Raw genomic sequence first — 56,477 nt, 5'->3', positions numbered from 1 at the left:
TCATCACCTTGTGGACCGTGTGCCCCTTGATGTCCATCCCGAGGATGTCCGAAGCGTAGGTGAAGGCCTCATCGGGGGTCTTGGCGACCTTGACGCCGCCGGCCTTGCCGCGACCGCCCACCTTGACCTGGGCCTTGACGACGACCACGCCACCGATCTTCTCGGCTGCTGCTCGTGCTTCTTCTGGGGTCTGCGCCACGATGCCGGCAAGCACGGGAACCCCGTGTGCCTCGAAAAGATCGCGCGCCTGATATTCAAACAGGTCCACTTAGCTAGTGTCCTTCTACGTCGAAGTAGGTTTACAAGAGGGAACTTTAGCCCCTCGGGCCTGAGGCCCTCCCCAGACTATCGGTTTAGTGAGGAAGCCCACACTTCTATCCCGTGTAGAAAGTTGCGCCCGGCCGGCAGGGACTGCTAGCAGGATCCCGCCGCCGGCTCCTGGCCTCGATCGGGGCGGGTCAGGCCACCTTGGTCAGTGGAGCGTAGCGCAGCAGCAGCCGCTTCTCGCCGACGTCGAACCGGACCTTGGCCACCGTCTTGTCGCCGGCCCCCTCGACGGACAGGACCGTGCCGTTGCCGAAACTCGTGTGGTTGACATGGTCGCCGACCGCCACCGAGACGACCTCCTTCTGGGGCTGCACGCGCCCCACGCTCTTGGACGGCGTCGGGGCCCCGCCGTTGAAACCTCCGCCGCTCGCGCCCCAGTAGGACCCGCTGAACCGCGGGCCGCCGGCACTGCCGCCGCCGGCGGTCCAGGCGGGCTTCGCCGCGCCCTCGCGCTTCCAGTGGATGAGCTCCTCGGGGATCTCGCTGACGAACTGGCTCGCCGGGTTGTACTGGCTCTGCCCCCACATGCTCCGCACCTCGGAGCGCGTGATGTACAGCCGCTGCCGGGCGCGGGTCAGGCCCACGTAGGCCAGGCGCCGTTCCTCTGCGAGTTCCTTCGGATCGGTGGCGGAGCGCTGGTGCGGGAAGATGCCCTGTTCCATGCCGGTGAGGAACACCACCGGGAACTCGAGGCCCTTGGCGGTGTGCAGCGTCATGAGGGTGACGACCCCCTGCCGCCGGGCCTCCTCGACGGCGCGCTGCACGTCGGCGGCCGAGCCGTCGGGGGCATCGGGGATCTGGTCGGCGTCGGCCACGAGGGCCACCTGCTCGAGGAAGTCGCCCAGCGTCCCCTCGGGATTGTCCCGCTCGAACTCGCGGACGACGGCGACGAGCTCCGCCAGGTTCTCCACCCGCGACTCGTCCTGCGGGTCGTTGCTGGTGCGCAGCTGTTCCAGGTAGCCGGTCTGCTCCAGGACGGCCTCGAGGGCCGCCGAGGCACCCGAACCGCTCGCCACCTCGGCGAGGTCGTCGATGAGCTTCACGAAACCGGTCACTGCATTGACGGAGCGCGTCGCCATGCCCGGCGCGTGGTCGGCCCGTCGCAGCGCGGCCATGAAGCTGATCCGCTCGCGTTCACCCAGGGACGCGACGGCGTACTCGGCGCGGTCGCCGATGCCGCGCTTGGGTTCGTTGAGGATCCGGCGCAGGTTCACGACGTCGTCCTGGTTCACGAGCACACGCAGGTACGCCAGCGCGTCCTTGATCTCCTTGCGCTCGTAGAAGCGGGTCCCGCCGACCACCTTGTAGGGCAGTCCGACGCGCAGCAGGATCTCCTCGACGGAGCGGGACTGGGCGTTGGTGCGGTAGAAGATCGCGACGTCGCCGGGTCGGATGTCGTCCTCGTCCTGGAGGCGGTCGATCTCCTCGGCGATGAATCGGGCCTCCTCGTGCTCGTTCTCGCCCACGTAGCCGACGATCTTCTCGCCGCTGCCCTCGGCCGTCCACAGGCGCTTCTCCGGCCGGTCGGGGTTCCGGGAGATGACCGCGTTCGCGGCGGTGAGGATGTTCTGGGTGGAACGGTAGTTCTGCTCGAGCAGGATGGTGCGGGCGCTCGGGTAGTCGTTCTCGAACTCGACGATGTTCCGCACGTCGGCGCCGCGGAACGCGTAGATGGACTGGTCGGAATCGCCGACGACGGTCAGCTCGGCCGGGTCGTCGGAGGATTCACCCGGCACGCCGACGATCTCCCGGACCAGGGCGTACTGCGCGTGGTTGGTGTCCTGGTACTCGTCGACGAGGACGTGACGGAAACGCCGTCGGTAGTAGTCGGCCACGCCGGGGAAGGCACGGAACATGTAGACGGTCTGGGCGATCAGGTCGTCGAAGTCCATGGCGTTGGCCTGGCGCATGCGCTGGGCGTAGCCCGTGTAGACCTCCGCGACGGCCTGCTCGAAGGGATCCGACAGGCCGGCGGTCGAGGCGAAGGTCTCCTCGTCGATCAGCTCGTTCTTCAGTGCGCTGATCTTGTGCTGGATCGCCTTGGGCGCGAACTTCTTGGGGTCGAGGTCCAGCCCCTTGGCCACGAGCGTGATGAGGCGGAGCGTGTCGGCGGAGTCGTAGATGGAGAAGTTCGAGTTGAGTCCGACGGAGGCGGCTTCGCGGCGGAGGATCCTCACGCAGGAGGAGTGGAACGTGGAGATCCACATCCGTTTCGCGACGTCGCCGATCAGGCCCTCGATGCGTTCCCGCATCTCGGCGGCGGCCTTGTTCGTGAAGGTGATGGCGAGGACCTGACCCGGGTGCGAGCGGCCGGTGGCCAGCAGGTAGGCGATCCGGTGACTGAGCACGCGGGTCTTGCCCGAACCCGCGCCGGCGACGATCAGCAGGGGCGATCCACCGTGCTTCACGGCTTCCTCCTGCTGGGGGTTCAGTCCCATCAGGAGTTCCCGCGCCCGCTGTTCGTCCACGCCGGCGCGGGCGGGAACGTGCTCGGTGGCCGGATCCCCTGCTCCGGGGGCCGCTGCCATCGCCACGTCGCGGGCACGCTTCTTCTCGGCTGGCGTGGGCTGGGAGACGTAGGGATCGAAGAGCATGTCCATGGTGCCTCAAGTCTAGGCCGTGCCCCGGACAGTCACCGGTGGAACGGACGGGCGGCACCACACCGCCGTCCCTCCCCGGGACGCAGGACTGCCCCCGCCGGAGAACCGGAAGGGGCAGTCGAGGGGGCGGGACAGGGCGTTACTTCTCGGGCTGGAGCTCGTCCTTCTCCACGCCGAGGATGAGGAGCTTGCCGCTCTTGCGGTCGGCCAGGTACTCCTTCATCTCCCGCTTGATGACGGGCAGGAGCAGGTAGACGCCCAGCAGGTTCACGAAGCCGCAGACGAACAGGGCGGCGTCGGCGAAGCTGATGACCTGGCTGAAGGTCAGCACGCAACCGGCGACGGTGAAGAACAGGAAGATGACCTTGAAGATGAGTTCCGAGGTCTTGCCGCGGCCGAACAGGAACTCCCAGGCCTTGAGCCCGTAGTAGGACCAGGTGATGAGGGTGGAGTAGGCGAACAGTGCCACGGCGATCGCGAGCACCACGGGGAACCAGGGGAACACGGTGGCAAAGGCGTCGGAGGTGAGGATGACGCCGTCGGGTGTTCCCTCCCCTGCCTGGACCTGGTCGATTCCGGACTGGAGGCTCGGGGCGCCCGCGATGATGATCGCCAGCGCCGTCATCGTGCAGATGAGCACCGTGTCGACGAGCGGTTCGTAGAGTGCGACGAAGCCCTCGCTGACCGGGCGGCGGGTCTTCACGGCCGAGTGCGCGATCGCGGCGGAGCCGAGCCCTGCCTCGTTGGAGAACGCTGCACGGGTGAAGCCGACGATCATGACGCCGAGGATACCGCCGGCGATTCCCTGGGGATTGAACGCTCCTGCGAAGATCGACGCGATGGCAGCCGGAACCTGTCCGAGGTTCACGAGGATGACGAGGAGGCAGGAGGTCACGTAGACGATGCCCATCGCGGGCACGAGCTTGCTGGTGGTGGCTCCGATGGACTTGATGCCGCCGAGGATCACCACGGCGACGAGGCCTGCGAGCACGAGGCCGAAGATGAGCGCGGCTCCGGCGCTCCCGAGGAGGCCGTCCTCGCCGCCGGTCACATTCTGCACCTGGGCGAAGGTCTGGTTCGCCTGGAACATGTTGCCGCCCGCCACGCCGAAGAAGAGGATCGCGACGGCGAAGATGCCGGTCAGGATCTTCGCCGGGACGGCGCCGAACTTGCTGAAAGCGATGGGGAGGTATTTGAAGGGCCCTCCGCTGACGGACCCGTCAGCGTGGACCTCGCGGTACTTCACGCCGAGCGTGCACTCGGCGAACTTCGTCGCCATGCCCAGGAGCCCGGCAAGGACCATCCAGAAGGTTGCACCGGGGCCACCGAGTGCCATGGCCGCACCGACGCCGGCGATGTTTCCCAGCCCGACCGTGCCCGACAGGGCCGAGGTGAGGGCCTGGAAGTGGGGCACCTCCCCTGGATCGTCCTTCGAGGAGTAGCGTCCACGGACCACTTCGTAACCGACCTTGAGGCCGCGGAACTGCGGGACTCCGAAGTAGATCGTGAAGATCACGCCTGCCGCGATGAGCCACAGCACGACGAACGGGAAGCTCAGGTCGCCGATGGTGATGGGGAAGAACACGATGCTCGAGAAGATCTCGGTGGGTCTGGCGAACGCATTGTTGATCGCCTCGTCGATGGCTGCGAGCCACCCGACGTCTTCGGACGCAGCTGTCATGGGAAGGGATGTTGTGAGGGACATCCCTCTAGAAAACAGCGCTTCGGGCGTGAGTGCAATCACAAGCTGTGTCCGGCGGGAATAAGTCACGGGTTGGCAACGCGGTCCACATGGTGTTCCGAGTATCATCTGCGGACGCAGATCGTCGCCCATACTTCAGTCATGGGTAGAACACGGGCTCAGATCGCACGCAAGCACTCCACCGGCGCCTCCACCGCGCCCGAGGCGCCCCCGGCGGACCGGCAACGCTCCAACGGCAGCCTGGTCCTCATCGCCGCCGCCGTGGCCTCCCTCTTCCTCTTCTGGTACTTCCACCTGCTCACGCTCGGGCAGATGACGCAGCTCTCGGGCGGGCTCGCGATGCCCGACATGATGATCGGCGGGTACGACGCCGGGTACGTGGAACGGCTTCACGAGGCGATGGACGACGACGCCCGCGGCCAGCTGAGCTACCTCCACCGGACGGCCGGCACCCTGTTCCCGCTGATCTTCGCGTTCGCCTGGCTGCTGCTGGTCCAGCTCAACGCCGGACGCCGCTGGCTGCGCTGGCTGCTGTGGTCCCCCGTGATCCTGTTCGTCGTGGTCGATCTGTGGGAGAACATCGCGATCGACGCCGCGCTCGCCCAGGCGACCCCCGACGCCGGGGCCGTGGTGCTGGCCTCGACGCTGACGGTCCTGCGCTGGGTGCTGCTCGGGCTCAGCCTCGTGGCCGGCGTCGCCTCCATGTTCCTGCCACGGGGACTCCGCGCGCCCGGCGCCGGACCCGGAACGAAGAGCAGGTAAGCTGGGACCGCCGGATCGGGTAGACCAGCGGATCCGCGCCTCTGTAGCTCAGTAGGATAGAGCGTCCCTCTCCTAAAGGGAAGGTCGTCGGTTCGATTCCGGCCAGGGGCACCACAGCGGGACACGGGACGATGGAAGGGCCGCCGCGCCCTCCCCCGACCCGTGCGGCGGAGGGTGGATCTGATGGCCGACCGACCGACGATTACCGTCACCGCCCTGTGCCTGCTCGACGACGACGGCCGGCTCCTGCTCGTCCGCAAGCGTGGGACCACCATGTTCATGCAGCCCGGCGGCAAGCCGGAACCGGGCGAGACACCGTCCGAGACCGGAGCACGGGAACTGTTCGAGGAACTCGGCCTGAGCGTCCGGCCCGGCGCCCTCCGTCTGCTCGGCACCTGGGAGGGGCCGGCCGCGAACGAGGCGGACACCCTGCTGGTCGCCACGGTCTTCCTCTGCCCCCTCACCGCCGAACCGTTCCCGGCGGCCGAGATCGAGGAGCTCGCCTGGCTGGACCTCCGGGACGCCGCCGGACGGCCGGACCTCGCTCCCCTGCTGGTCGACTACGTCGTCCCCCGGCTGCTCGCGACCCGCGGGCCGCGGCGGCGTCAGGGCGTGTCCTGACCCGCGTCCCCTCCCGGCACCTGCCGTCGGAGGAGCGTCACGGGAGCGCTGCCCCACACACCCCGAGCTCCTGCAGGACATCCTCGACGAGCTGCTCGGGCGTGCGGCTCGCGTCGAGGACGAGGAAGGTCGGGAAGACGCTCAACTGCCGGTAGGCGGCATCGAGGCCGGTCAGATGCTCGATGGTCTCGACGTCCACCGCACGCCTGGTGATCCGGGCGTACGCGACATCCGCGGTGACGTCGAAATAGACGACCAGGCCCGGGGTGGGCAGGACCCTGAGGAGGAACGGCAACAGCCTGCCCGTCGGCAACCCACGGAGGTGCCGGAGCGCGAGCTGGCAGTAGAGATACCGGTCCATGACGACGACACCGGAACGGGAACCTGCCCGTGCGTGGGACACGAGCACGTTGAGGCAGCGGATCAGCGTCTCCACGGCATCCAGCACGGCCACCGGCGGACTGAGGTTCCGGCGTCCGCACCAGCCGGTGATACTGCGCCGGCCCGATCGGTTCATGGTGAAGATCGCAGGGTGGGCCGCCGCCCTCAGTCGCTCCGCGAGCAGCAGGCCCGCAGTGCTCTTGCCCGCCCCGTCGATGCCCGCGAGAACGATGATCATCGCTCAGTCTAGGCACCCGCTGGGCGGGCGGATCCGTCGATGCTAGGGTGATCACCCCGAATGGCTTAGGTCCGCTCTCGTGAGGAATACCCATGGCGCGTGCAGCCCGCTCAGACCCCGACGGCCCCCCGGTCGACGGCAGCAGTCCGAACCCCGACCGCATGCGTCGCCTGCGCCGCCTGAACATCGTGGCCGGGTCGCTGCACCTCCTGCAGGCCGTCCTGTTCACGGTCATCCTGGCGATGCTGGACGAGCAGGTCACGTTCCCCGTCACCGCGGACTATCTGGCGGGCCCTCCCGGATTCCCGCTGCCCCCCGAGCGGGTGGAACTCTTCACGGTCAATGTGGGCGCCGGGGTCGTCCTGTTCCTGGCGCTCTCCGCACTGTTCCACTTCGCGGTCGCCTCGCCCGCGTTCTTCGCGCGTTACGCGGCCGGGCTCAGCGCCAATCACAACTACTTCCGCTGGGTCGAGTACTCGCTGAGCTCGTCCGTGATGATCTGGCTCATCGCCCAGACCACCGGGATCACCGACATCGCGGCCCTCGTCGCGCTGTTCGCCGTCAATGCGGCGATGATCGGGTTCGGCGCCCTCCAGGAGAAGTACGAGAAGCCCGGAAGCGGCAACTTCCTGCCCTTCGTCCTCGGATCGCTGGCAGGGATCGTGCCCTGGATCGCCATCCTGATCTACTTCCTGTCCCCCGGGTCGACGAGCTCGGCGGAACCGCCCGGCTTCGTCTACGGGATCATCATCTCGCTGTTCCTGTTCTTCAACATCTTCGCCATCAACCAGCTGCTGCAGTACCGGCGGGTGGGCCCATGGCGCGACTACCTCTACGGCGAACGCGTCTACATCATCCTGAGCCTCGTCGCCAAGACCGCCCTCGCCTGGCAGGTGTTCTCGGGCTCCATCATCCCCGCGCTGACCGACTGAGCAGCTCGCACGGGAGCCGTCGACCCTAGACGCCGCTCAGGGCCTCGGGCTCCTCGTCCACGGCCACGTTCTTCTGCACGGCGAACTGCGTACGGTGCAGCTCCTCGTACCGTCCACCGACCGCCAGCAGCTCGTCGTGCGTGCCGCGCTCCACGATCGCACCGTCCTCGACGACGAGGATCAGGTCCGCACTGCGGATCGTCGAGAGCCGGTGCGCGATGACCATGGCGGTCCGCCCCTCGAGCGCCTCGCTCAGGGCGGCCTGCACGGCCGCCTCCGACGTCGAATCCAGCGCGGCCGTCGCCTCGTCGAGGATCACGACGCGGGGCTGCGCGAGCAGGAGTCGCGCGATGGTCATGCGCTGGCGCTCGCCGCCGGACAGCCGATACCCGCGCTCGCCCACCATGGTGTCGAGCTGGTCCGGCAGGGACCGGATCAGCGGCTCCAGCCGGGCCCGGCGCACGGCGTCCCACACCTCGTCCTCCGTGGCCTCCGGGCGCGCGAGGCGGAGGTTCGAGAGGATGGTCTCGTGGAACAGGTGGCCGTCCTGGGTCACCATGCCGAGCGTGTGGCGCATCGAGGCGAACGTGACGTCGCGGACGTCGGCACCCGCGAGGCGCACCGCACCGCTGTCGACGTCGTACAGTCGCGCCAGGAGCTGCGCGATGGTCGATTTGCCTGCTCCCGAGGTGCCGACGAGCGCCACCGTCTGGCCGGGTTCGATGCGGAACGACACACCGTGCAGGACCTCCTCGCCGCCACGGGTGTCCAGCGTCGAGACCTCCTCGAGGGAGGCGAGGGAGACCTTGTCGGCCGAGGGGTAGGCGAAGCGGACGTCGTCGAACTCGACGGACACCGGGCCGGCGGGGACGGCCGCGGCGTCGGGCTTCTCCTGGATCAGCGGTTCGAGGTCCAGCACCTCGAACACGCGTTCGAAGCTGACGATCGCGCTCATGATCTCGACGCGTGCGTTCGCAAGGCTGGTCAGCGGCGCGTACAGGCGGGTGAGGAGGAGCGCGAGCGTGACGACCTCTCCCGTGTCGAGCTGGCCGGCGAGCGCCAGCGTTCCGCCGAGTCCGTACACCAGGGCGAGCGCCAGCGCGGAGACGAGCATGAGGGCCGTGAAGAAGACGAACTGCAGCATCGCCGTGCGCACCCCGATGTCCCGCACGCGTGCGGCGCGGACCCGGAACTCCTCGGCCTCCTCGTCGGGCCGGCCGAAGAGCTTGACCAGCGTGGCGCCGGGCGCCGAGAAGCGCTCCGTCATCTGGGTGCTCATGGCCGAGTTGTGGTCGGCGGCCTCGCGGCGGAGGGAGGCGAGGCGACTGCCCATGCGGCGGGCGGGCACCAGGAAGATGGGCAGCATGACGACGGCGAGCACGGTCACGATCCAGGAGGTGCTCAGCATCACGGCGAGGGTGAGGACCAGGGCCACGACGTTCGTGACCACCCCGGACAGTGTGCCGCTGAACGCCTGCTGCGCCCCGATCACATCATTGTTGAGGCGGCTGACCAGGGCTCCGGTGCGCGTCCGGGTGAAGAAGGCGATGGGCATCTTCTGCACGTGGTTGAACACGGCGGTGCGGAGGTCCAGGATGACCCCCTCGCCGATGCGCGACGAGTACCAGCGGGTGAGCAGGGACACACCGGCGTCCACGATCGCGACCAGCGCGATGATCGACGCGAGCCACACGATCGTCCGGACCTCGCCGCCCGCGACGATGACGTCGACCACCTGCCCGGCCAGGACCGGCGTCGCGACGGCCAGGAACGCCCCGGCCACGGACATCAGGATGAAGAGCACCAGCTTCGACCGGTACGGCACGGCGAAGGTCAGGATCCGGCGCACCGTCTCCCTGGAGAAGCCGTGCTTGTTGTCCTTCGCCGTCGAGATCTTGTACAGCGAGCTCCACGCCGCGCCTTCCATGCTCATGGCCGTTCCTTCCGTGGATGCCGTTCCGGCTCGGGTTCGCGGGTTTCTGGACCCTGCCGCCATGCTCCGGAACAATAAGTGGTTGTACCGGTGTTCACCTCGGTAGTGCTTCGCCTCCGGCCGCGATCGGGCCGAGCGGATGCACCTAGGGTTCAAGCCTTTCGGGAGCCCTTCTATTTCCGGCGCCCGGCGCGCCATCCCCCACCCCAAGGAAGCATCCCATGAATCACCGCCTGTCCATCCTCGGTTCTGCCGCAGCCCTCATGCTGGCGCTCGCCGGCTGCTCGTCGTCGACCCCTGGCGGGGACGGCGGATCCTCCGAATCGGCGCAGGCGAGCTCGCTGCAGGAGATCCAGGACGCGGGCGTCCTGACCGTGGGCACCGAGGGCACGTACAAGCCCTTCAGCTACCACGAGGACGGCAGCGGCGACCTCACCGGGTACGACGTCGAGGTCATCACCGCCGTCGCCGAGAAGATGGGCGTCGAGGCGGAGTTCGAGGAGACCCAGTGGGACGCGATCTTCGCGGGCCTCGAAGCGGGCCGGTTCGACGTCATCGCGAACCAGGTCTCCATCACCGACCAGCGCGAGGAGACGTACGACTTCTCCGTGCCGTACACGGTCAGCTCCGGCGTGATCGTCACGAGCGCCGACAACGAGGAGATCTCCTCCTTCGAGGACCTCGAGGGCAAGACGACGGCGCAGTCCCTGACGAGCAACTGGAACGAACTGGCGACCGAGAGCGGCGCGAACGTCGAGCCCGTCGAGGGCTGGGCACAGTCCGTGACCCTCCTCGAGCAGGGCCGCGTCGACGCGACGATCAACGACGAGCTGACCTACCTCGACTACCAGAACACCACCAGGAACGACGGCATCAAGATCGCGGCCACCACCGACGAGACCTCCCGGAGCGCCGTCGCCGTCCGCAAGGGCAGCACCGAGCTGGTGGACGCCATCGACGCGGCGCTCGACGAGCTGCGCGCCGACGGGACGCTCGCGGAGATCTCCGGGAAGTACTTCGGCTCCGACGTCAGCGAGTGATGCCGGCACGTGATGTCGGTGCCACGGCCGGTGCGGCGGACCGCACCGGCCCGGAGCACTGACCGATGGACTGGGAGCTGCTGCGCACCTCCTTCTGGCCCATGCTCTCCGGCGGCCTGACGGGGACCATCCCGCTCTCGCTGGCGTCCTTCGCGATCGGACTGGCCCTCGCCCTCGTCATCGCGCTCATGCGCATCAGCGGGCAGCCCGTCCTGTCGGGGATCGCCCGCTTCTACGTGTCGATCATCAGGGGCACCCCGCTGCTGGTACAGCTGTTCGTGATCTTCTACGGACTGCCCTCGATCGGGCTCACGCTCGACCCGTGGCCGAGCGCGATCATCGCGTTCTCCCTCAACGTCGCGGGCTACGCCGCCGAGATCCTGCGCGCCGCCATCCTGTCCGTGCCCAAGGGCCAGTGGGAGGCCGGCCACACCATCGGGATGTCCCGCACCCTGACCCTGCGCCGCGTCATCCTGCCGCAGGCGGCGCGGGTCTCCGTGCCACCGCTGTCCAACACGTTCATCAGCCTCGTCAAGGACACCTCGCTGGCGTCGCTGATCCTCGTGACGGAACTGTTCCGTGAAGCGGAGCAGATCGCCGCGTTCTCCCAGCAATTCATGCTGGTCTACCTCGAGGCCGCCGCGATCTACTGGGTGTTCTGCCTCGTCCTGTCCAGTGGCCAGACCGTCCTCGAGAAACGATTGGATCGTTATGTCGCCCGCTGATCCCCTGCGTCCCCCCGCCTTGGACGGCCCCCTGCTGCAGGTCACGGACCTGCAGAAGTCCTTCGGTGCCAACCGGGTGCTCTCCTCGATCGACCTGCAGATCGCCAGCGGGCAGGTCGTGGCCCTCGTGGGCCCCTCCGGGTCCGGCAAGACCACCGTGCTGCGCTGCCTCAACGGGCTGGAGACGCCCGACGCCGGGACGGTCGCCTTCCGCGGCGGTCCGTCGGTGGACTTCGGCACGAAGGTCCCGAAGAGGGAGGCCCTGTCGCTGCGCGACCGCAGCGCCATGGTCTTCCAGAACTACAACCTGTTCCCGCACATGACGGTGCTGGAGAACATCATCGAGGGCCCCGTGCAGGTGCAGAAGCGGCCACTGAAGGAAGCGGTCGCGGACGCGGAGCGGCTGCTCGCGCGCGTGGGTCTCGCGGAGAAACGGGACGACCACCCGTTCAACCTGTCCGGCGGGCAGCAGCAGCGCGTCGGGATCGTCAGGGCCCTGGCACTGCAGCCGGACCTGCTCCTGTTCGACGAGCCGACGTCGGCCCTGGATCCCGAACTGGTCGGCGAGGTTCTCACCGTCATCAAGGAGCTCGCGGAGGAGAAATGGACCATGGTGATCGTGACGCATGAGCTGGCCTTCGCCCGCGAGGTCGCGGACGAGGTCGTCTTCATGGACGGCGGGGTCGTCGTCGAGCACGGCCACCCCGACCAGGTGCTGCGCGCTCCCCGCGAGGAGCGCACACGCCGTTTCGTGCAGCGCCTGCTCAACCCCTTCTAGGCGGATGCCCGGGGCCGGCTGCCGGGTCGAACCGGCGAGCCGCGCCGGCCGGTCAGGCCGCGATGCGGTCCGGGTGCGAGTAGCAGTTCAGCGTCGTGCCGCGGCTGAAGCCGACGAGCGTCAGCCCGGCGTCGTCCGCGAGGTCCGCCGCCAGCGAGGACGGCGCGCTCACGGCCGCGAGGACCGGGATGCCCGCGAGCTGCGCCTTCTGCACGAGTTCGAAGGATGCCCGTCCGGAGACCTGCAGGATCATCCCGCGCAGCGGCAGCATGCCCTCGCGCAGCGCCCAGCCCACCACCTTGTCGACGGCGTTGTGCCGTCCCACGTCCTCCCGGAGGCACAGGAGCTCCCCCTCCGGGGAGAAGAGTCCTGCGGCGTGCACGCCACCGGTGCGGTCGAACAGCTTCTGGCTCTCGCGCAGGCGGTCCGGCAGGGAGGCAAGGATCCCGAGGTCGACCGGCGACGTGTCGGTGTGCAGGTCGAACCGGGAGGACTTCCGCACCGCGTCGATGGACGCCGTGCCGCAGATGCCGCACGAGCTCGAGGTGTAGACGTGGCGTTCCATGGCGGTGTCCGGCAGGACGACGCCCGGCCGGAGCTGGGCCTCCACCACGTTGAAGGTCTGCTGCCCGTTGTCGTCCACGCCCGCGCAGTACCGCAGGCTCGGCAGCTGACCCGGCTCCCAGACCACGCCCTCCGAGACGAGGAACCCCGCCACGAGGTCGAAGTCGTCCCCCGGCGTGCGCATTGTCACGGTGAAGGCCCTCCCGTCGAGGCGGATCTCCAACGGCTCCTCCCCTGCGAGCACGTCCTCGCGACGGCCTGTCTGTGCTCCCACGCGGAACTTGGTGATGCGGCGGCGCTGCGTGACCCGGTTCATTCGGTACTCCTTACCTCGGCCCTACGATCGAGGTTAGTTGACCCCGGGCACTATCTGGTGTGTCGGCTTCGACACAGGACCATGGACGGCGTTCGGCTACGTCCGCGACACCGCGGGCGGGGCCCACGGCAGCGACAGGGCCGGCACCGGATCGCCGGCCTGGCATCCCTCCGCGGGGACGACCATCACGCCGTCGGCCGCAGCGAGTCCGCGAAGCATCCCCGAGCGCTGGTGCGTGCTCGGCACGGCCCGCCCGGACTCGATCCGGTAGGGCACCAGGCGGCTTCTCCCCGGCAGCGGTTCGAAGGCGTCGGCCGACACCACCGGCGCGGGCTCCTCCAGCGATGAACCGCGCAGCCCCGCGAGCAGCGGGCCGGCGACGGTGATCATGGCCATCATCGCGGCCAGCGGGTTGCCGGGGAGCCCCACGAGGAAGCGCCCGTCGGGGAGCCGGGCGAGCAGCGTCGGATGCCCGGGCCGCATGGCGATGCCGTCGATGATCATCTCGGCCCCGACCTCCATGAGTGCCCGGCGGATGTGGTCGGCCAGGGAGCTTCCCGTCCCGCCCGTCGTGATGAGCACGTCACCGGATGCCCGTGCGAGCGAGAACTCGTCGGTCGGTTCTGCGCTGATGGCCGCCACGACGTCGTCGAGGTCGTCCTTCGCGCGGCCGGACACGTCGACGTGGCCGCCCAGCATCGCGACGAAGCCGGGCAGCTGGGGGCCGAAGGTGTCACGCACCTGGCCGGCATGCGGGAGCCCGTGCTCGATGACCTCGTCGCCGGTCATCAGCAGCGACACCCGGGGCGCCCGGAGGACGGCGAGGGTGTCGTGGCCGCACACCGCGGCGAGGGCTATCTGGGCCGGGTTGAGGACGACGCCGGCGGGGATCGCCAGGGAGCCCGCCTCCGCCTCCTCGCCGGCGGGCCTGACATGCTCGTCCGGCGACGGCTCGTCGGGGCGCGCGGACCCGTTGCGGTCCAGCGTGCCTCCACGCACCGCGCCGTGCTCGGTGCGGAGGACTCCGACGGTGTTCTGGGGCACCACGCCGCCGGTCAGGATGAAGGTCGCCTCACCGGGCGCGAGCGACACCTCGCCGGAATCGCTGTGCGGGGACGGCCTGCCGCGCGGGTGGTCCTCCGGCTCCGGGCGGGTCACGAGCGTCCAGGGCGGTTCGCCGTTCACCGCCCAGCCGTCCATCGCGGACGACGCATAGTGCGGGATGGACTGCAGGGCGTGAACCGGCTCCGCAAGGGTCTGCCCCAACGCATCGGCGAGGGGCACGGTCTGGAACGGCAGGGGGCGCCCGGCCCCGTAGGCCAGGGCGCGGGCGGTCGCCCAGTGGGCGTTGGTCGCGGCGAAGCCCTCGCTCACGCGGTGCCGCCTTCCGCCGCGGCCTCGGCGCAGAGGGCGTCGGCAACTCCCAGCGCCGAGCGCATGGCCACGTCCTCGTCGGCCTGCCCACTGCCCACGGCCAGACCGGCGGCGTAGCCCGCGACGAACGTCGTCAGGGGCGCGGCCGGGCGCACCACGCCGTGGGCCGCCTTGCCCGCCAGGTCGAGGACGGCATCGATGTCCACGTCCGTCCCGTCGATCTCGAAGGCGGCGAGCAGCCGTCCGGTCCATTCATGCAGCAGCTTCTGGCGATCGTCCATGAGCCCTCCGGGAGGTGCTAGGGGACGTCGACTCCCAGGACCCTCGCATCAGCCCAGGTGTCGACGTCGTGCGTTGTGCCCGGCGCAACCGGGACAGGTCTGGTCCTCACACTAGCAAGGAGGCTGCGCATCGACAGGTTGTCGGCTGTCCCGGCGGCGAGGACGGCGTCGACGGCGGCCGCCAGATCGTCACTCCGGTAGAGCGCCGCGAGCGGCTGGGCGCGGCCACCGTCCACCGCCACGAGCGATGCGTCGCCGTCGGCGGCGGCCTCGGCGAGCAGCGCGTCGACGAGCTCGGCGACGCGGGGCATGTCACAGGCGACGACGGCGCACCAGGGAGACCGGCGGTCCGTCCAGGCCCGGAATCCTGCCACGAGCCCGGCCGCCGGTCCGGCGAAGGCGGGCTCCTCACGAACGAACGACGGCGTTCCCGGCACCGCGCGCAACCCGTACTCCTCGGGCCCAGGACCCACGACCACCATCTGCTCCGCGCCGGTGAGAGCCGCGCAGGTCAGCTCCAGCAGGGTCACGCCCTCCAGGACGAGTCCGGCTTTCGGGACCCCGCCGAGCCGGGAGGACCGTCCTCCGGCGAGGATCACGGCGTCGAACCGCGGCCGGTCCGCGCTCACGCGGCCGTCTCCGTGAGGAATTCGCTCCACTGCGGCGCGGGCCTCTCCAGTTCGCGGATCTGCCACTGGGGGCCGCGGGGCGGTCGCGGGACAACCCGCAGGGACCAGCCGAGGCTGGCGAGCGTCTTGTTGCCCTTGGCGTTGTTGCATCTCAGGCAGCAGGCCACGAGGTTCTCCCAGGTGTCGCCTCCGCCCCGCGACCTCGGCATCACATGATCGATGGTGGACGCCGCCTTCCCGCAGTAGGCGCACAGGTGGTTGTCCCTGCGCAGCACGCCGCGTCTCGTCGCTGTGATCTCATGCCGGTAGGGGACCTTCACGTATCTGTTGAGCAGGATCACCGAGGGCCTTCCGAACACTTCTGCAGGACCGACTACGGGGTCGTCGTCCTCTGCCACGACGCTCGCCTTCCCCGTGAGCACAAGGACCAGCGCCCGGCGGAAGGTGATGACCGCCAGCGGTTCGTACCCTGCATTCAGAACAAGAGTGCGCATGCGCCGTGCCTCATTGCTGACCTGTCCCCCGTAACCGGTTGCCATCCCGGGGACCGGGAGAAGTGCTTCGGATTGACTATGCAAGGGTAAGCCGCACCCGGTCCCCCGTGGAACGCCGGGACCGAGGAGTTGCGGGGATCTGCGTCCGCCATGCCTTAACGGCACGAGGACCGGCACGGCGTGCCGGTCCTCGTGCGTCAGGTGTCGTCCGCGTCAGCCGCCCACGCGGATGTACACGCCGCCGGAGCCGAGCTCGGCCGGAGCGATGACCGTGGAGTTGCCGTTGAATCCGCCGTGGACGGCCTGGCCGCCGCCGATGTACACCGCGATGTGGGCCATGCCCATGCCCCCGTCGGCGTAGTAGATCAGGTCGCCGGGGATGGCCTCGCCGGCACTCACCGTCCGGCCGAGGGACAGGTAGCCTGCCGGCCAGCCGTGGAAGTTGATCCCGGCGGCGGCGAGGGAGTTGCTCGCCAGGCGCGTGCAGTCCTGCGTGACGCCGAGCTGGCCCCTGGCGGCAGCAGCGATCGTCGCCGCCACGCCGGAGGAGGGTGCGGGAGCAGGCGTCGAGGCCGGAGCGGCCGTCAGCGCGCGTACTTCAGCGACCGGCGCCGGGGCTGCCGGCGCCGGGGCGGGCGCGGCCGGTGCGGCGATCGGGGCTGCCACGGCCGGAGCAGCGACGACGGCGGGGGCTTCGACCACAGGCGCCGCGACGGCCGGAGCAGCGACGACGGCGGGGGCCGCGACCACGGGCGCCGCGACGACGGGCGCCGCGACGACGGGCGCTTCGACGACAGGCGCCTTCTTGACGACCGGCTTGGCCTTCACCTTGACGGGGGTCATGTTGAAGGACACCACGGTCTTGTCCGAGGCGACGACAGCCGCGCGGGCGGTCGTCAGGGTGATCTTGGACGCTGCGACGTCGCGCTGGGGCTGGAGGTCGGCGGCGTTGGCAGCGACCCCGCTGGTCAGGACGAGCCCGGACGCTGCCGCGAAGACGGCGGCCTGCCTGCCCATGCCGCCGGCGTTGGCGGACACGGTCCGTGCGAGGACGGAGAGGCTCGCGGCGGTGCGCGCCTCGTCCCGGTGGCGGGCGACGGTGGGGCGTGAGGACAAGAGTGATGACATGAGGGTGTTCTCCAGGTGTGGGGTTCTAGCGGACGCGGACGAAGCCGGCGCCGGGAAGGTCTGAGAGGTTGTGCAGGCCGGTGTTCAGGCCGTTGAGGCCACCACTGATGACCTGTCCGTTGCCGACGTAGATCGCGACGTGGCCGCCGGTGATCACGAGGTCACCGGGGGCGGGCGATCCGACGACGTCGCCGAACTGGAAGAACTGGCCGGGAGCGAGATCGCCCACGGACTTGCCGACCGAACGCAGGGCCTTCTCGACCATGGCGGTGCAATCCTGTGCGACGCCGATCTGGGAGTACGCCGAACCGACCAGGCCGGCGGCGACGCCGGAGGACCGGACGGGGGCGGGCGCCTGGGCAACAGGGGCCGCGGGCACCGCGGCGACGGCCACGGGAGCGGGGGCCGGGGCGGCCACGACGGGAGCGGCCACGACGGGAGCGGGGGCTGTGACGGGCTGGGCCTGGACGGCGACCGGCGGGATCGCGACCGGTGCGGCCTCGACCACGGGAGCCTCGACGACGGGAGCGGCCTCGACCACGGGAGCCTCGACCACGGGAGCCTCGACCACGGGAGCCTCGACCACGGGAGCCTCGACCACAGGAGCTGCCTCGACGACCTTCGGAGCGGCCGTCACCTCGACGGCGACGCGGTCGAAGGACACCGTCGCGGTGGCCGGTACGGTGACCTCGGCCGTCACGACGCGCTCGATGCTCAGGACTGCGGAGGACTGCACCTCACGCTCGGCGACTGTCGCCCCGTGTGCCGGCAGTCCGGCGGTGAGGACCAGGCCTGACGCTGCGACGATGACGGCGGCCTGGCGGCTCGCGGATCCGGCATTGGATGCGACGGCGGCGGACAGACCGGTCAGCGGGCTGGTGTTTCTGGGCGCGCAGTGGCGGCCCGATGAAGAGCTTCTGGACACGTTGGATTGCCTCTCCCAACGCCTGCGAGGTGAGCTGTCGGATTCGGATGGGAGTCACCCGGCCGCTGCGTGAACAGCGACTTAACCCCGAGGATTTCTTCTCAGAAACCCAGAATTGGTTCCCCCGCCTCTGCCATGCGATGGTGCGGACGGACCTCCGGCAATGGCAGAGCTAGGCGATTTGCAGGAGGATGCTGGATCTAGAGCGAATCCGGCACGTCTTGAACGTACAACACAACGCGAGATATGTCACATTCCGATCACGGAACGGTGTGTTCTTGGTGACGAAAGCCCTGGAGTCGGTCAGTCCTCGAGGGAGACGAAGACGTGGGAGGCGACCTCGGGCGGCAGTTCGAGGGCACCCTCGACGCCGGGGACCCGCACGGAGACGTAGCCCCCCACCGATTCGAGAGTGAGCCGTGCACCCGGGCGGAGTCCGCCTTCGTCGAGCTGGGTGAGGAGCTCGGGGTCCACCTGGATGGGCTCGGCGAGGCGCGCGAGGGTGACCATGCTGCCGGGGGTGTAGGTCGCCATCGCCGAGAGCAGGGTGACCACGCCGTCGGTGAACAGCTCCGATTCCACGCCACCGATCGCCTCCAGCCCCGGGATCGGGTTGCCGTAGGGAGAATCGGAGGGCTTGCCGAGGAGTTCGTACAGTCGACGCTCCACCCGCTCGCTCATGACGTGCTCCCAGCGGCACGCCTCGTCGTGCACGTACGCCCAGTCGAGTCCGATCACGTCACTCAGCAGGCGCTCCGCGAGTCGGTGCTTCCTCATGACGCCGGTGGCGCGGCGGCGGCCGACCTCGGTGAGCTCCAGGTGCCTGTCGCCCGAGACGATCACGAGACCGTCCCGTTCCATCCGGCCGATGGTCTGGGACACGGTAGGGCCGGAGTGCCGCAGCCGCTCTGCGATGCGCGCGCGGAGCGCGACGATGTTCTCCTCCTCGAGCTCAAGGATGGTCCGCAGGTACATCTCGGTGGTGTCGATGAGGTCCGTCATGCGGGTCAGCTCCTTGGTGCGGTGCGGGGTGCGCGGCTGGAATGCCTCACGCCGGTGAGGGGTGCGGCCATCGGCCCGGCTCCGCCCCACGCCTCCCAAGGTTAACGCATGGCATCACGGGCCCGGCAATCCCCGGGTCCGCGAGGTCCCGCCGGCCGAAGCGTCCTCCCCGCGGACGTTAACAAATGGAGGGCCGTCGGCCACTGGGGCAGAATGAGGGCACCACCCCGCCGTCCACGAGCTGGAGCACCCATGAGCGAATCGCCCCGCATCCCCGCACACCTCCTCCCCTCGGACGGCCGCTTCGGTGCTGGTCCGTCGAAGGTACGGAGCGGCCAGATCGACGCCCTCGTCTCGGCCGGCACCTCCCTCCTCGGGACCTCCCACCGCCAGGCCCCGGTCCGCGACCTCGTGGGGCGCGTCCGCGAGGGGCTCGGCACCTTCTTCGCCGCCCCCGACGGGTACGAGGTCGTCCTCGGCGTGGGCGGATCGACGGCGTTCTGGGACGTCGCCGCCTTCGGGCTCGTCGAGCGGAAGGCCCAGCACCTCTCCTTCGGGGAGTTCGGCTCCAAGTTCGCGTCCGCCACGGACAAGGCTCCGTTCCTCGACGCCTCCAGCATCCTCACGAGCCGGCCGGGCACCCGCCCGGATGCGAAAGCCGAGACGGGCGTCGATGTCTATGCCTGGCCGCAGAACGAGACCTCCACCGGCGTGGCAGCACCCGTCCGGAGGGTCGAGGGTACCGACGACGGAGCGCTCGTCGTCGTCGATGCCACCTCCGCAGCGGGCGGGCTCGACGTCGACGTCTCGCAGGCGGACGTCTACTACTTCGCGCCGCAGAAGAACTTCGCCTCCGACGGCGGTCTGTGGCTCGGCCTCTTCTCCCCCGCAGCGCTGGAGCGTGCCGCGCGGATCGCCGCCGGTGACCGCTGGGTCCCGGACTTCCTCAACCTGCAGACCGCCGTCGACAACTCGCGGCTCAACCAGACCTACAACACGCCCTCGCTCTCGACCCTCGTGACGCTGGAGGCGCAGGTGCAGTGGCTCAACGAGCAGGGCGGCCTGCCGTTCGCGGCGACCCGGACGGCGGATTCGGCGGGGCGCCTGTACCGCTGGGCGGAAGCCTCCCCCGTGGCGAGCCCCTACGTGGCCCGCACCGAAGACCGCTCGAACGTGATCGTGACCGTGGACTTCGACGACACCGTCGACGCCGCCCGCATCGCCGCCATCCTGCGCGCGAACGGGGTCGTCGACGTCGAGCCGTACCGGAAGCTGGGCCGCAACCAGCTCCGTGTGGCCACCTTCGTGGCGATCGAGCCCGACGACGTCTCGGCCCTCATCGGCTGCATCGACTACGTGGTCGAGAACCTCCTGTAGGGAGCCGGCCCGACCGCGCCGGCCTCCGCGGCGGGTCGCCGACCGCGCCGCGCTTCCTACGGGGTGGGGTCGGGTGCGCCGGCCTCGTGGTCGATGCGCAGGCGCCGGGGTGCCGAGCGGTCGTAGCGCAGCCGGACGTCGTGGTACCGCCAGGCCCAGAAGATCCCCGCTCCTGCGGCGATCAGCCCCGACGCTGCCGCGACCCCGAGGCTCCACCGCGGGCCGAACATGTCCGAGACCCATCCCACCACCGGCGCTCCCAGCGGCGTCCCGCCGAGGAAGATCGCGAAGTAGAGGGCCATGACGCGCCCGCGCATGCCCGGCTCGGTCGTCGTCTGCACATAGGCGTTGGCGCTGGTCATCAGCGTCAGCGCGAACAGTCCCACGGGCACGAGCGCCAGCCCGAAGAGCCACAGCGTGGGGGCGACGGCCGCCAGCGCGCACGCGATCCCGAAAGCCGCCGACGCGCCGAAGATGAACCGGAGGCGCGGCCTGTCGCGCCGCGCGGCGAGCAGCGCGCCCGCCACGGATCCCACCGCCATCACCGAGGACAGCACCCCGAAGACCCCGGCGCCCTGTCCGAACTCGGTGCGCGCCATCGCCGCGATGAACACGGCGAAGTTCAGCCCGAAGGTGCCGACGATGAAGATCGCGAGCATCACCATCATGAGGTCCGGCCGGTGCCGCACGTAGCGGAAGCCCGCCCTGATGCGCCCCTTGCCCGGCGCCTGCCGGGGTTGCGCATTCAGTTCGGAGCCGCGCATCGCGAGCAGCACGTAGACCATCGCGCCGAACGTCAGCGCGTTGATCATGAACACCCACCCGGGCCCCACGCCCGCGGTCAGCAGACCCGCGATGGCGGGACCGACGAGGCGCGCCCCGTTGAAGGAGGCACTGTTGAGCGCCACGGCGTTGGGGAGGTATTCGTCGCGCACGAGGTCGGACACGAACGCCTGGCGGGCCGGGGCGTCGAACGCCGAGACGACGCCGAGCGCCAGGGCGAAGGCGTAGACGTGCCAGAGCGCGGCGACGTCGAGGACGACCATCAGACCGAGGCCGACACCCAGCAGCGCCATCGCCACCTGCGTGGTGACGAGGAGCTTCCGCCGGTCGACCGTGTCCGCGATGAGGCCCGCCCACGGCGCGATGACGAGTTGGGGGCCCAGCTGCAGGGCCATGACGATCCCGAGCGCCGACGCGTTCTGCTCGGTCAGGATGTCGTAGACCAGCCAATCCTGCGCGGTCCGCTGCATCCATGTACCGATGTTGGAGATCAGCGCCCCGATGAACCAGAGCCTGTAGTTGTGGATACCGAGGGAGCGGAAGGTACTCATACCCCTCCCGTCCCGCTCCGGCACCACAGGTGCATCACCCGGCGTCGGGCTGTTCCGCGCCGGAGGTCTCCGGATCGTCGTCGCCGGCCACCGGTGTCCCCGGTGTGTGGGACTGGTCGGACGCGCCTGCTGTCCCGGCCGCGTCGTCCACGCCCGACGACGACGCCTCGGCGCTCGCGTCGGCTGTCCCTGCGTCTCCGGCGGCGCCCGACGGCGATGCCTCGTCCTGCGGCGAGTCCTCGGGGCGCACCCGCTGCGACCACGGCAGCCACTCGGGCGCCAGCAGGGAGGACGGGGAGGGCAGGAGCCCCACCTCGCAGACCGTCACGTCCTTGCTCCGCGCCACGCGGGCCACGCTGGCATACCATTGCCATCCGCCGTACCCGGGCAGGAAGGCCTCGAACCGGTGGGTGACCAGGCGCTCTCCGTCGATCGTGGCCGACACGTGGCGGCCCACCTGGGCCTCGGGGGCGATCTCCAGCACTCCCTGGCGCGCCCGTTCCACGGCGGCTTCGAGCACGGAGTCGCTCTTGGGGATGCGGCGGGCAGCCCGGGGCTTGCGTGCCGGTTCGACGCCGGCGGGTGAGCCTGCCTCGGCGCCCGCGGGAGTCGCGTCGATGTCGGTCGAGGGCGCACCGTCGACGGCGTCCATGTTGCTCGGGATCATGATGGAAGCCTACGCGTCGAGGTCGTCGGCAACCGCCCGCAGGACCGCCGCGACTTTCACCGCATGCGCCTTCTCCGGATAGCGCCCCTTGCGGAGGTTGTTGGAGACGGCGTCGAGGAGCTTGATGAGATCCTCCGTGATGACAGCCATGTCATCGGCGCTCTTCCGGCTCGCCTTGACCACCGAGGGGGGCTGCTCGAGGATGCGTGCGGAGAGCGCCTGGGGGCCGCGACGTCCGTCGGCGACGCCGAATTCCAGCTTCGCACCCACCTTGACCTCGGTCACCCCCGCGGGCAGGGCCGAGGCGTGCAGGAACACTTCCTTGCCGTCGTCCGTGGCCAGGAAACCGAATCCCTTGTCCGCGTCGAACCACTTCACTTTGCCGATGGGCACGTCGTCTACCTCTTCTTGGCTGTACCGGGCGGTGTCGCCGGCGGCCCTGGCCCGGTCCACGCAGGCCGCCTGGCACCCAGGCGCACTGCTGCCGCCGGGGAAGTCTGTGTCTCCTAGGGTATAGCGTCATGAGCCGCCTCCCGCCCGGTTCTTGTAGGCTGGCACGGCTATGATCCCTGACGAATCGGCTACGAGCCCCTCCTCCGACCACCCCGGCGAGACCACGGCGCCGGACGGCGGACCCGGGACGCCGTCGCACGGTCGGCTCCTCGTCATGGTCCTCGCGGTCGCCTTCGCCGGCGTCGGACTGGTATCACTGATCGCCATCCTCGCAACGGCCTTCCTGCAGGGAACCGTGTGGCCGGGCTTCGTGCTGGCCAGCTATTTCTGCCTGCCGATCGCCTTCCTCCTGATGGTCTCGCTGCTCATCCGGTCCGCCATCTCCCGCCGGAACTCCTGAATCGACGCCGCGGTGGGCACGGCTCACCCCACCGCGGGCCCCGCTGCGCGCGCACCGGTCCACGACCCCAGGTCAGCGGCGCCGGGTAATCTTGAGGTGATGTCCGCAATCCGAGTACTGGCCGATCAACTGGCCCTCCGGAGCGATGACGACGTACGCCGCCTCCTCACCGTCCGGCCCGACCTCATCCTTCCCCCGGTGCCGGACTTCGCCGCGCTCGCGGCCCGGGCCTCGTCGCGCATGAGCCTGCAGCGGGCACTGGACAACGTGACACGGCCCCAGCTCCAGGTCCTCGAGGCCCTCGTGGTCCTGACCGAGGACGACGGCGGCGCGGTGCAGCCGGTCCGCCTCGCCGCGGCCCTGTCGCAGGAGGGGACCGATGCGGTCGAGGCGATCCTCGCCGACCTCGCGCGGCGCGCCCTGGTCGTCGGGTCCGCGGAGGACGGCTTCCTGCCGGTCGGGGCGATGGCCGACGCCGTGGCACCCTACCCGGCAGGCCTCGGCCGCTCCTTTCGGACCCTCGCCCGGTCCATCCCGCGCTTCGGTCCCGCACTCGTCCGCGCCGCCGCGGTTCTCGCCCCGGACGCGGGGAACGAGGCGCTGACGTCCACCGCCGCGGCCCGGGTCCTGGAGCGGGTGACGGCGGACCCGGACGCCTGGGCCCGACTCATGGCCGGCGCCCCCGACGGTGCGGAGGCCCTCCTGGCGCGCCTCCGCGACACCCCGGTCGGTTCGACGGCGACCGGAGGCGACGGCGGTGCCTCGCCCGCCGTGCAGTGGCTGCTGGACCGCTGCCTCCTGGCGCCACTGGACGCCCTGCACGTCGAACTCCCCCGCGGCGTGGGCAGGGCCGTCCGCGGACACGCCGTCTTCGCGTCCCTCGATCTGGAGCCGCCGGTTGCCCCCGGTCGGACCACGCGCTCGACACTGCGCGACAACGCTGCGTATGGCGCGGTCGCGGAGACCCTGCGACAGGTGGGGTCCCTGCTCGCCGTCGTCGCCGGCTCCCCCGTTTCCACCCTCCGCTCCGGCGGGGTGGGCGTGCGCGAACTGCGACGCGTCCGCGAGGCCGTGCACTGCAGCGACGGCGAAGCCGCCTGGCTGCTGGAGCTCGCGGCAGCCGTCGGGCTCCTCGCCCTCGATCCGGACGACTCCCGCTGGAAGACCGCCAGGCCGGACGCGTGGGAGTCGCTGGACCGGGATGCCCAGTGGCAGCTGCTCGTCGAGGGCTGGCTCGTCGTCGACCGCGCGCCGGCGCTCGTCGGATCGAAGCTGCCGGACGGCGCGTCCGTAAACGCCCTCGCCGCGGAGGCGTCCCGGCCCGACGCCCCGATGGTGCGCCAGCGGCTCCTGTCCGTCGCCGTCGAACTGTCCGACACCGACGCGGACGCGGACGAAGCAGCGCCGGACGGAGCGGCCGGATCCGTCCTCGTCCTGGCCGAGCAGGCCGTCGTCGGGCTCGCCACCTGGCACCAGCCACGGCTACACCGGCGCTTCTCCCGACTGATTCCCGGCATGATGGCGGAGGCCGCCGCCCTCGGGCTGACCGGCGGCGGAGCGCTCGCCGAGGCCGGCCGGCTCGTCGCGCAGGGACGCTCCGAGGACGCCGCCCTCGGGGTGCGGGACGCCCTGCCGGCTCCTGTCTCGCACGTCGTGCTGCAAGCCGACCTCACCGCCGTCGCGCCCGGCTACCTGCAGCCGGAGGTCGCCCGCGGACTCCTGCGCATGTCCACGCCGGAGGGCCAGGGGCCGGCCACGACCTACCGCTTCTCCGCCGACTCCATCCGTACCGCCCTCGACGCCGGGGAGGACGCGCCATCCATTCTCGACTTCCTCCGCACGCACTCCGCCACGGAGATCCCGCAGGCACTGACGTATCTCGTCGAGGACACCGCGTCCCGATACGGCAGCCTCCGCGTCGGACGGGCCGGCAGCTATCTGCGCACGGACGACGACGCCGTCGCCGCGACGGTGCTGGCGGACCCGCGCGCCGCGGTGCTCGGCATCGTGCAGGTCGCGCCGACCGTGCTGGTGTCCCCAGCCTCCGCCCAGGAGCTGACCGGTCTCCTGCGGGACCTCGGGTTCGCGCCGGCCTCGGACGCCGTGACCGCCGTCGGACCCCCGCCCGGCGGGACGGTCGAGCCCCCCTCGCCCGCCAGGGTGGCGCCGGAGCTACTCCGGTCGCGGCTCAACCCCTGGTCGGTCGCCGAGGAGGAGATCGCCGCACAGCTGGCCGCCCTGCGCACTCCCGGCCCGGGCACCGCCGATCCGGCGGGGGCCGCCGACAGCGAGACGCTCCTGGGACTGGAGACGCTGCGCGCGGCCATCCGGTCGCGCAGCAGGATCCGCCTCGGCACCGCGGACAGCGAGGGGAATCACGTGCGCCAGGTCCTTGTTCCCCTCTCGGTGTCGGGAGGCCGCCTGCGGGTGTTCGATCCCGAGAACCAGGTGGAGAAAGTCGTGTCCGTACACCGCGTCATGGACGTGGAGATCCTCGAAGGGAGCGCCGCCGATGGTTGACGGGCCGCTGATCGTCCAGAGCGACAAGACCATCCTGCTCGAGGTGGACCACGAGCTGGCCACCGAGGCGCGCCACGCGATCGCCGCATTCGCCGAACTCGAGCGCGCACCCGAGCACGTGCACAGCTACCGGCTGACGCCGCTCGGGCTCTGGAACGCGCGGGCCGCGGGCCTCGATGCCGAGCGCGTCCTCGACACCCTCCTGAAGTACTCGCGGTTCCCCGTGCCGCACGCCCTCCTGATCGACATCGAGGACACGATGTCCCGCTACGGGCGCCTCCGGCTCGAGAAGGACCCGCAGCACGGCCTCGTGCTGCGCACCACGGACTACCCCGTCCTCGAGGAGGTCCTGCACGCGAAGAAGATCCAGCCCCTCCTCGGGCCCAGGATCGACGGGGAGACCGTCGTCGTGCACTCCTCCCAGCGCGGGCAGCTCAAGCAGCTCCTGCTCAAGCTGGGGTGGCCGGCGGAGGACTTCGCCGGCTACGTGGACGGGACGCCGCACCCGATCGTGCTCGACGAGGACGGCTGGACGCTGCGCCCGTACCAGCGGCTCGCGGTCGAGAACTTCTGGTCCGGGGGCTCGGGCGTCGTCGTCCTGCCGTGCGGCGCGGGAAAGACCCTCGTGGGCGCCGCCGCGATGGCGACGAGCCAGACCACCACGCTGATCCTCGTCACCAACACGGTGTCCGCGCGGCAGTGGAAGGACGAGCTGCTCAAGCGGACCTCCCTGACGGAGGAGGAGATCGGGGAGTACTCGGGCGCCGTGAAACAGGTGCGGCCCGTGACCATCGCGACGTACCAGGTCCTCACGACCCGGCGCGGCGGCCTGTACCCGCACCTCGAGCTGCTCGACGCCAACGACTGGGGCCTGATCGTGTACGACGAGGTGCACCTCCTCCCGGCGCCGATCTTCAAGATGACGGCGGACCTCCAGGCCCGCCGTCGGCTCGGCCTCACGGCGACCCTCGTCCGCGAGGACGGCCGCGAGGGCGAGGTCTTCTCGCTCATCGGACCGAAGCGCTACGACGCCCCCTGGAAGGACATCGAGGCGCAGGGGTACATCGCCCCCGCGGACTGCGTGGAGGTGCGCGTGGACCTGCCGAGGGACGAGCGCGTCGCGTACGCGATGGCCGACGACGGCGACAAGTACCGCCTGTGCGCGACGTCGGACACCAAGTCCGACGTCGTGGAGAAGCTCGTCGCGCTGCACCGGGGCGAGCAGCTGCTCGTCATCGGGCAGTACATCGATCAGCTCGACGACCTCGCAGCCCGGCTCGATGCCCCCGTCATCAAGGGTGAGACCCCGGTGAAGGAGCGGCAGCGGCTCTTCGACGCCTTCCGGGCCGGTGAGATCACCGTGCTCGTGGTGTCGAAGGTCGCGAACTTCTCGATCGACCTCCCGGAGGCGTCGGTCGCGGTCCAGGTGTCCGGCTCGTTCGGGTCCCGCCAGGAGGAGGCCCAGCGCCTCGGCCGGCTGCTCCGTCCGAAGACCGACGGCCGGGCGGCCCGCTTCTACACCGTCGTGGCCCGCGACACCCTCGACCAGGACTTCGCGGCGAAACGACAGCGCTTCCTGGCCGAGCAGGGCTACGCGTACCGCATCCTCGACGCCACGGCCATCGCGGACAAGGAGCCCAGGGACTAGGGAGCTTCCTCGCAGGAACGGTCCAGCCAATTCACAGGCATCCCGAGGATACTGGGAGTGTGAAAAAAACAGGCCCTGAAGCGAAACTCCTGGTCGTCGACGACGAACCGAACATCCGCGAACTCCTGTCGACGTCGCTGCGCTTCGCCGGTTTCGACGTCGTCGCCGCCGCCAACGGCCGGGAGGCCCTCGCCGCCGCCGAGACGCACAACCCCGATCTCGCCGTCCTCGACGTGATGCTCCCGGACATGGACGGCTTCACCGTCACGCGGCGTCTCCGCGCTGCCGGGCGCCACTTCCCCGTCGTCTTCCTGACGGCCCGGGACGACACGGACGACAAGGTCACGGGCCTCACGGTCGGCGGTGACGACTACGTCACGAAGCCGTTCAGCCTCGACGAGGTCGTGGCCCGTATCCGCGCCGTGCTGCGCCGCACGCATCCGCTCGAGGACGACGACGCCGTGATCCGCGTCGCCGACCTGGAACTCGACGACGACGCACACGAGGTCCGGCGCAACGGGGAGACCATCGACCTCTCCCCCACCGAGTTCAAGCTCCTGCGGTACCTCATGATGAACCCGAACCGGGTCCTGTCCAAGGCCCAGATCCTGGACCACGTCTGGGAGTACGACTTCAACGGGGACGCGTCGATCGTCGAGTCCTACATCTCCTACCTGCGACGCAAGATCGACAGGAACCCCGACGCCGTCGCCCTGATCCAGACCAAGCGGGGCGTGGGCTACCTGCTGCGCACCGCTGACAAGCGGTAGCGCCGGCGACTTGGTCAAGCGTTGGAACGAGGCGTCGCTCCGCTCGCAGCTCGTGGCGATCATCATGCTCCTGATGATCGTCACGGTGGGCATCACCGGCCTCGCCACCGTCTCCCTCCTGCGGAACGGGCTGGTGGACCGCGTCGACCAGGACCTGTGGAACAACGCCAGGACCGTCGCGAACGACATCTACTCCACCGAGCCCCAGGCCGACGGCGCCGTGCTCAGGTACTACGCCGCCCTGCTCGACAGCGACGGGGGCGTGGTGGTGGCCAACCAGTCCGACGACGCCGTCGACGTGCCGGATCTCGCGGGGATGACGCAGGAACGCATCATCGACCTCGACGGCGCCGGCTTCGACGTGCCCAGCACCGACCCCGCCAGCCAGGGGTGGCGCGTGCGCATCTTCCGGTTCGCGAACACGGACGGGTACCTCGCGATCGCCTCACGTCTGAACACGGTGAACGAATCCCTGCAGGAGGCCAAGGAGATCATCTTCACCTCCGGCCTCGTCACGACGGCCCTCGCTTCACTCATCGCCTTCGTGACGGTGACGCGGCAGTTCGCGCCGCTCGCCCGCGTGGAGCGGACGGCTGCGGCGATCGCGGCCGGCGACCTCTCCCGTCGCGTCGCCGTCGAGCGCCCCGCCTCCGAGATCGGACGTCTCTCCCGGTCCCTCAACGCGATGCTCGCGCACATCGAGCGGGCCTTCGCCGCCCGCACCGCGTCGGAGACGAAGATGCGGCGGTTCGTGGCCGACGCGTCCCACGAGTTGAGGACGCCGCTCGTCACCATCCGCGGCTACTCGGAGCTGTACCGGCACGGCGCCCTGCAGAAGGACGAGGACGTCGCTGCGGCCATGGGCCGGATCGAGAGCGAGGCGATCCGCATGGGCCAGCTGGTCGAGGACCTGCTCACGCTGGCCCGGATCGACGAGCAGCGCCGCCCCGAGGTGAAGCCCGTGGACCTCACGGTGCTGGGCCATGACGCGGCCTTCGACGCACGGGCCACCGCACCGGATCGGACGATCTCCGTCATCGGGCTCGACGGCGGCAGCCCCCGTTCCGCGCCCACCCGAGGAGACGAGGCCCGGCTCCGCCAGGTGGTCGCGAACCTGATGACCAACGCGCTCCGGTACACGCCTGCAGGGTCGCCCATCGAGATCGCCGTCGGCGTGGCACCGGTGCTGCACGGCCACAGCGATTCCGTCCTCGAGGTACGCGACCACGGTCCCGGCATCTCGGAGGAGGACGCCGCCAAGGTCTTCGAGCGTTTCTACAGGGCGGACACCTCCCGCCACCGCGAGACCGGCGGCACGGGCCTCGGTCTCGCCATCGTCGCCGCACTGGTGGCCCAGCACGATGGCACGGTCAGGCTCGAGGAGACACCGGGCGGCGGCGCGACCCTGTCGATCCGGCTCCCGCACGTCCCCCTGGACGGGGAGACGGGCGACGAGGGAGCGACTGCGCAGGCCGAAACCTCCGACGACGCGCCCACGGAGGCGTCCCGGGCGCCGGCCTCCGATCGCCACCCTGCCTTCTCCACCGGCATCACCCCTCCACAGGCACCTCCGACGAAGCCCGTTGTCCACAAACGCCGCGACGCCCGCTGATCGCCCCCACCCAGGCCCTAGCGTCGAGGACGTCAAGGAAGCGCGAGCACGGGAGCACAGCATGGCATTCTTCAACGTAGACACCGACAGCCTGGCGGCCAAGAGCGGTCAGGTCCGGGGCACCATCGGGAGGCTGCAGGCGGAGGTCGACTCCATGCAGGCCGGACTGCGGGAGCTCGAAGGCCTCTGGACGGGGCAGGCAGCCACCAATTTCCAGCAGCTCATCCTGCAGTGGCGGGCCACGCAGCAGCAGGTCGAGGAGTCGCTGACCGGCATCAACGCGGCCCTCGACGTCGCCACCCAGCAGTACGCGGACGCCGAACAGAGCAATGCGCGGATGTTCATGAGCTGACCGGGAAGTGCCGGACAGCCGTCGACGTGCGGGCCGGCAGCAGATGGGTCTCCGCCCAGGCCGAGCACAGAAAGGGCGGCACCCCCTGTCCGGGAGTGCCGCCCTCTGCGTGCTTCGCGCGGGTGCCGCGCGAGCGGTGGGGACTAGAAGCCGCCCATGCCGCCCATGCCACCCATGTCGTCGCCGCCGCCGGCAGGAGCTGCCTTCTCCGGCTTGTCGGCCACGACGGCCTCGGTGGTGAGGAACAGGCCTGCGATCGACGCCGCGTTCTGCAGGGCCGAACGGGTGACCTTCACGGGATCGTTGACCCCGGCGGCGAGGAGATCCTCGTATACGCCGGTGGCAGCGTTCAGGCCGTGGCCGGCGGGCAGGCCGCGGACCTTGTCGACCACGACGCCGGGCTCCATGCCCGCATTGAAGGCGATCTGCTTGAGCGGTGCGTCGATGGCTACGCGGACGATGTTCGCGCCCGTCGCCTCGTCGCCCGTGAGCTTGAGGTTGGCGAATGCCTTGGCGCCGGCCTGGATGAGGGCTACGCCGCCACCGGCGACGATGCCTTCCTCGACTGCTGCCTTCGCGTTGCGGACGGCGTCCTCGATGCGGTGCTTGCGCTCCTTGAGCTCGACCTCCGTTGCGGCGCCGGCCTTGATGACTGCAACGCCGCCGGCCAGCTTGGCGAGGCGCTCCTGCAGCTTCTCGCGGTCGTAATCCGAATCGGAGTTGTCGATCTCGGCGCGGATCTGTGCCACGCGGCCGGCGATGGCGTCGGCGTCGCCGGCACCTTCGACGATGGTGGTCTCGTCCTTGGTCACGACGACCTTGCGGGCCGTGCCGAGCAGGTCGAGGGTGGCGGTCTCGAGCTTGAGGCCGACCTCCTCGGCGATGACCTGGCCACCGGTGAGGATGGCGATGTCGGCGAGCTGCGCCTTGCGGCGGTCACCGAAGCCCGGAGCCTTGACGGCGACGGACTTGAAGGTGCCGCGGATCTTGTTGACCACGAGGGTCGCGAGGGCTTCACCCTCGATGTCTTCGGCGATGATGAGCAGCGGCTTGCCCGACTGCATGACCTTCTCGAGGACGGCGACGAGATCCTTCACGTTGCTGATCTTCGAGTTGACGATCAGGATGTAGGGATCCTCGAGGACCGTCTCCTGGCGCTCTGCGTCCGTGACGAAGTAGCCCGAGATGTAGCCCTTGTCGAAGCGCATACCCTCGGTGAGCTCGAGCTCGAGCCCGAAGGTGTTGGACTCCTCGACGGTGATGACGCCTTCCTTGCCCACCTTGTCGAGTGCTTCGGCGATCAGGGCGCCGATCTCGTTGTCACCGGCAGAGATGGAGGCGGTGGCAGCGATCTGCTCCTTGGTCTCGATCTCCTTGGCGGAGGCGAGGAGTTCCTCGGTGACGGCCTGGACGGCCTTCTCGATGCCGCGCTTGAGGCTCAGGGGGTCGGCGCCGGCCGCGACGTTGCGCAGGCCTTCCTTGACCAGGGCCTGGGCGAGCACGGTAGCGGTGGTGGTTCCGTCGCCTGCGACGTCGTCGGTCTTCTTCGCGACCTCCTTGACGAGCTCGGCACCGATCTTCTCGAACGGGTCGTCGAGTTCGATCTCCTTGGCGATCGACACGCCGTCGTTCGTGATGGTGGGGGCACCCCACTTCTTCTCGAGCACGACGTTGCGGCCACGGGGGCCGAGGGTCACCTTGACGGCGTCAGCGAGGATGTTGAGGCCCCGCTCGAGGCCGCGACGGGCCTCTTCATCAAAAGAAATGATCTTGGCCATATTGGCTTAGGTCCTTTCGGGACGGTTGCATTTCAGCATGTGAATGCTTGGCTGCGTGTGGTGCCCGCGACGGCCGGGTGGCGCCTGAACGATCTCTTTCACGTTCCTGCTCCACCCCCACCACAGAGGTTTGTCTGCTTCACGCGCCTCGCGCAGTCTTAGCAGTCTGCGCGCGCGAGTGCTAACTCAATAATTAGCACTCCCACCCTACGAGTGCAACCCGTCGGGGCCGCCCGGTGGCGGTCGTCACGCCCTCCCGCCGCCGGTGTCCAGATGCCATGGCGCGGAGTCCCGCGAGGGCATAGGTTGGGCGGACCACGAGTCCCAGGAGGCACAGTGTCCACGTCAGCGAGCGGTCCGGACCGCGGAGAGTCCGACGAGCAGGTCGCGGCGGAGGGGGCTGCCGAGGCAGCCTCTCCCCGGCAGTCGAGCGGCGCGGACAGCCCTGCCCCGGAGCCGGATGTCCGGCACGAGGATGGCTCCGGCGATGCCGGCAGGGACCCGTCCCGGCAGCCCTACGAGCAAGCGCCGTACCAGCAGCGCCCCTCTTCACAGGGACCTGGCCGGCGGGACCCGTACCGGCATGGCCGGCCCTCGCCCTACGAGCGGCCGCCGTATCAGCAGTCCGGTCCCTACGATCAGCCGCCCTACCAGCAGCCGGGCCCCGACCAGCAGCCGGGCCCCTACGAGCAGCCGCCCTACCAGCAGTCCGGACCCTACGAGCAGCAGCCCCATCAGCAGCCGGCTCCGGGCCAGGCCCCCGATGCCCAGGGCGGGTACAACCAGGGTGGGTACAGCTACAGCGGATACAGCCAGGGCGGATACGGGCAGCCGTACCCTCCGCAGAAATCCAGGGTCGTCGCAGGCGTACTGGGCATCCTCCTCGGCTCCCTCGGCATTCACCGGTTCTACCTCGGCTTCACCACGATCGGCATCATCCAGATCCTCATGTCGACCGTCGGCGCGGTGTTCACCTTCGGACTGAGCGCCATCGCGGCGAGCATCTGGGGGCTCATCGAGGGCATCATGATCCTCGTCGGGTCCGAGCAGTTCCGCCGGGACGCCCGGGGCATCCCGCTCAAGGACTGACACATCGACCGGAGGGTGCTCCGCGCTCCCACCCGCCGCTTGGCGGCCCGGCGACGGCGCCCCACGCGGGCCGGTCGTCGATGACCCGGTCACACGCAGGCCGGGCGTCGGCGCCCCGGCGGCATACGCGGGCCGGGCGCCCTCCGGGCACCACCGCGGTTACTGGAACTCGGCGCCGAGGACGAGGGAGATGTCCGGTGAGATGGCGGCGCTCTCGACGAGGTTCGTGATGCCGAGCTCCGCGGCCACGGCTTCAGCGTCGGCGCGCTGCCCCTCGTCGTTGTAGAAGACGACGGAAGCCTCCACGGGGACGCCGGCCCAGTTCCCGGGAAGGGCGGAGGTCCATCCGGCTGAAGCCAGGCGACCGGCCGCCACCGACGCGAGACCCGGCGAGCCCGTGCCGTTGAGGACGTTGACGGTCTGGGTCCGGTCCGCAGCGTCCGCTTCGTCCGAGGCCGCGGAGGACGCGGCGTCGGTCGCCGTCCCGCTCGGCCCACTCGTGGTGTCGGGAGACGCAGTGCCCGACGGTTCCGCCGTCGCGGCCGCGCCCTCGGTCGCGGAAGCCTCGGCGCCCGACGACGGCGTCACATCGCCGTCGTTCCCCCCGGCGAGATCGAGGCCGGGAAGGAGGAAGTACGAGCCCACACCGATCAGGAGCGCAAGGGCCCCTGCGGTGATCTTGAGTCCGAGGCCGTTCGACTGCGCCGGAATGATCCGCTCGCGGTGGACCCCCTGGCGCGCGGACGATACCGGGACGCGGTCGAATTCGTCCCGCGGGTGATCAGTCATGGGCGTGGGTGGTCCTTCGCTCGTCGAGAATGGCGGGACGTACTAGATATCCGCGCCGAGCCGGCGGGCCGAGCGTGCCTTCTGCCGGGTGGACCTCAGGCGCCTCAGCCTCTTGACGAGCATCGGGTCGTGGGCGAGGGCCGCCTCGGTGTCGATGAGGGCGTTGAGTGCCTGGTAATAGTGCGTGGCGGACATGCTGAACAGGTCACGGATCGCCTGCTCCTTCGCGCCCGAGTACTTCCACCATTCGCGTTCGAGAGCGAGCATCCGCTGCTCGCGGTCACCCAGGGCCAGCCGGTCGTCCGTCCCGGACGTCGCGTCATCCGAATGCCGCTGCGGCTCGGCCATCTCCCCCGTCGCCTTCCTTCAGTGGGCACAACTGTCACCCTATGGTAGTAGGGAATGACAGCACTGTCATTCGAGCGGCAGAGCCCGACCACCCGGGCGAGAATGAAGTCATGACTTCTCCCGACCCCACCCTGTTCGACCTGCCGGGCACGCCTCCGGGCAGCGACCGGACCGGCGCTGCGGGACCTCGGAGGGCCGAGCAACCGTCCCCCCATGCCTCCGCCTTCCCCTTCGCCGATCCGGCCCGCATCGAGGATCTGGTTCCCGCTGACTGGGCGGGCGCGCTCAAGCCGGTGGAACCGGTCCTCCACCGGCTCGCGGCGTCCCTGGCGGAGGATCTCGACGGCGGGCACCGGGTCCTGCCCGACGCACCCCAGATCCTCCGGGCCTTCACCACCCCGCTGGACAGCGTCCGGGTGGTCATCGTCGGGCAGGATCCCTACCCCACGGTCGGCCACGCCGTCGGGCTCAGTTTCGCCGTCGACCCGCGGACCCGACCGATCCCGCGAAGCCTCGCCAACATCTATCGCGAGCTCGTCTCCGATACGGGCGCGGAGCCGCCCGCGTCGGGTGACCTCTCCGGCTGGACCGAGCAGGGTGTGCTCCTCCTCAACCGCGTGCTGACCGTCCGCGCGGGTGAGGCAGCGTCGCACCGGGGTTGGGGGTGGGAACAGGTGACCGACGCCGCCATCCGCGCTCTCGTCGCGCGGGGCGGCCCACTCGTGGCCATCCTGTGGGGCAAGGACGCGCTCCGGCTCAAGCCGTTGCTCGGCCCGACGCCCACGGTCGAGTCGGTGCACCCCAGTCCGCTCTCGGCCTCCCGCGGGTTCTTCGGCTCCCGGCCCTTCAGCCGTGCGAACGAACTCCTCGCGCGGCAGGGCGCCGATCCCATCGACTGGTCGCGCACGGGCGGCCGTGCCGGCTGACGCCTGGTGTCGCAGCGCGGGTGTGCGACGCAGATCCGACGGGCGGAGGCATGGGACGGCTCGGAAGTAGGGTTCGTAGGCCGGGTGGGCCTGCCGACGCACCCGGCTACCGCCGCCGGTTCCGCTGCCGCTCGTCGGAGCTGAGCTTCCTCGTGAACGGTCGCGCCAGGTTGTCACCGAGGACGACGCCCGCGGCAATCGCCAGCACGACCGTCAGGGCGTTGAAGAGGCCCAGCGCGCCGTCGGACACGATCTCCGACTCGATGGTGAGCATGTACATCGAGCGGAAGATGGACAGCCCCGGGTAGAGGAACAGCACAGCGGGAACGGCGACGACGAGTTGGGGGGCGCCGAGCCGGAGGGCCACGACGCGCGAGAGTCCACCGATCAGGATGGCCGCGAGGGCCGGTGCCAGCCGGTACCCCACGCCGGCTGCCACGGCGCTGATCATCAGGAGATATCCGGCGACAGCCACGAGCGAGGTCGGGATCACGAGCTTCACGTCGGTCTGCTCGGCGATGCAGATCATGGCCACGGCGATGAATATCAACACCGCGACCAGGGGCCATGGGTACTGGCTGCCCGAGGAGTCGAACACCTGGAGTTCAGGGATCCCGAGCGCCGATCCGGCGACGAGGGCCACGGCGATGCCTGCCACGAGCGCCGCGAAGACGAGGATCGCCGAGAGATATCGACCCGCAGCCGTGACCGGGAACCCGTTGATGGCGTCCTGCGTCGCGGAGACCAGCCGGCCGGTCGGCAGGAGCAGCAGGATACCGCCCACCACGACGAGGGCCGGGGCAATGGGCACCTGCAGCCACCAGAACAGCATCGCGATCAGGGTGACGAGCGCCGCCGACGTGGCGACGGAGAAGAACTCGGGGACGCGCCACTCCCCCAGCTTGCGGCTCACCAGGTCGACGAGGATGCAGCTGATGAAACCGACCAGCGAACCGAGCAGGGTCCCGCCGACGAAGGCCACGATGGCCGCCGAGAAGATGCCGAACGCGGCCGTCACCATCCAGCGGGGGAAAGGCTTCGGCCGGTGGGTGATCTCGTCGAGCCGCTGGGCGGCCTCGGTCCGGGAGACCCCGCCGTCGGCGATATCGGAGACGAGCCGGTGGATGGCCGTGAGGCCCGCGTAGTTGTTCGTCCATGAGCGGACCACGCGCAGCACCGTCGTCGGCGTCTGGTCCTTCACGGAGTAGTTGATGATCACCGACTGGTTGGTGATGTCCACCTCGATGTGGTCGAGACCGAAAGCCGCCGTGACCGCGATGATGCTCGTCTCCACCTCGAGGGCACCCGCGCCGTACCGGAACATGGTCTCGGCCAGGTTCAGGGCGAAGTCGAGGGCCTTGCGGGCGCCGGCGTCGGGACCGCCGACCTGGATCATGGGATTCGCGTAGGGGCTGCCGGCAAGCCGCTCGACGATGCTCATGGCCTGGGTGGGCGGAGCCTCGCCCTGCACGAGGCGGCGGAGCACGCTCCTGGCTGCCGCGTTGGACCGGCTCGACGACGGCACGCTCCGCGGTGTCGTGGGCAGTGCATCCGTGGGCCGCGTGATGGGCTGCCGCTGACGGGACGGCCGGGGGATCTTCGGTTCCGACGCGGGGCGCTTCGGTGGGGCCCCGGTCCTGCCGCCCTTCCTGGCGGGACCTCCCGGGCTTGCCGCCAGCTGCCGCTTCTCGTCCTCGGACGGGTCGAAGGGGCGCCGGATCACCGGGAGGGCTTCCGCTACGGGCGATGGATCGGGGGGCAGAGGCCCATCCCCCGGGGTCGAACCGTCTTTCACAGCGGCCTTTCGTGCATCGATCGCGGTGCCCTCTGCGGGCTCTTCCTCAGTAGAACGGCTGATGCGTGCGTCGCCAGTGGATCTGGCGCGCCACACGCTCCGCGATCGTGTTCCAGACACGATACTTCCAGCCGCTGACCACGAGGTCGTAACAGCCGGCGAAATCCGTCACCGTCTTGGTGAAACTCGTCTTGAACAGTCCCAGTCCGTGGAACGGGTGGTCCTTGTCCTTCAGCCGGTCGCTGGGCGGGGTGCCGCAGAAGTCGTACTCGACGATCCCGAACTCGTCCTTGAGGTCGGTGATGGCCTGCCACTGTACGAGATGGGAATCCCCGTACTGGGTCCGCCCAGGACGGGAACCGCCGTCCTTGTAGGTGCCCTTGGTGCCGTAGTTGACCACGAAGGCGCCGACCGAGGGCTGCCCGTCCTCGTAGACGAAGTAGAAGCGGCCCTGCCCTGCATCCACGAAGTTCTGCCAGAAGCGGCTGTAGTACTCCAGTGAGCGCATCCGGGCGGCCGAGCGGTCCTCGATGTGCGCCATGAGCGAGTACATGGCTTCGAAGGTCTCCTGCGTCGGCTCCATCCGCCGGACCTCGACCCCCTCACGCATGGCCCTGCGGACCGCGTTGCGACCGCGCGAGTGCAGGTTCCGCAGGAGCTGGTTGGCATCCGGCGTGGTGTCCAGGATGGCCGTGCTGTCGTTGGGCTGCAGGTTGAAGGTCTTGACGAGCCCGGCCGACTGCAGTGCCTCCCGCACCTCCGGTCCATCCACGAGATCCGGCTCCACCTTGATCGCGAAGACGTTGTGCGCCTCCCTGCGGGCGAGGTCGGCGACGGCGTGCGCGGCGGCAGGCACGTGGGATGCCTCGGTGACCGCCGGGCCCTTGATCAGGTACCACAGCGCCCCGATGACGGGGACCTTCTCCTCCAGGACGAGGTTGTGGGTCCTGTACCCGGGGCCTTCGAGGACCACGAATCGCGGCCGCCACCCGTGATGGGACTTCACCTCCGCGAACGCCGCGGAGGAGAGCAGGTTGCCTCCGCCGGGGTTCGCCATCACGAGGGAATCCCAATTCTGCTGCTCGGTCCCGGTGGCGAAACGAGCGCTGAAGTCGACCAAGATTCCTCATTCACTGGTGGTGGCAACCGAAGGACGCCCTCAAGTCTAGCGGCAGCGCCCTACCCCTCCGCGTTGCATGACGCACTGGTTGCCTGGGGGAACAGGGTTTCCTGTACTCGCCCCGTCCGGGTGGCTAGCATCGGCGATATGGACTTCAGATACCTCGGCAACAGCGGCTTCAAGATCTCGGAAATCACGTACGGCAATTGGCTCACCCACGGATCGCAGGTGGAGAACGACGTCGCCACGCAGTGCGTGCGCGCCGCGCTCGACGTCGGCATCACCACCTTCGACACCGCGGACGTGTACGCGAACACGGCGGCGGAGACTGTCCTCGGCGAAGCACTCAAGGGCGAGCGGCGCCAGTCGCTCGAGATCTTCACGAAGGTCTGGGGGCCCACGGGACCGAAGGGACACAACGACGTCGGGCTGTCCCGCAAGCACATCATGGAGTCGATCGACGGATCGCTGCAGCGGCTGCAGACGGATTACGTCGACCTCTACCAGGCACACCGGTACGACTACGAGACGCCCCTCGAGGAGACGATGCAGGCCTTCGCCGACATCGTGCGTCAGGGCAAGGCCCTGTACATCGGGGTCAGCGAGTGGACGGCGCAGCAGATCCGTGACGGTCATGCCCTCGCGAGGGACCTCGGCTTCCAGCTGATCTCCAACCAGCCCCAGTACTCGATGCTGTGGCGCGTCATCGAGGGCGACGTCGTCCCCACGTCCGAGGAGCTCGGACTGTCGCAGATCGTCTGGTCGCCCGTCGCGCAGGGCGTGCTGACGGGCAAGTACGCGCCGGGCCGGCAGCCCGAGCAGGGCACGCGCGCCTCGGACGACAAGGGCGGCGCCGACATGATCAAGCGCTGGATGAGCGACGAGGTACTCACGGGCGTGCAGAAGCTCGCGCCGATCGCCGACGGCGTGGGCCTCACGATGGCCCAGCTGGCCGTCGCGTGGGTGCTGCAGAACAAGAACGTGGCCTCGGCGATCATCGGCGCCTCCCGGCCCGAGCAGGTGAAGTCGAACGCGGTCGCCGCCGGCGTGAAGCTCGAGGACGACGTCCTGACGGCGATCGACGACGCGATCGGCGACCTCGCCGAGACGGACGTCGCGAAGACCGTCTCCCCCGAGACGCGGCCGGTCTGATGGCGGCTGCGACCAGCCCCCTGAACGTCGCGGTGACGGGCTCGAACGGGAAGTTGGGGCGGAGCGTCGTCCGTGGCCTGCGCGAGGCCGGGCACACCGTCCTCGAGCTCGACCAGCACGGCGAGCGCACCCCGACGTTCCTCCGCATCGACCTGCGGGACTACGGCCAGGTGCTCGATGCGCTCCTCGGCGTGGACGACCGGCACTCCGGCCTCGACGCCGTCGTGCATCTCGGAGCGATCCCGGCTCCGGGCCTGCAGGCGGACGTGGCGACGTTCCACAACAACATGACCGCCACGTACAACATCTTCCAGGCGTGCAGGCGGGCCGGCATCAAGCGGGTCGTGTACGCGTCCAGCGAGACCGTCCTCGGACTCCCGTTCGACACCCCGCCCCCGTACATCCCGGTGGACGAGGAATACCCGGCCCGGCCCGAGACCACGTACTCCCTGGTCAAGCACCTCGAGGAGCAGCTGGCGATCGAACTGACGCGCTGGGATCCGCAGCTGAGCATCACGGCCCTGCGCTTCTCGAACGTCATGGATCCAGAGGACTACGCCGCGTTCCCCTCCTTCGACGCGGACGCGACCGCCCGGAAGTGGAACCTCTGGGGGTACATCGACGGGCGGGACGGCGCCCAGGCCGTGGCGAAGGCCCTCGAGAACGCGGCGCCGGGCTTCGACCGCTTCATCATCGCGGCGGCCGACACCGTCATGAGCCGTGCCAGCGCCGACCTTGCGGCCGAGGTGTTCCCCGGGGTGGAGCTGACGCGCGAGGTGGGCGAGCACGAGACACTCCTCTCGATCGACAGGGCCCGCCGGGTGCTGGGGTACGAACCCCGGCACAGCTGGCGCGACCACGTCTAGGTCCATCCATCCAGGCAGTCCTCGATGGTCCGGGCGACGGCGCGAACTGTCGCCCGGACCTGTTCATCAGTAGGCTGATGATTGACGATGCGCAGTACTGACGAAAGGCACAGAAGATGACCGAGAACCTTCCCGATGAGGAACTGACCATCGTGGGCGAGGAGCCCGAGATGCCGAACGACGCGCTCTCCCCCGATGCCCTGGACCCGGTCCTCGATGGCCGGCCGGACAGCTACGAGGGCGCGGCGGAGGTCGACCCGGACCACTGGCGGGAGGATCCCCTGCTGCAGGACGAGCCCGGGGCGGCCGAGACCGGCGCCGGCGAGAACGGTGTCGATGAGAACGGTGTCGCCGCCATCGGCGAGGAGGGCATCCTCAGCGACCAGACGCTCCGGGGGGAGACGGCCGAGGCCCGGTACGAACACGGCGACGAGCAGTACCCGCCCGAGGAGCCGATGCTGGGCGAGGCCGCGGCCGACGTCGACTTCGGGATGATGGAGGACGACGAGGTCGACGGCAGCGACGATCCCGCCAACCTCGGCGGTTCGCCGCTGTCCGCGATCGACGAGCAGGACATCGAGTAGCGCACCGGCCTGCCCGCTGCAGCATGAAGCCCCGGGGATGTCCTCGGGGCTTCGTCATGTCCGATCCGCGCCCGTGAGCCTCCCGCCGGCCCCTGGGGCGCCGACGTCGGACCCTCCCGCCCCGGCGCAGGAGCCCACGGCACACGCCGTCCGCGCCCGTGAGGCAGGACACATCCGGAATACGCTCCGCCACCGGCCCGTTGCTGCCCAGTAGGAAACCGACCGGAAAGTAGGACCTCGTGAAACTGTTCTCCCCCCTCACGCTCGGCACGCTCGAACTCCCCAACCGCGTGGTGATGGCCCCGCTCACACGGGTCCGCTCGGGTGACGCCGGCATCCCGGGCGACATCGTCGTCGAGCATTACCGCCAGCGTGCATCCCTCGGCCTGATCGTCAGCGAGGGCACCTACCCCAGCCACGCCGGCCAGGGCTTCCCGGGCCAGCCCGGGCTGGTCGAGGACGCTCAGCTCGCCGGCTGGAAGCGCGTCACCGATGCTGTGCACGCGGACGGCGGGCGGATCGTCGCGCAGGTCATGCACGCGGGCCGGGTGACGCACGCCGACACGAACGGCGGGTACGAGGTCGTGGCGCCCAGCGCCATCGCGATCGACGGCACCACGCGCACCAGCACCGGCAAGCAGCCGTACCCGGTGCCGCACGCCCTCACCACCGAGGAGCTGCCGGGCATCATCGAGGAGTTCGTCACCGCCTCGCGGCGGGCCATCGATGTCGCGGGGTTCGACGGCGTCGAGCTGCACGGCGCCAACGGCTACCTGCTGCACGAGTTCCTCTCCCCCGAGTCGAACCAGCGCGACGATGTCTACGGCGGATCGCCCGAGAAGCGGGCGCAGTTCGTCATCGAGCTCGTCACGGCTGTCGCCGCCGAGGTCGGCGCGGAGAAGGTCGGGCTGCGCATCTCGCCCGCGCACAACATCCAGGACGCACTTGAGACGGAGGCCGCCGACGTGCACGCGACCTACGGCACGCTGGTCGACGCCCTTGCCCCGCTGAACCTCGCCTACCTGAGCGTCCTGCACGCCGAGCCCACGGGAGAGCTGATCCAGGACCTGCGCGCGCGCTTCGGCGGACCCGTCCTGATCAACAGCGGTTTCGGCGTGATCACCAACCGCGAGGAGGCCATCGCCATCCTCGATGACGGCGTGGGCGACGCCGTCGTCGTCGGCCGTCCCGCTATCGCGAACCCCGACCTGGCCCGCCGCTGGCGCGAGAACCTGCCGGAGAACGAGCCCAATCCGGCCACGTTCTATTCGACGGGCGCCGAGGGGTACACGGACTACCCGTTCTACGACGGCTCCGTGAACGCCAACTAGGACGCCGGCAGGCACCTGCCTGCAGTCTGCTGGACCGCACCCCGGAGGGCGTCCCCGTCTTGCGACGGGGGCGCCCTCCGTGGTTCCCGGCCGGCGTCCGGGGCTTCCATGCCCTGATCGTCAGCATGCCGACGATCGCGCGTCACGCGAAACCTCGCGGGTGATGCCCCGGGCGTCGATCCGTAGACTGACGCCACGGGAGCCTGCGTTCCCTCGACCCGGAAGGACGAGTGCATGTCGGAGATTCCAGGCGACGACGACCGGATCCACACCGAGGCCCCCGCCGAGGGCGATACCGCCGCCGACCCCGCGGACACCAGGGTGCACTCCGAAGACCCTGCCGAAGGAGCGGACTCGGACGACAGGACCGGGTCGGGCGCCTAGCACCGGCCCACCCCCGCGTACCGGGGAACAAGCCGGGCTGCTGTCCCCGGGGCCCACTGGGTGGGGTCGGCGCCTAGCGCCGGTGCCGTTCGGCGGCCTGCCGGCCCAGCTCGGCCACGGCCGCTCCGGCGACGACGAGCGAGAGCGCGACGACGGCCAGCATCATGTACAGCACCACGAGGGTGGTCATCGGCGATGATGCGCTGTGCAGGATCCGCAGACCCCCAAACAATCCGACGGCCCAGAAGACACCCACGCCCGCGAGCGCGTAGGTCGCGCGCCTGTGCCCACGATCGAAGCCCATACTCCGGGCACACTGCGTGAGAAGCCTCTGCCATTGATCCATAGCTCAACTATGAGGTGGCGGGCGGGAAGCACCGGCAGCCGTCGTTATCGTGTTCCTCACACCGGCGAATCCATCAGCCCATGATCTACGGCCTGCGCAACGGGGCAATCTCGGCGTGCGGCGGAGCGAGGGCAGGACCCGCCGGCCCCCGGTGACTCCCGGGGTCCCTCCGAGCCTTCGGGGCGTCGACCGGGCGTCGTCACGGGATTCCTCGGCCGCTGCAGGGAGGCCGCAGACGCAGGAAGGGAGCCGCGCCGATGGCGGACTCCCTTCCTGGTGTTCGGCTCCGGCGGTCAGCGCCCCGCGCGCGGATCGTCGTCCCGCGTGACGTCCGGGTCGATCGTGTCGGCGTCCTGCTGGTGATGCGTCACCTTCTCCCGCAACCCCTGCGCGTCGGCCTGGCGCTCCTGGGCCTGTCGGCGGAGCCTCTCCGCCTCGACCTCGGCCTGCTGGGCTTCGGCGTCCGCCATCGAGGCCTTGGCCTCGCGCTCGCGGGCTTCGAGTTCGGTGGCCTTCGCCTCCTCGCGCATCTCGGCCGCGCGGTGCCGGTCCTCTTCCTGCTGGTGCTGGCGTTGGACCGCTGCCCGCTTGCGGGCGAGGATCGCAACGAGGGCGATGATGGCCAGGACGACGATGATCCCGACGATGATCCACACCACTTGGTTCGTATCCACTGCTGACTCCTTCGATCGTTGACGGCGACGGCCCCGCAGGGCGTTCCTAGCTCCCGAAGCCGCCCAGGCCGGGGATCTTGCCCAGCAGGTCCTGCGGGTTGATGCCGAGCTTCGCGAGGAGATCGGCGTGCTGCTCCGGATCCACCTGATCGGGGAGCTGAGACTGTGCCTGGTCGGCGTCGTCGTTCTTGCCCTGGCTCTTCAGCAGGTCGATTATCTGTGCCTTGTCGATCTTCATTGCTGCCTCCTCGTGGACGATCCTCAGTGGTAAGCGTGCTTAGGAAGCATGCCACAGCGTCGTCGCACTGTCACGGGCCGGGGACGCACTGGAGAATGGCCGGATGCCCTTCCTCCTGACGATCCTCGCCGACACCCATCTGCCGAAGCGTGCCGGGCAGCTGCCCGGCGAGGTGTGGGACGCGGTCGAGGCGGCCGACGTCGTCGTCCATGCCGGGGACTGGACCGAGGCGCCGCTGCTGGACGAGCTCGAGGCCCGGGCCCGCCGACTCATCGCCTGCTACGGGAACAACGACGGCGGGGACCTCCGGGCACGCCTTCCCCTGGTCGCACGGGCCGAGCTCGACGGCGTCCGCCTCGCCGTCGTGCATGAGACAGGACAGAAGCTCGGCCGTGAAGCCCGCATGGCCTCGCTCTACCCCGACGTCGACGTCCTGGTGTTCGGGCACAGCCACATCCCGTGGGATACGCGGGCCGCGACGGGGCTGCGCCTGCTCAACCCGGGCTCCCCCACGGACCGTCGTCGCCAGCCGCACTGCACCTTCATGACGGCGACCATCGATGCGGGGCACCTGGACGTCGACCTGCGCCGCCTGCCGCTACGTTGATCCTGAGCGAGGTCCGGGGATCGCCCGGCGGCCCGCCCGGAGCTTCGGGATGACAGGACCCACGGAGACCCGGTGGAAGCGCCGGATTGGTAGTGTGACCAGCAGAAGTCAGCCGCCTGTCGAAATCCTGGGAGCCCCGTGAGCAAGCACCTGTACCCGCTCGTGTCCGCCGGCGCGGTCATGCTGTGCGGCCTCACCCTCGGTGCGCTGCCCGCGGAGGCCGTGGAGTGCCCCACCATCGGCAGCGGCATCGCAGGGTGCGAGGCCCCCCGGACGCAGGCCCCCGGCGGTCCCAGCAGAATCGCCCCCGCCACACAGAACGACCCGGGACGGACCGATACCGCACCGGCCACCAGGAAGGAGACGACGCCGGCACCGCCGCCGCAGCCGGATCCGACGACGTCGCCGGATCCGACAGATCCGCCGGCGACACCCCCGGTGGTCATCAAGCCACCGGTGGAGCCCGTAGAGCCGACGACGCCACCAGCGACGGCGACACCGGATCCCACGCCCACACCGGAGCAGATTGTGCCGGCCCCGGCCCCCGCACCGGCCCCGGCTCCGGCTCCGCTGCCGGCACCGCCACTGCAGCCGATCGTTCCTGCCGTCCCCCTGCCCCCGGCCCCCGAAGTCCTGCCGGCCCCCGTCATCGTCGAGGAGCCCCCGGCCACGGAGACATCGACTCCGAAACCCACCCGCAGCTCGGCCGAACCGTCACCATCCGCGACCCCGTCCGCGAGCACCTCTGCGCCCACGGCCTCGCCCTCCGCGAGCGCCGACGAAGCGGTGGCGATCGACCGGACGGACGCTCGCAGGCAGCCGAACATGCCCTTCCTCGCGCTCCTCTCGATCGTCATCATCGGCTGCATCGCCGGGCTCGTGAAGGTCGCCGCGCCTTTCGTCGAACGACGGTCGCACTAGGCCAGGGCGCCTGTTCCTTTCCGCCGCGAGCCCCGCTAGGCTAGGTGCCGAAAGGCTCCGGGAGCCGTCGGAGAGTACAAGGAGGTGGAGTCATGAACAAGGTCCTTGCCGTTGCGCTGTGCGCCGACAACAACCCCATGCACCCCGCCTCCCCGGCGTCCGCGCGGTAGCTGCGCCCTGCGGGAGGCCTCCTCCGGAGGAACCGCGTTGAACACTCTTCTGCAGTACGGCTTCACCGACCGCATCGGTGCCCTCTTCTCGTTCCACTTCCGGCGTGCAACCGGCCAGGGTGGTCCGCGCGGACCGCGGGCGGGTCCTGGCCGCTGCGCTGCAGGGCACCCTGCACCTCGACAGCCCGGACCCCCTCGTCACCGGGGACTGGGTAGGGCTGACGGGCGACGGCGACCACCGCGTCATCACCGGACACCTGCCCCGCTCGTCGCTGCTCCAGCGCAAGCGGGCGTACGATCCGCTGTCCGAACCCCAGGTCCTGGCCGCGAACATCGACCTCCTGGGAGTCGTGGTGCCCCTGGACCGGCCGCTCTCGACCAACCGGCTCGAGCGCACCCTCGTCGCCGCCTGGGATTCCGGCGCTGTACCCCTCGTCATCCTGACCAAGGCCGATCTCAGCTCGCGCTTCGACGGCGTGGTCGCCGAGACGGTCGAGCGTGCCCGTGGGGTCGAGGTGCTCACGACGTCGGCGGAGGCCGGTGACGGCCTCGAGCACCTGCGCGAACGGATCGGCGCCGGGCGGACCCTGGCGCTGGTGGGCCCCTCGGGTGCCGGGAAGTCGAGCCTGATCAACGCCCTGGTCGACGACCCCCGCCAGGACACGGGCGAGGTCCGGGCCGCCGACGGACGCGGGCGGCACACGACGACCGCCCGGGAGCTGGTGCCGCTCGGGGACGGTGCCGTCCTGATGGACACACCGGGGCTGCGCGGCTTCGCGCTGTGGGACGCGGAGGACGGACTGTCCCGGGTGTTCGGTGACGTCGAGGAGCTCTTCGCCGGATGCCGGTTCGGTGACTGCGCCCACGAGGGCGAACCCGGATGCGCGGTGCAGTCCGCCATCGCGTCCGGGGACCTCGAGGAACGCCGCTGGCTGAGCTACCGGAAGATGGACCGCGAACTCGCGAGCCTGCACCGACGGCAGGATGTCGCGGAGCAGCGGCGTCACGCGAGGTCGTTCCACCGGCTGGCCCGGGACGTCGCCAGGGCCAAGGACTACCGGAACCGCTTCAGGGAAGGATGACGGGCGCCTCGACGACGGCGACGGTGGTGGGGAGGCGGCCGGCGGAGGCCGCACACATGAGGGGGAAAGCACTTCGCCTCCCGAAAGGATCGCCCGCCATGATGGGTGCCCACCACGCAGCTTGCGGCGCCGGGCTGCTCAGCGTCCTGCTGGTGGCCTTCGCCGCCAAGGCCCTGAAGATCATCCCGGACGGCCTGAAGAAGTCCCTGTGGCCGTCGGCCTCGCTGCGGGTGCGGTCGTCACCGCTTTCGCGGCCGCGGCGGGCCTCGAATGCGGTTTCAGTGGCATGGGGCCTGACGTCCCCCGGGCGTCCTATCGGGATCCATGGCCATGGACCCCGCGACGAAGGCGTGGGCAGTCCATGCCGGGCTGGTTCGGGACGCCCGTTGGAGCGCCCGCAGCGCGGCTTACGAACATGTCCCGCATCGCCTTGTTCTTCGTCAGGCCCCTGGTCGGGAGGGGAGGCAGGTCATGTTCTCTCGTTGACAGCATTTGTAGGGAGCGTAGGCTCAAAATGTTTGGCAGCACGTTCGACCGGCAGGTCCGACGGGACGCGATGGCGTCCGGATCGAGAAAGGTGCCCTTTCGTGGATATCCCAACTCCCTGGCCATCGCTTGACCCGTCCGCCGTCGGTGCCCTGAGTTCGTCCCTTCGGGGCCAGCTTTTCCACCCTGGCGAGCACGGTTATGACGACGTCCGGAAGGTCTTCAACGCGATGATCGACCGCCGTCCCGCCGTTATCGTCCGCCCAGCCGACGCGGAAGATATCTGCCGTACGGTGAGCTTCGCACGGACAAACCATCTCCCCGTCTCCGTCAAGGGGGGCAGTCATAACGTAGCCGGGAGTGCCGTGATCGACCGTGGGCTCATGCTGGATTGCTCAGGCATGAAGAAGATTAGGGTCGACGCCGAACGGCGCGTCGCCGTGGCCGGAGCCGGGGCGTTACTGGCCGACCTTGACCGCGCCACCCAGACAGGTGGCCTTGCCACGCCGCTGGGAGTGGTGTCGGTTACCGGCATCGCTGGCCTGACTCTGGGCGGCGGCATCGGCTGGCTCAACGGCAAGCACGGTCTCGCCTGCGACAACGTGCTCGCCGCCAATATCGTGACTTCGGACGGGGGGCTTCTGAAGGTGAGCGCCGACGAGCACGCAGACCTCTTCTGGGCAATCCGGGGAGGCGGCGGCAACTTTGGCGTGGTCACTTCGTTCACCTATCGGCTGCATCCCGTCGGACCGGTCCTTGCCGGAGGATTCTTATTCCCGGCGGAGCGCACGCGGGAGGTCCTGCGGTTCTACCCCGAATTCGCCGCCTCGTGTCCCGATGAACTCTCGATGTCAGCAAGTTTGGGGCGCGACGACTCGGGGAACCCTGTTCTTAGCGTCGGCGTTTGCTGGAGCGGCGAGCACGGCGGGGCGGATTCTGCGCTCCGACCCCTGCGTGATCTCGGCCCGGCGGTAGACATAGTCGCACCAACCGACTATTGCGAACTGCAAAGCGCTCACGATGCGGGCTTTCCTCAGGGCCAGAACCACTATTGGAAATCGAGCTTCTTCACGGAATTCACCGACGACGCCATCGACATCCTGCTCCATTTTGCGGCCGAGCTGCCCTCACCGGCGAGCGGCATCGGTATGCAGCAAATGCACGGTGCGGCCGCGCGGGTCGACACCGCAGCCACGGCGTTCCCGCATCGCCGGTCGCAGATTGAACTCCTCATCCTGTGCCAGTGGGCCGACCCGGCTGAAACGGAGCGCAACGTCGGCTGGGCCCGCGCCTTGTTCGAGGCGCTGCAGCCCTTCGCCGTGCGCGGGGTCTACGTCAACGATCTGGGCGATGAAGGTGAGGATCGGGTGAAGGCGGCCTACGGGGCGAATTACGACAGCCTCAGCGCTGCCAAAGCCAAATACGACCCAACGAACCTCTTCCGCTCGAACCAGAACATCCGGCCGGCGCCGTAGCGGGGTAGTAGCGGGTTCCCCGATATCAGGACAAACGAGAACCGCGCCGCCACCGGGAGGGTTCCCAGTGGCGGCGCGGTTCTTTCGTCGGGCCCCCTGTCGGATTCGAACCGACGACCCCCGCTTTACAAGAGCGGTGCTCTGGCCAACTGAGCTAAGGAGGCGTGCCGGCCGTGCCGGCGAGGCGCCGTCGTCGTGTCCATGAGGTGGAACCTGCCGGAGGCAGCGTGACGCCGAGCGCTCAATAAGGGTAGCCCAGCGCCGGCACCGCGTGAAATCAGCCACGCACCCTGCAGCGCCCGACCGGATAGAGTCGTTTCCGAGACCAACTACTTCGATGGAGCCCGTTTTGAGCGCTGCACAACCCTCGACCACACCCGGCGTCAAGGCATCGTTCTCGACGGACGGCAAGTACGGCGACTTCGACTTCATCGTCGTCTCCAACCGGCTGGCGGTGGACCGCGTCGTCGACGAGAACGGCGAGAGTTCGTGGCGGCGTTCCCCGGGCGGACTGGTGACCGCTCTGGCGCCGGTGATGGCCAAGGCCGACGGCGCCTGGGTCGGCTGGCACGGAGCGCCCGACGAGACACTCGAACCCTTCGACGAGTCGAACATGCGCCTCGTGCCCGTGCCTCTCAGTGCCGAGGAGGTGGAGCTGTACTACGAGGGGTTCTCCAACGCCACCCTCTGGCCGCTCTACCACGACGTCATCGCCTCTCCCGAGTTCCACCGCACCTGGTGGGACTCCTACCGCAGGGTCAACGAGCGCTTCGCGAAGGCGACGGCGTCCGTCGCGGCGGAGGGAGCGACGGTCTGGGTGCAGGACTACCAGCTGCAGCTCGTCCCCAAGATGCTGCGCGAGGCCCGCCCGGACCTGAAGATCGGCTTCTTCAACCACATCCCGTTCCCTCCGCTGGAGATCTACGCGCAGCTGCCGTGGCGCCGTCAGGTCATCGAGGGGCTCCTGGGCGCGGACCTCATCGGCTTCCAGCGTCCCAGCGACGCCAGCAACTTCCTGCGGTGCGTGCGCCGCTTCAAGGGCTACACCATCAAGGCCCAGCAGGTGCACGTGCCTGCGGGCGACGACGGCACACCGGGCTACGTATCGCGCGCCGAGGCGTTCCCCATCTCCATCGACACCGCGTCGATCACGGAGCTGGCGCAGCGGCCGGATGTCATCGAACGCTCGAAGGAGATCCGGCGGGAACTCGGCGACCCGGAGCACATCCTGCTCGGCGTGGACCGGCTCGACTACACCAAGGGCATCGGCCACCGGCTCAAGGCCTACGGGGAGCTGCTCGAGGACGGCGCAATCACGGTGGAGGGCGCCGCCCTCATCCAGGTCGCCAGTCCCAGCCGTGAGCGTGTGGAGCAGTACCGCCTCCTGCGCGAGGACATCGAGGGCGCGGTGGGCCGCATCAACGGCACGCACGACACCATGAAGAACACCGCGATCCGCTACCTCCACCACAGCTACCCGGTCGAGGAGATGGTGGCGCTGTACCTCGCCGCCGACGTCATGCTCGTCACCGCCCTGCGGGACGGCATGAACCTCGTGGCCAAGGAATACGTCGCAGCCCGCACCGGGAACACGGGCATGCTCGTGCTCAGCGAGTTCGCGGGCGCGGCGGACACCCTCCGCCAGGCGATCCTCGTCAACCCGCACGATATCGACGGACTGAAAGCCGCCATCGTCACGGCGGTCACCATGCCGAAACCCGAAGCCATGCGGCGTATGCGGCTCATGCGCCGCCAGGTGGTCCACAACGACGTCGAGCGCTGGTCGCAGACATTCCTCAACGCCCTCCAGACGGAAGGACCCGGCAATGGCGATTGACACGGAGCTCCACGCCGCACTCCGCCGCCTGGCCTCCACGCCGCGCCTGCTCGTCGCCCTGGACTTCGACGGCACGCTGGCACCACTGGTCGAGCGGGCGGAGGACGCCCGCGCCCTCCCGGCGTCGGCCGCGGCCGTCCGGGTGCTGGCCGGCCTGCCCCACACGACGACGGCGCTCATCTCCGGACGGGCCCTCGACAGCCTGCGTGCCGTCGCCGACCCGCCGGCGGACACGATGCTGATCGGCAGCCACGGCGCCGAGACCTGGACCGGACCGGACCGCGCCCCCCTCGCGTTGACGCCGGACCAGGCCGGCCTCCTGGTGCGCGCCGTCGCCGTCGTCGAACGGATCGTCGCCGTGCATGCCGGGACACGGATCGAGTTCAAGCCCGCCGGCGTCGTGCTGCATACGAGGACGGCGGCGGACGACATCGCCGACGCCGCCGTGGCAGCAGCACGGACCGAGCTCACCCCGCTGGACGGCGTGAGCATCACGGACGGCAAGCGCGTGCTCGAGATCTCGGTGATCGAGGCCGACAAGGGCCAGGGACTGGCCCTGCTGCGGCAGGCGGCGGCAGCGACGGCGGTCTTCTTCGCAGGCGACGACGTCACGGACGAGCATGCCCAGAAGACCCTCGTCGCGGGCGATGTCGGCATCAGGATCGGCCCCGGGGACACCGCCGCGTCCTTCTCCGTCGCCTCTCCCGAGACCTTCACGGAGGTGCTCCAGGAGCTCGCGACGCTGCGCGCTGCAAGTGCACCCGGGTAGGGAACGTGTCATACTCAGGAGGCGTGACCAACGTCACCGGTACTGCTGGCGGACCACGCGCAACAACTGAATACCTTCCATTCACTACGGATCGTCGGGCACGTACCTGCCCGTGAAAAGGAACCAACTCCATGGCAACGGTAACGTTTGACCAGGCCACGCGCCTGTACCCGGGCACGGACAAGCCCGCCGTCGACAAGCTCGACATCGACATCGCCGACGGCGAATTCCTCGTCCTCGTAGGACCCTCCGGTTGCGGTAAGTCCACCTCCCTGCGCATGCTCGCGGGCCTCGAGGACGTCAACTCCGGACGCATCCTCATCGGTGACCGCGACGTCACGGATGTCCCCCCGAAGGATCGCGACATCGCGATGGTCTTCCAGAACTACGCCCTCTACCCTCACATGTCGGTGGCCGACAACATGGGCTTCGCCCTCAAGATCGCCGGCGTCTCGAAGGAGGAGCGTGCCGAGCGTGTCCGCGAAGCGGCGAAGCTCCTCGACCTCGAGGACTACCTCGACCGCAAGCCGAAGGCCCTCTCCGGTGGCCAACGCCAGCGTGTCGCCATGGGTCGCGCGATCGTGCGTAATCCTCAGGTCTTCCTCATGGACGAGCCCCTGTCCAACCTGGACGCGAAGCTCCGGGTGCAGACGCGCACGCAGATCGCCTCGCTGACCCGCCGTCTCGGTGTCACGACGGTCTACGTCACGCACGACCAGGTCGAGGCCATGACCATGGGTGACCGCGTCGCCGTGCTCAAGGACGGCATCCTCCAGCAGGTCGACACCCCGCGCAACCTGTACGAGCGGCCCAAGAACGTCTTCGTCGCCGGCTTCATCGGCTCGCCCGCCATGAACCTCCTGGAACTGCCCGTCGCCGACGGCGGTGTCCTCTTCGGCGGCATCGTCTACCCCGTCCCCGGCAATGTCCTCGAGGCCGCGGCAGGCAACACCGTCACGCTCGGTGTCCGCCCCGAGGACCTCGTCCTCGTTGCCGCAGGCGAGGGGCTGCAGGTCGAGGTCGACGTCGTCGAGGAGCTGGGCGCCGACGCCTACATCTACGGCCACACCACGCTGGACGGCAAGAACCACGACATGGTGGTCCGCGTCGACGGACGTCGCCCGCCGATGAAGGGCGACAGCGTCTACGTGCGCCCCGAGCAGGGCCATGTGCACCTGTTCGACACGACGAACGGGCTTCGCCTGGCCGAGACGGTCTAGGTTCCCCGCGGATCACGCACGACGCCGCCGGTGGCTTTGCCGGGCATCCTCTGGAGGCCCCGGGAAAGCCACCGCTGTGGTTTAACGGCCATTACGCTTGATACAGGCCCATCTCCCGCCCAGACACGAAGGCAGCACCCATGACCGAGACCTCGAACGCCCAGTGGCATGACGAGCCCACGGATTACGACCAGACCGGCAAGCTGCCGCGGGTGCGTCCCGCATCCTCCGAGGTCCCCAACCTGGGATCCCTGAACATCACGGCGGCGGCGACCGATCCAGAGCTTCTCGACCTGCCCTGGCACGTCGCCCTCGAGGAGTGGCCGGCCAGCGCCCTCGCCGCCCTCCCCCGCGGAATCTCCCGGCACATCGTCCGTTTCGCACACCTCGGCGGATCGGTGATCGCGGTCAAGGAGACCGGCGAGCACATCGCGCGCCACGAGTACCACATGCTCCGGAAGCTCCAGCGCCTCGACGTACCCTGCGTCGAGCCCGTCGCCGTCATCTCCGGCCGGGCCACGCCCGAGGGGGAGGAACTCGACCCCGTCCTGGTCACCCGACACCTCAAGTTCTCACTGCCCTATCGGGCGCTGTTCTCCCAGACCCTCCGCCGCGACACACTGACCCGCCTCATCGACGCGCAGGCGCTGCTCCTCGTACGCCTGCACCTGGTCGGCTTCTACTGGGGCGATGTCTCCCTCTCCAATACCCTGTTCAGGCGCGACGCCGGGTCCTTCGCCGCCTATCTGGTCGACGCCGAGACGGGCGAGCTCTACCCGGAGCTGTCGACCGGCCAGCGCGAGTACGACCTGGAGATAGCCCGCGTCAATATCGCGGGCGAACTGATGGACCTCGCAGAGGGCGGCCTCATCGAGGAGAAGGTAGATCCTCTCGCCACCAGCGAGCTCATCATGGACAGCTACCGCCGCCTCTGGAGTGAGCTGACGGAGCAGGAATCGTTCGAGCTCGGGGATCGCTGGCGCGTGGGAGCCCGCATCCGCCGCCTCAACGAGCTGGGCTTCGATGTCGAGGAGTATGCGATCAAGACGGCCGCCAACGGTACGCAGATCCAGTTGCAGCCCAAGGTCGTCGATGCAGGGCACCACAGCCGTCGGCTCCTCCGCCTGACGGGCCTCGACGCGCAGGAGAACCAGGCCCGGCGCCTGCTCAATGACATGGACGCCTACCGTGCGGACAACAACCCCACGCTGGACGAGGAGTTCACTGCGCACCTCTGGGTCAATGAGGTCTTCGAGCCCATCGTCCGCGCCGTACCCCGTGAACTGGGACGGAAGCTCGAGCCGGCGGAGGTCGTCCACGAGGTGCTCGAGCACCGGTGGTACATGTCCGAGCGGGAGGACAGGAATGTGCCGATGGCCGAGGCCGTGCAGTCCTACCTCGACGACGAACTCCGTCACCGCCGTGACGAGGCGGAGATCATGCTGACGGCGGACGCGAAGACCATCGGCATCGATGAGGACTCGGAGTAGGTCGACGACTATCGGGTTGACGACAAGGGACCGGCAGCCATTGTGATGGCTGCCGGTCCCTTGTGCTGTCGGAGGTCCTGCTATGGGCATTCCAGGGGCTGGCCCTGGACCGTGACCGGCGTTCCCGGCGGGAGGCCGTCGCATTGTTCGATGATCTGCTGAGTCACGTCGCCGAAGAAGGCGATCAGGGCGATCATGGTGATCACGCCGATGATCGTGAACAGCACACCGATGATGATCCCGGCAAGGGCGAACCCGTTGCCCACCTTCGCCTTCCGTGATTTCACGAAGGCGATGATGCTGATGACCAGGCCGACCGGGGCGATCAGGATGGCGAGGATGAAGCCGACGATACCGAGTGTCCTGCCGGGATTCTCTGCCGTCTGCACCTGGTAGCCCTGCTGTCCGGGGTAGTTGCCGGCACCCGGGCCGTAGGGGCTCTGCTGCCCGTAGGGGGATGGGGCCTGCTGCCCGTAGGGAGTAGGCGCCTGCTGCCCATAGGGGGTCGGGGCCTGACCGTACTGCGGCTCGTTCTCCCCGTACCTGGGCTGGTCCTGCTGGCCGTACTGGGGCTGGCTCTGCCCCGACTGGGGCTCGTTCTCCCCGTACCGCGGTTTGTTCTGCTCACCGTGGGGCGGTCCGCCCTGCGATCCCGGATTATTGTCAGACATGCTGCCCCCGAACGAAAGTAATGGAAATGACGGAGAATTCCGACAGTTTCTTGAACAGTATCATCGGGGGTCGTCGCCCATCCGGCCCAGGACGGCAACAATCAGGCGACGATGGCCTTGCCTGGATTCAGGATGCCCAGGGGGTCGAAGATTTGCTTGATGCGGGCCTGCAGATCGAGGACCGCAGGCTCCTGCTCCCAGGAAAGCCATCTCCGCTTGTACTGTCCTACGCCGTGCTCGCCCGTGATCGTGCCGCCGAGCTCCAGCGCCAGGCGAACCGACGCGTCGAGCGCTTCGTCCAACCGCGACTGGGCTTCCAGGCCCTCGCTTCGCGCGACCCAGAAGGTGGGATGCAGGTTGCCGTCACCGGCGTGGGCCACGACCTTCAGATGAACGGCGTAGCGTTCCGCCATCGCCTCGAGTGCTTCGACGTAGTCGACGAGGCGGGATTTCGGAACAGCGACGTCCTCTCCAACCCGGAACAGGTCGTCCACATCATCTCCCCGACTGTGTCGCCTCAGTTCGACGAGCCGCTCGGCTTCTTCCGATCCCTCCTGACTGACGCCGGCGCCCAGCCCGACCAGGACCGCCCGGATGGTTTCGGCCTCCGCCGCAGCACCGAAGCCGTCCGTCCGGATGAGCAGGAGGGAACCACCTCGTCGGCGGAGGTCCGAGCCGTGCACGTCGTCCAGTGCGTCGAGAGTCCTCCCATCGAGGAGCTCCAGGATCGAAGGTTGCACCCGGGCGCGGCCGATGGCGAGGACCCCGGCTGCTGCCCGAGGGAAGTCGTCGAAGAAAGCGGCCAGGGTGTGGACTTCCTGGGGCAGGTAGCGGAGGCGGACGGTGACCTGCACGACCACGCCCAGCGTTCCCTCCGAACCTGTCATCAACGCCGTGAGATCGTACCCGGCAACTCCTTTGAATGTCCTGTGCCCCGTCGAGATGAGAGTGCCGTCCGCAAGGACCACTTTCAGCGCAAGCACCGAGTCGCGCGTCAGCCCGTACTTGGCACAGCGGAGTCCGCCCGCATTGGTGGCGACATTCCCTCCGATGGTGGACCACCGGTAGCTGGCCGGATCCGGGGCGTACATCAGGCCATGCTCCGCGACGGCGGTGTTGAGGTCGGCGTTGATCACACCCGGTTCGACGACGGCGGTCTCGTCGTCCGCGTTGACCTCGATGATCCTGTCCATGAGCTCGAGCGACAGGATGACACACCCCTCCGTTGCATGCGCCCCACCGGACACCCCCGACCCTGCGCCCCTGCTCACCACCGGCACACGATGGCGCGTCGCCCACTGCATCATCATCTGCACGCCCTCAACGCTGCGGGCGCGGATCACCGCGTCGGCAAGCGCCGGTTCAAGGACGGGGCCCTGGTCCCGGGAGTATCGGATCAGGTCATCGGGGTTCGTGGATACACATCCCGGCAGCGCACTCTCGAGTTCCTGGAGCACCTCCCTGAGCATCAGGACCCGCCCATGAAGCGCCGGTAGCGCGACAGAGCCTCGGACCAGAAACCGCGGTAGAAATCATAGATGTCCTGGGGGTCCTCCGCCGTCCACCCACTGTGGACAAGTGTGAACGTGACCCCGGGCCCACCACCCGCTCCGGTTCCTTCGCGTAGCGTCTCCGAAGCAGACCGGGCGGAGCCGGGTTCTTCGCCGCCGGCCATCTCGATACGCACCACGGTTGTAGAAGCAGAGCCGACATGCCGCCACGACAACTGGAGCCACTCTCCGGGACGACTGTCGGTCACCTCGCCCCAGACGTTCTCATCATCGTTGGCGGATGTCTCGACGAGGGCGTTGTCTTCCAGATCGAAGAAACTGCCCTCACCCCAGCGGCTCAACTCGTCGGCGGGCCACCAAAGATGGAGATGCTGCGTCAGCCCTGCCCAGGCATGATCGGCAGGCGCTGGTACATGCTCCGAGAATCGTAGGTCCGGTCGGTCCTCCGAGACGCCGGTCTCGGAAGGGGGGTGCGAGAACAATCCACTCATGAGTCGACAGTACCGCCGACCGAGGACTCTTCAGAGGCCGACGTTCATCTGCAGGTCGTGCCGGGCCAGGGCGGGTGTCGGGCATGGTGGCCGAGGGTGCTTTACCGGGGCTGTTTGACGTTGCCTTGTGCTGGTCGGTGCTGATGGGGGTGGGCCCCGTGGATATCCGGTGGGCGCCGGGGGTGTTGATCGGGGACCGGTCCGGCCGGTATCCGGCGGGCCGCGGGTGGGTGGGGTGGTTAACGGGGAAGAGGCCCCACCGTGGTGGGGCCTCTTGCCTGTAATGGTTGTCCGGCGGTGTCCTACTCTCCCACACTCTCTCGGGTGCAGTACCATCGGCGCTGTGGGTCTTAGCTTCCGGGTTCGGAATGGGACCGGGCGTTTCCCCCACGCTATGACCGCCGTAACCCTTGCTACCTGGCGTACCCTGTGTGCCGCACCC

55 protein-coding genes, 2 tRNA genes, 1 rRNA gene and 1 riboswitch (1 of these 59 running past the window's edge) are annotated in these 56,477 nt (G+C 69.3%); of the genes, 29 read left to right on the top strand and 29 right to left on the bottom strand.

The window, feature by feature from the left end:
* From sucC to IWX63_RS11830, 3 genes are all read right to left on the bottom strand, one after another.
* A protein-coding gene (gene sucC / locus IWX63_RS11840; protein ID WP_199278368.1) for an ADP-forming succinate--CoA ligase subunit beta crosses the window boundary here: on the bottom strand, positions 1-268 show its 5' end (the start). It extends 899 nt beyond the left edge of the window; 268 of the gene's 1,167 nt are visible here — the first part of the coding sequence; the start codon lies at positions 266-268; the stop codon falls past the left edge of the window.
* 190 nt (positions 269-458) lie between these two features.
* Positions 459-2,927, bottom strand: coding sequence for a DNA helicase PcrA (pcrA, locus tag IWX63_RS11835; RefSeq protein ID WP_199278367.1), 2,469 nt, complete (start codon positions 2,925-2,927; stop codon positions 459-461).
* Positions 2,928-3,066: 139 nt separating this feature from the next.
* Positions 3,067-4,608, bottom strand: a complete 1,542-nt coding sequence (locus IWX63_RS11830) for an alanine/glycine:cation symporter family protein (protein ID WP_334685825.1) — start codon at positions 4,606-4,608, stop codon at positions 3,067-3,069.
* Between the two features lie 162 nt (positions 4,609-4,770).
* Here IWX63_RS11830 and IWX63_RS11825 point away from each other — a divergent pair, with 162 nt between their 5' ends.
* The 3 genes from IWX63_RS11825 to IWX63_RS11815 all read left to right on the top strand — a co-directional run bounded on the left by IWX63_RS11825 (position 4,771) and on the right by IWX63_RS11815 (position 6,012).
* The gene (locus IWX63_RS11825) at positions 4,771-5,391 is read left to right on the top strand and encodes a hypothetical protein (protein ID WP_199278365.1); all 621 of its coding nucleotides are present in this window, start codon (positions 4,771-4,773) and stop codon (positions 5,389-5,391) included.
* Positions 5,392-5,428: 37 nt separating this feature from the next.
* Positions 5,429-5,505, top strand: a tRNA-Arg gene (locus tag IWX63_RS11820).
* A 69-nt stretch (positions 5,506-5,574) separates the two neighbouring features.
* Positions 5,575-6,012: an NUDIX hydrolase gene (locus IWX63_RS11815; protein WP_199278364.1), complete on the top strand. Its 438-nt coding sequence runs from the start codon at positions 5,575-5,577 to the stop codon at positions 6,010-6,012.
* A gap of 37 nt (positions 6,013-6,049) precedes the next feature.
* Here the strand turns inward: IWX63_RS11815 and IWX63_RS11810 are convergent, their stop codons facing one another.
* Complete coding sequence (locus tag IWX63_RS11810; protein ID WP_199278363.1) at positions 6,050-6,631, bottom strand: dTMP kinase; 582 nt, start codon at positions 6,629-6,631, stop codon at positions 6,050-6,052.
* Between the two features lie 92 nt (positions 6,632-6,723).
* Between IWX63_RS11810 and heR the strand changes: the two genes are divergently transcribed.
* Positions 6,724-7,563 carry a heliorhodopsin HeR gene (gene heR, locus IWX63_RS11805; RefSeq protein WP_199278362.1) on the top strand — a complete coding sequence of 280 codons (840 nt, stop codon included), beginning with the start codon at positions 6,724-6,726 and terminating at the stop codon, positions 7,561-7,563.
* A 25-nt stretch (positions 7,564-7,588) separates the two neighbouring features.
* Here heR and IWX63_RS11800 read toward each other — a convergent pair whose 3' ends face one another.
* The gene (locus tag IWX63_RS11800; RefSeq protein ID WP_199278361.1) at positions 7,589-9,496 is read right to left on the bottom strand and encodes an ABC transporter ATP-binding protein; all 1,908 of its coding nucleotides are present in this window, start codon (positions 9,494-9,496) and stop codon (positions 7,589-7,591) included.
* Positions 9,497-9,717: 221 nt separating this feature from the next.
* On the opposite strand from IWX63_RS11800, the gene IWX63_RS11795 reads away from it, so the two are divergent.
* The 3 genes from IWX63_RS11795 to IWX63_RS11785 all read left to right on the top strand — a co-directional run bounded on the left by IWX63_RS11795 (position 9,718) and on the right by IWX63_RS11785 (position 12,039).
* Positions 9,718-10,536, top strand: a complete 819-nt coding sequence (locus tag IWX63_RS11795) for an amino acid ABC transporter substrate-binding protein (protein ID WP_199278360.1) — start codon at positions 9,718-9,720, stop codon at positions 10,534-10,536.
* A gap of 65 nt (positions 10,537-10,601) precedes the next feature.
* Positions 10,602-11,261, top strand: a complete 660-nt coding sequence (locus IWX63_RS11790) for an amino acid ABC transporter permease (RefSeq protein WP_199278359.1) — start codon at positions 10,602-10,604, stop codon at positions 11,259-11,261.
* Complete coding sequence (locus IWX63_RS11785) at positions 11,248-12,039, top strand: amino acid ABC transporter ATP-binding protein (RefSeq protein ID WP_334685824.1); 792 nt, start codon at positions 11,248-11,250, stop codon at positions 12,037-12,039. Before IWX63_RS11790 ends, IWX63_RS11785 begins: the two co-directional genes overlap by 14 nt.
* A 52-nt stretch (positions 12,040-12,091) precedes the next feature.
* Here the strand turns inward: IWX63_RS11785 and fdhD are convergent, their stop codons facing one another.
* The 8 genes from fdhD to IWX63_RS11745 all read right to left on the bottom strand — a co-directional run bounded on the left by fdhD (position 12,092) and on the right by IWX63_RS11745 (position 18,752).
* Positions 12,092-12,919: a formate dehydrogenase accessory sulfurtransferase FdhD gene (gene fdhD / locus IWX63_RS11780; protein ID WP_199278358.1), complete on the bottom strand. Its 828-nt coding sequence runs from the start codon at positions 12,917-12,919 to the stop codon at positions 12,092-12,094.
* 96 nt (positions 12,920-13,015) lie between these two features.
* Complete coding sequence (locus IWX63_RS11775) at positions 13,016-14,293, bottom strand: molybdopterin molybdotransferase MoeA (RefSeq protein WP_199278357.1); 1,278 nt, start codon at positions 14,291-14,293, stop codon at positions 13,016-13,018.
* A complete protein-coding gene (locus IWX63_RS11770) occupies positions 14,290-14,574 on the bottom strand; it encodes a DUF6457 domain-containing protein (protein WP_199278356.1) in 285 nt (94 codons plus the stop codon). Before IWX63_RS11770 ends, IWX63_RS11775 begins: the two co-directional genes overlap by 4 nt.
* Positions 14,575-14,591: 17 nt before the next feature.
* Entirely contained in the window at positions 14,592-15,203 is a 612-nt protein-coding gene (mobA, locus tag IWX63_RS11765) for a molybdenum cofactor guanylyltransferase (protein WP_199278355.1), read from the bottom strand.
* The gene (locus tag IWX63_RS11760; protein ID WP_199278354.1) at positions 15,200-15,697 is read right to left on the bottom strand and encodes an HNH endonuclease; all 498 of its coding nucleotides are present in this window, start codon (positions 15,695-15,697) and stop codon (positions 15,200-15,202) included. Before IWX63_RS11760 ends, mobA begins: the two co-directional genes overlap by 4 nt.
* 213 nt (positions 15,698-15,910) lie before the next feature.
* Complete coding sequence (locus IWX63_RS11755) at positions 15,911-16,813, bottom strand: NlpC/P60 family protein (RefSeq protein WP_199278489.1); 903 nt, start codon at positions 16,811-16,813, stop codon at positions 15,911-15,913.
* Positions 16,814-16,850: 37 nt separating this feature from the next.
* Complete coding sequence (locus IWX63_RS11750; protein ID WP_199278353.1) at positions 16,851-17,750, bottom strand: NlpC/P60 family protein; 900 nt, start codon at positions 17,748-17,750, stop codon at positions 16,851-16,853.
* A 5-nt stretch (positions 17,751-17,755) separates the two neighbouring features.
* Positions 17,756-17,923, bottom strand: a riboswitch (cyclic di-AMP (ydaO/yuaA leader).
* 130 nt (positions 17,924-18,053) lie between these two features.
* Entirely contained in the window at positions 18,054-18,752 is a 699-nt protein-coding gene (locus IWX63_RS11745) for a metal-dependent transcriptional regulator (protein ID WP_199278352.1), read from the bottom strand.
* Between the two features lie 252 nt (positions 18,753-19,004).
* Between IWX63_RS11745 and serC the strand changes: the two genes are divergently transcribed.
* Complete coding sequence (serC, locus tag IWX63_RS11740) at positions 19,005-20,129, top strand: phosphoserine transaminase (protein ID WP_199278351.1); 1,125 nt, start codon at positions 19,005-19,007, stop codon at positions 20,127-20,129.
* Positions 20,130-20,185: 56 nt separating this feature from the next.
* On the opposite strand, the gene IWX63_RS11735 is transcribed toward serC, so the two are convergent.
* The 3 genes from IWX63_RS11735 to IWX63_RS11725 are packed head-to-tail and all read right to left on the bottom strand — an operon-like array spanning position 20,186 to position 22,523.
* Positions 20,186-21,463 (bottom strand): MFS transporter, encoded by a 1,278-nt coding sequence (locus tag IWX63_RS11735; RefSeq protein WP_199278350.1) that lies wholly within the window; start codon positions 21,461-21,463, stop codon positions 20,186-20,188.
* A gap of 34 nt (positions 21,464-21,497) precedes the next feature.
* A complete protein-coding gene (locus IWX63_RS11730; RefSeq protein WP_334685823.1) occupies positions 21,498-22,130 on the bottom strand; it encodes a DUF3027 domain-containing protein in 633 nt (210 codons plus the stop codon).
* A gap of 9 nt (positions 22,131-22,139) precedes the next feature.
* Positions 22,140-22,523 carry a cold-shock protein gene (locus IWX63_RS11725; protein ID WP_199278349.1) on the bottom strand — a complete coding sequence of 128 codons (384 nt, stop codon included), beginning with the start codon at positions 22,521-22,523 and terminating at the stop codon, positions 22,140-22,142.
* 169 nt (positions 22,524-22,692) lie between these two features.
* Between IWX63_RS11725 and IWX63_RS11720 the strand changes: the two genes are divergently transcribed.
* The 6 genes from IWX63_RS11720 to IWX63_RS11695 all read left to right on the top strand — a co-directional run bounded on the left by IWX63_RS11720 (position 22,693) and on the right by IWX63_RS11695 (position 29,885).
* On the top strand, positions 22,693-22,983 hold the full coding sequence (locus IWX63_RS11720) for a hypothetical protein (RefSeq protein ID WP_199278348.1): 291 nt from the start codon (positions 22,693-22,695) through the stop codon (positions 22,981-22,983).
* Positions 22,984-23,082: 99 nt separating this feature from the next.
* On the top strand, positions 23,083-25,503 hold the full coding sequence (locus IWX63_RS11715; protein WP_199278347.1) for a helicase-associated domain-containing protein: 2,421 nt from the start codon (positions 23,083-23,085) through the stop codon (positions 25,501-25,503).
* On the top strand, positions 25,496-27,151 hold the full coding sequence (locus tag IWX63_RS11710) for a DNA repair helicase XPB (protein ID WP_199278346.1): 1,656 nt from the start codon (positions 25,496-25,498) through the stop codon (positions 27,149-27,151). Before IWX63_RS11715 ends, IWX63_RS11710 begins: the two co-directional genes overlap by 8 nt.
* A 59-nt stretch (positions 27,152-27,210) precedes the next feature.
* The gene (locus tag IWX63_RS11705; protein WP_199278345.1) at positions 27,211-27,921 is read left to right on the top strand and encodes a response regulator transcription factor; all 711 of its coding nucleotides are present in this window, start codon (positions 27,211-27,213) and stop codon (positions 27,919-27,921) included.
* A 10-nt stretch (positions 27,922-27,931) separates the two neighbouring features.
* Positions 27,932-29,533 (top strand): sensor histidine kinase, encoded by a 1,602-nt coding sequence (locus IWX63_RS11700; protein ID WP_334685822.1) that lies wholly within the window; start codon positions 27,932-27,934, stop codon positions 29,531-29,533.
* A gap of 61 nt (positions 29,534-29,594) precedes the next feature.
* On the top strand, positions 29,595-29,885 hold the full coding sequence (locus IWX63_RS11695) for a WXG100 family type VII secretion target (RefSeq protein WP_199278344.1): 291 nt from the start codon (positions 29,595-29,597) through the stop codon (positions 29,883-29,885).
* Positions 29,886-30,028: 143 nt separating this feature from the next.
* Here IWX63_RS11695 and groL read toward each other — a convergent pair whose 3' ends face one another.
* On the bottom strand, positions 30,029-31,663 hold the full coding sequence (gene groL / locus IWX63_RS11690) for a chaperonin GroEL (RefSeq protein ID WP_199278343.1): 1,635 nt from the start codon (positions 31,661-31,663) through the stop codon (positions 30,029-30,031).
* Between the two features lie 336 nt (positions 31,664-31,999).
* Between groL and IWX63_RS11685 the strand changes: the two genes are divergently transcribed.
* Positions 32,000-32,752 (top strand): TM2 domain-containing protein, encoded by a 753-nt coding sequence (locus tag IWX63_RS11685; RefSeq protein ID WP_199278342.1) that lies wholly within the window; start codon positions 32,000-32,002, stop codon positions 32,750-32,752.
* A gap of 159 nt (positions 32,753-32,911) precedes the next feature.
* Here the strand turns inward: IWX63_RS11685 and IWX63_RS11680 are convergent, their stop codons facing one another.
* Both IWX63_RS11680 and IWX63_RS11675 read right to left on the bottom strand, forming a co-directional pair.
* A complete protein-coding gene (locus IWX63_RS11680) occupies positions 32,912-33,541 on the bottom strand; it encodes a LytR C-terminal domain-containing protein (RefSeq protein ID WP_199278341.1) in 630 nt (209 codons plus the stop codon).
* 42 nt (positions 33,542-33,583) lie between these two features.
* Positions 33,584-33,889, bottom strand: a complete 306-nt coding sequence (locus IWX63_RS11675; RefSeq protein ID WP_199278340.1) for a DUF3263 domain-containing protein — start codon at positions 33,887-33,889, stop codon at positions 33,584-33,586.
* 110 nt (positions 33,890-33,999) lie between these two features.
* Here IWX63_RS11675 and IWX63_RS11670 point away from each other — a divergent pair, with 110 nt between their 5' ends.
* Positions 34,000-34,815: a uracil-DNA glycosylase gene (locus IWX63_RS11670; RefSeq protein WP_199278339.1), complete on the top strand. Its 816-nt coding sequence runs from the start codon at positions 34,000-34,002 to the stop codon at positions 34,813-34,815.
* Between the two features lie 106 nt (positions 34,816-34,921).
* Here the strand turns inward: IWX63_RS11670 and IWX63_RS11665 are convergent, their stop codons facing one another.
* On the bottom strand, positions 34,922-36,538 hold the full coding sequence (locus IWX63_RS11665) for a threonine/serine exporter family protein (protein WP_334685821.1): 1,617 nt from the start codon (positions 36,536-36,538) through the stop codon (positions 34,922-34,924).
* A 118-nt stretch (positions 36,539-36,656) separates the two neighbouring features.
* Positions 36,657-37,730, bottom strand: a complete 1,074-nt coding sequence (locus tag IWX63_RS11660; RefSeq protein ID WP_334685820.1) for a lipid II:glycine glycyltransferase FemX — start codon at positions 37,728-37,730, stop codon at positions 36,657-36,659.
* A gap of 147 nt (positions 37,731-37,877) precedes the next feature.
* Between IWX63_RS11660 and IWX63_RS11655 the strand changes: the two genes are divergently transcribed.
* The 5 genes from IWX63_RS11655 (at position 37,878) to IWX63_RS11635 (ending at position 42,047) form a co-directional block, all read left to right on the top strand.
* Complete coding sequence (locus tag IWX63_RS11655) at positions 37,878-38,882, top strand: aldo/keto reductase family protein (protein ID WP_199278338.1); 1,005 nt, start codon at positions 37,878-37,880, stop codon at positions 38,880-38,882.
* A gap of 20 nt (positions 38,883-38,902) precedes the next feature.
* Positions 38,903-39,748 carry an NAD-dependent epimerase/dehydratase family protein gene (locus IWX63_RS11650; protein ID WP_199278484.1) on the top strand — a complete coding sequence of 282 codons (846 nt, stop codon included), beginning with the start codon at positions 38,903-38,905 and terminating at the stop codon, positions 39,746-39,748.
* 116 nt (positions 39,749-39,864) lie between these two features.
* Positions 39,865-40,332 (top strand): hypothetical protein, encoded by a 468-nt coding sequence (locus IWX63_RS11645; protein ID WP_199278337.1) that lies wholly within the window; start codon positions 39,865-39,867, stop codon positions 40,330-40,332.
* A gap of 239 nt (positions 40,333-40,571) precedes the next feature.
* Positions 40,572-41,663, top strand: a complete 1,092-nt coding sequence (locus tag IWX63_RS11640; RefSeq protein WP_199278336.1) for an alkene reductase — start codon at positions 40,572-40,574, stop codon at positions 41,661-41,663.
* A gap of 234 nt (positions 41,664-41,897) precedes the next feature.
* A complete protein-coding gene (locus tag IWX63_RS11635; RefSeq protein WP_199278335.1) occupies positions 41,898-42,047 on the top strand; it encodes a hypothetical protein in 150 nt (49 codons plus the stop codon).
* A 73-nt stretch (positions 42,048-42,120) separates the two neighbouring features.
* Here the strand turns inward: IWX63_RS11635 and IWX63_RS11630 are convergent, their stop codons facing one another.
* The 3 genes from IWX63_RS11630 to IWX63_RS11620 form a co-directional block, all read right to left on the bottom strand.
* Positions 42,121-42,393, bottom strand: coding sequence for a hypothetical protein (locus IWX63_RS11630; RefSeq protein WP_199278334.1), 273 nt, complete (start codon positions 42,391-42,393; stop codon positions 42,121-42,123).
* Positions 42,394-42,686: 293 nt separating this feature from the next.
* The gene (locus tag IWX63_RS11625) at positions 42,687-43,067 is read right to left on the bottom strand and encodes a hypothetical protein (RefSeq protein WP_199278333.1); all 381 of its coding nucleotides are present in this window, start codon (positions 43,065-43,067) and stop codon (positions 42,687-42,689) included.
* A gap of 46 nt (positions 43,068-43,113) precedes the next feature.
* The gene (locus IWX63_RS11620; protein WP_199278332.1) at positions 43,114-43,305 is read right to left on the bottom strand and encodes a hypothetical protein; all 192 of its coding nucleotides are present in this window, start codon (positions 43,303-43,305) and stop codon (positions 43,114-43,116) included.
* Positions 43,306-43,408: 103 nt separating this feature from the next.
* Between IWX63_RS11620 and IWX63_RS11615 the strand changes: the two genes are divergently transcribed.
* The 4 genes from IWX63_RS11615 to IWX63_RS11600 all read left to right on the top strand — a co-directional run bounded on the left by IWX63_RS11615 (position 43,409) and on the right by IWX63_RS11600 (position 48,046).
* A complete protein-coding gene (locus IWX63_RS11615; RefSeq protein ID WP_199278331.1) occupies positions 43,409-43,912 on the top strand; it encodes a metallophosphoesterase family protein in 504 nt (167 codons plus the stop codon).
* A gap of 138 nt (positions 43,913-44,050) precedes the next feature.
* Positions 44,051-44,833 (top strand): hypothetical protein, encoded by a 783-nt coding sequence (locus tag IWX63_RS11610; protein ID WP_199278330.1) that lies wholly within the window; start codon positions 44,051-44,053, stop codon positions 44,831-44,833.
* Positions 44,834-45,107: 274 nt separating this feature from the next.
* The gene (gene rsgA, locus IWX63_RS11605) at positions 45,108-46,085 is read left to right on the top strand and encodes a ribosome small subunit-dependent GTPase A (RefSeq protein WP_334685819.1); all 978 of its coding nucleotides are present in this window, start codon (positions 45,108-45,110) and stop codon (positions 46,083-46,085) included.
* Between the two features lie 587 nt (positions 46,086-46,672).
* Positions 46,673-48,046, top strand: coding sequence for an FAD-binding oxidoreductase (locus tag IWX63_RS11600; RefSeq protein WP_199278328.1), 1,374 nt, complete (start codon positions 46,673-46,675; stop codon positions 48,044-48,046).
* Between the two features lie 90 nt (positions 48,047-48,136).
* Here the strand turns inward: IWX63_RS11600 and IWX63_RS11595 are convergent.
* Positions 48,137-48,210, bottom strand: a tRNA-Thr gene (locus IWX63_RS11595).
* A gap of 173 nt (positions 48,211-48,383) precedes the next feature.
* Between IWX63_RS11595 and IWX63_RS11590 the strand changes: the two genes are divergently transcribed.
* From IWX63_RS11590 to IWX63_RS11575, 4 genes are all read left to right on the top strand, one after another.
* On the top strand, positions 48,384-49,883 hold the full coding sequence (locus IWX63_RS11590; protein ID WP_199278327.1) for an alpha,alpha-trehalose-phosphate synthase (UDP-forming): 1,500 nt from the start codon (positions 48,384-48,386) through the stop codon (positions 49,881-49,883).
* Positions 49,873-50,652: a trehalose-phosphatase gene (gene otsB / locus IWX63_RS11585; protein ID WP_199278326.1), complete on the top strand. Its 780-nt coding sequence runs from the start codon at positions 49,873-49,875 to the stop codon at positions 50,650-50,652. The genes IWX63_RS11590 and otsB overlap by 11 nt, the downstream gene beginning before the upstream one ends.
* Positions 50,653-50,783: 131 nt before the next feature.
* Positions 50,784-51,872 (top strand): ABC transporter ATP-binding protein, encoded by a 1,089-nt coding sequence (locus IWX63_RS11580; RefSeq protein WP_199278325.1) that lies wholly within the window; start codon positions 50,784-50,786, stop codon positions 51,870-51,872.
* A gap of 140 nt (positions 51,873-52,012) precedes the next feature.
* Complete coding sequence (locus IWX63_RS11575; RefSeq protein WP_199278324.1) at positions 52,013-53,362, top strand: DUF4032 domain-containing protein; 1,350 nt, start codon at positions 52,013-52,015, stop codon at positions 53,360-53,362.
* Positions 53,363-53,442: 80 nt separating this feature from the next.
* Here IWX63_RS11575 and IWX63_RS11570 read toward each other — a convergent pair whose 3' ends face one another.
* The 4 genes from IWX63_RS11570 to rrf form a co-directional block, all read right to left on the bottom strand.
* Positions 53,443-54,033, bottom strand: a complete 591-nt coding sequence (locus tag IWX63_RS11570) for a hypothetical protein (protein ID WP_199278323.1) — start codon at positions 54,031-54,033, stop codon at positions 53,443-53,445.
* A gap of 101 nt (positions 54,034-54,134) precedes the next feature.
* Positions 54,135-55,502, bottom strand: coding sequence for an FAD-binding oxidoreductase (locus IWX63_RS11565; RefSeq protein ID WP_199278322.1), 1,368 nt, complete (start codon positions 55,500-55,502; stop codon positions 54,135-54,137).
* Positions 55,502-56,035, bottom strand: a complete 534-nt coding sequence (locus IWX63_RS11560; protein WP_199278321.1) for a hypothetical protein — start codon at positions 56,033-56,035, stop codon at positions 55,502-55,504. The genes IWX63_RS11565 and IWX63_RS11560 overlap by 1 nt, the downstream gene beginning before the upstream one ends.
* Before the next feature lie 289 nt (positions 56,036-56,324).
* A 5S ribosomal RNA gene (gene rrf, locus IWX63_RS11555) occupies positions 56,325-56,441 on the bottom strand.
* Positions 56,442-56,477 lie beyond the last annotated feature (36 nt).

The sequence above is a fragment of the Arthrobacter sp. CAN_A2 genome (assembly GCF_015752045.1).
In the GTDB taxonomy this organism is placed as follows: Bacteria; Actinomycetota; Actinomycetes; order Actinomycetales; family Micrococcaceae; genus Arthrobacter_D.
This window is presented reverse-complemented; position numbering and strand designations above follow the sequence as displayed.

Coding starts and splice junctions, on each gene's coding strand:
- pcrA (WP_199278367.1), bottom strand. CDS start 2,927: ATGGACATGCTCTTCGATCCCTACGTCTCCCAGCCCACGCCAGCCGAG.
- IWX63_RS11830 (WP_334685825.1), bottom strand. CDS start 4,608: ATGACAGCTGCGTCCGAAGACGTCGGGTGGCTCGCAGCCATCGACGAG.
- IWX63_RS11825 (WP_199278365.1), top strand. CDS start 4,771: ATGGGTAGAACACGGGCTCAGATCGCACGCAAGCACTCCACCGGCGCC.
- IWX63_RS11815 (WP_199278364.1), top strand. CDS start 5,575: ATGGCCGACCGACCGACGATTACCGTCACCGCCCTGTGCCTGCTCGAC.
- IWX63_RS11810 (WP_199278363.1), bottom strand. CDS start 6,631: ATGATCATCGTTCTCGCGGGCATCGACGGGGCGGGCAAGAGCACTGCG.
- heR (WP_199278362.1), top strand. CDS start 6,724: ATGGCGCGTGCAGCCCGCTCAGACCCCGACGGCCCCCCGGTCGACGGC.
- IWX63_RS11800 (WP_199278361.1), bottom strand. CDS start 9,496: ATGAGCATGGAAGGCGCGGCGTGGAGCTCGCTGTACAAGATCTCGACG.
- IWX63_RS11795 (WP_199278360.1), top strand. CDS start 9,718: ATGAATCACCGCCTGTCCATCCTCGGTTCTGCCGCAGCCCTCATGCTG.
- IWX63_RS11790 (WP_199278359.1), top strand. CDS start 10,602: ATGGACTGGGAGCTGCTGCGCACCTCCTTCTGGCCCATGCTCTCCGGC.
- IWX63_RS11785 (WP_334685824.1), top strand. CDS start 11,248: ATGTCGCCCGCTGATCCCCTGCGTCCCCCCGCCTTGGACGGCCCCCTG.
- fdhD (WP_199278358.1), bottom strand. CDS start 12,919: ATGAACCGGGTCACGCAGCGCCGCCGCATCACCAAGTTCCGCGTGGGA.
- IWX63_RS11770 (WP_199278356.1), bottom strand. CDS start 14,574: ATGGACGATCGCCAGAAGCTGCTGCATGAATGGACCGGACGGCTGCTC.
- IWX63_RS11760 (WP_199278354.1), bottom strand. CDS start 15,697: ATGCGCACTCTTGTTCTGAATGCAGGGTACGAACCGCTGGCGGTCATC.
- IWX63_RS11745 (WP_199278352.1), bottom strand. CDS start 18,752: ATGACGGACCTCATCGACACCACCGAGATGTACCTGCGGACCATCCTT.
- serC (WP_199278351.1), top strand. CDS start 19,005: ATGAGCGAATCGCCCCGCATCCCCGCACACCTCCTCCCCTCGGACGGC.
- IWX63_RS11735 (WP_199278350.1), bottom strand. CDS start 21,463: ATGAGTACCTTCCGCTCCCTCGGTATCCACAACTACAGGCTCTGGTTC.
- IWX63_RS11730 (WP_334685823.1), bottom strand. CDS start 22,130: ATGATCCCGAGCAACATGGACGCCGTCGACGGTGCGCCCTCGACCGAC.
- IWX63_RS11720 (WP_199278348.1), top strand. CDS start 22,693: ATGATCCCTGACGAATCGGCTACGAGCCCCTCCTCCGACCACCCCGGC.
- IWX63_RS11715 (WP_199278347.1), top strand. CDS start 23,083: ATGTCCGCAATCCGAGTACTGGCCGATCAACTGGCCCTCCGGAGCGAT.
- IWX63_RS11710 (WP_199278346.1), top strand. CDS start 25,496: ATGGTTGACGGGCCGCTGATCGTCCAGAGCGACAAGACCATCCTGCTC.
- IWX63_RS11695 (WP_199278344.1), top strand. CDS start 29,595: ATGGCATTCTTCAACGTAGACACCGACAGCCTGGCGGCCAAGAGCGGT.
- groL (WP_199278343.1), bottom strand. CDS start 31,663: ATGGCCAAGATCATTTCTTTTGATGAAGAGGCCCGTCGCGGCCTCGAG.
- IWX63_RS11680 (WP_199278341.1), bottom strand. CDS start 33,541: ATGACTGATCACCCGCGGGACGAATTCGACCGCGTCCCGGTATCGTCC.
- IWX63_RS11675 (WP_199278340.1), bottom strand. CDS start 33,889: ATGGCCGAGCCGCAGCGGCATTCGGATGACGCGACGTCCGGGACGGAC.
- IWX63_RS11670 (WP_199278339.1), top strand. CDS start 34,000: ATGACTTCTCCCGACCCCACCCTGTTCGACCTGCCGGGCACGCCTCCG.
- IWX63_RS11655 (WP_199278338.1), top strand. CDS start 37,878: ATGGACTTCAGATACCTCGGCAACAGCGGCTTCAAGATCTCGGAAATC.
- IWX63_RS11645 (WP_199278337.1), top strand. CDS start 39,865: ATGACCGAGAACCTTCCCGATGAGGAACTGACCATCGTGGGCGAGGAG.
- IWX63_RS11635 (WP_199278335.1), top strand. CDS start 41,898: ATGTCGGAGATTCCAGGCGACGACGACCGGATCCACACCGAGGCCCCC.
- IWX63_RS11630 (WP_199278334.1), bottom strand. CDS start 42,393: ATGGATCAATGGCAGAGGCTTCTCACGCAGTGTGCCCGGAGTATGGGC.
- IWX63_RS11620 (WP_199278332.1), bottom strand. CDS start 43,305: ATGAAGATCGACAAGGCACAGATAATCGACCTGCTGAAGAGCCAGGGC.
- IWX63_RS11615 (WP_199278331.1), top strand. CDS start 43,409: ATGCCCTTCCTCCTGACGATCCTCGCCGACACCCATCTGCCGAAGCGT.
- IWX63_RS11590 (WP_199278327.1), top strand. CDS start 48,384: ATGGAGCCCGTTTTGAGCGCTGCACAACCCTCGACCACACCCGGCGTC.
- otsB (WP_199278326.1), top strand. CDS start 49,873: ATGGCGATTGACACGGAGCTCCACGCCGCACTCCGCCGCCTGGCCTCC.
- IWX63_RS11580 (WP_199278325.1), top strand. CDS start 50,784: ATGGCAACGGTAACGTTTGACCAGGCCACGCGCCTGTACCCGGGCACG.
- IWX63_RS11575 (WP_199278324.1), top strand. CDS start 52,013: ATGACCGAGACCTCGAACGCCCAGTGGCATGACGAGCCCACGGATTAC.
- IWX63_RS11570 (WP_199278323.1), bottom strand. CDS start 54,033: ATGTCTGACAATAATCCGGGATCGCAGGGCGGACCGCCCCACGGTGAG.
- IWX63_RS11565 (WP_199278322.1), bottom strand. CDS start 55,502: ATGCTCAGGGAGGTGCTCCAGGAACTCGAGAGTGCGCTGCCGGGATGT.
- IWX63_RS11560 (WP_199278321.1), bottom strand. CDS start 56,035: ATGAGTGGATTGTTCTCGCACCCCCCTTCCGAGACCGGCGTCTCGGAG.